This is a genomic window from Salegentibacter flavus, from assembly GCF_900115145.1.
Classification (GTDB): Bacteria; Bacteroidota; Bacteroidia; order Flavobacteriales; family Flavobacteriaceae; genus Salegentibacter; species Salegentibacter flavus.
Map to the genome: position 1 here is coordinate 115,344 of NZ_FOVL01000002.1, position 57,671 is coordinate 173,014.

At 41.4% G+C, this 57,671-nt stretch carries 54 protein-coding genes and 6 tRNA genes (1 of these 60 only partly in view); 44 read left to right on the forward strand and 16 right to left on the reverse strand.

What is annotated here, in order from left to right; translation table 11 throughout:
- Positions 1-326 precede the first annotated feature (326 nt).
- The 8 genes from BM266_RS02740 (at position 327) to BM266_RS02775 (ending at position 10,576) form a co-directional block, all read left to right on the forward strand.
- Positions 327-1,724 carry a sugar transferase gene (locus BM266_RS02740; protein ID WP_093405572.1) on the forward strand — a complete coding sequence of 466 codons (1,398 nt, stop codon included), beginning with the start codon at positions 327-329 and terminating at the stop codon, positions 1,722-1,724.
- A 283-nt stretch (positions 1,725-2,007) separates the two neighbouring features.
- Complete coding sequence (locus tag BM266_RS02745; protein ID WP_093405574.1) at positions 2,008-2,514, forward strand: DUF4402 domain-containing protein; 507 nt, start codon at positions 2,008-2,010, stop codon at positions 2,512-2,514.
- Between the two features lie 193 nt (positions 2,515-2,707).
- Positions 2,708-3,193, forward strand: a complete 486-nt coding sequence (locus BM266_RS02750; protein ID WP_093405577.1) for a DUF4402 domain-containing protein — start codon at positions 2,708-2,710, stop codon at positions 3,191-3,193.
- Positions 3,194-3,275: 82 nt separating this feature from the next.
- The gene (locus BM266_RS02755) at positions 3,276-3,770 is read left to right on the forward strand and encodes a DUF4402 domain-containing protein (protein WP_093405580.1); all 495 of its coding nucleotides are present in this window, start codon (positions 3,276-3,278) and stop codon (positions 3,768-3,770) included.
- Between the two features lie 84 nt (positions 3,771-3,854).
- A complete protein-coding gene (locus BM266_RS02760) occupies positions 3,855-4,676 on the forward strand; it encodes a fimbrial biogenesis chaperone (RefSeq protein WP_093405582.1) in 822 nt (273 codons plus the stop codon).
- 6 nt (positions 4,677-4,682) lie between these two features.
- Positions 4,683-7,469, forward strand: coding sequence for a T9SS type A sorting domain-containing protein (locus BM266_RS02765; RefSeq protein ID WP_093405584.1), 2,787 nt, complete (start codon positions 4,683-4,685; stop codon positions 7,467-7,469).
- 4 nt (positions 7,470-7,473) lie between these two features.
- On the forward strand, positions 7,474-7,995 hold the full coding sequence (locus BM266_RS02770) for a DUF4402 domain-containing protein (protein ID WP_093405587.1): 522 nt from the start codon (positions 7,474-7,476) through the stop codon (positions 7,993-7,995).
- Between the two features lie 13 nt (positions 7,996-8,008).
- Positions 8,009-10,576, forward strand: coding sequence for a hypothetical protein (locus tag BM266_RS02775; RefSeq protein WP_093405588.1), 2,568 nt, complete (start codon positions 8,009-8,011; stop codon positions 10,574-10,576).
- Positions 10,577-10,985: 409 nt separating this feature from the next.
- Here BM266_RS02775 and lnt read toward each other — a convergent pair whose 3' ends face one another.
- Together lnt and BM266_RS02785 are read right to left on the reverse strand one after the other, a co-directional pair.
- A complete protein-coding gene (gene lnt, locus BM266_RS02780) occupies positions 10,986-12,584 on the reverse strand; it encodes an apolipoprotein N-acyltransferase (protein WP_093405591.1) in 1,599 nt (532 codons plus the stop codon).
- Positions 12,581-12,838: a hypothetical protein gene (locus tag BM266_RS02785; RefSeq protein ID WP_139220583.1), complete on the reverse strand. Its 258-nt coding sequence runs from the start codon at positions 12,836-12,838 to the stop codon at positions 12,581-12,583. The genes lnt and BM266_RS02785 overlap by 4 nt, the downstream gene beginning before the upstream one ends.
- Here BM266_RS02785 and BM266_RS02790 point away from each other — a divergent pair.
- The gene (locus BM266_RS02790) at positions 12,828-13,586 is read left to right on the forward strand and encodes a CDP-alcohol phosphatidyltransferase family protein (protein ID WP_093405596.1); all 759 of its coding nucleotides are present in this window, start codon (positions 12,828-12,830) and stop codon (positions 13,584-13,586) included. The two genes, BM266_RS02785 and BM266_RS02790, sit on opposite strands and share 11 nt — an antisense overlap.
- A 16-nt stretch (positions 13,587-13,602) precedes the next feature.
- Here the strand turns inward: BM266_RS02790 and lptB are convergent, their stop codons facing one another.
- From lptB to BM266_RS02810, 4 genes are all read right to left on the reverse strand, one after another.
- Entirely contained in the window at positions 13,603-14,343 is a 741-nt protein-coding gene (lptB, locus tag BM266_RS02795) for an LPS export ABC transporter ATP-binding protein (protein ID WP_093405598.1), read from the reverse strand.
- Between the two features lie 141 nt (positions 14,344-14,484).
- Positions 14,485-14,835 carry a carboxymuconolactone decarboxylase family protein gene (locus BM266_RS02800; protein ID WP_093405600.1) on the reverse strand — a complete coding sequence of 117 codons (351 nt, stop codon included), beginning with the start codon at positions 14,833-14,835 and terminating at the stop codon, positions 14,485-14,487.
- A complete protein-coding gene (tatC, locus tag BM266_RS02805) occupies positions 14,825-15,664 on the reverse strand; it encodes a twin-arginine translocase subunit TatC (protein ID WP_093405602.1) in 840 nt (279 codons plus the stop codon). Before tatC ends, BM266_RS02800 begins: the two co-directional genes overlap by 11 nt.
- Positions 15,664-16,629 carry a KpsF/GutQ family sugar-phosphate isomerase gene (locus BM266_RS02810; RefSeq protein ID WP_093405603.1) on the reverse strand — a complete coding sequence of 322 codons (966 nt, stop codon included), beginning with the start codon at positions 16,627-16,629 and terminating at the stop codon, positions 15,664-15,666. The genes tatC and BM266_RS02810 overlap by 1 nt, the downstream gene beginning before the upstream one ends.
- 82 nt (positions 16,630-16,711) lie before the next feature.
- Between BM266_RS02810 and recQ the strand changes: the two genes are divergently transcribed.
- Positions 16,712-18,910: a DNA helicase RecQ gene (gene recQ, locus BM266_RS02815; RefSeq protein WP_093405606.1), complete on the forward strand. Its 2,199-nt coding sequence runs from the start codon at positions 16,712-16,714 to the stop codon at positions 18,908-18,910.
- Positions 18,911-19,041: 131 nt separating this feature from the next.
- On the opposite strand, the gene BM266_RS02820 is transcribed toward recQ, so the two are convergent.
- Entirely contained in the window at positions 19,042-19,815 is a 774-nt protein-coding gene (locus BM266_RS02820; protein ID WP_093405608.1) for a hypothetical protein, read from the reverse strand.
- Positions 19,816-19,850: 35 nt separating this feature from the next.
- A complete protein-coding gene (locus BM266_RS02825) occupies positions 19,851-20,585 on the reverse strand; it encodes a class I SAM-dependent methyltransferase (protein WP_093405610.1) in 735 nt (244 codons plus the stop codon).
- An 11-nt stretch (positions 20,586-20,596) separates the two neighbouring features.
- On the opposite strand from BM266_RS02825, the gene BM266_RS02830 reads away from it, so the two are divergent.
- On the forward strand, positions 20,597-21,091 hold the full coding sequence (locus BM266_RS02830) for a YkgJ family cysteine cluster protein (RefSeq protein WP_093405614.1): 495 nt from the start codon (positions 20,597-20,599) through the stop codon (positions 21,089-21,091).
- Positions 21,092-21,105: 14 nt separating this feature from the next.
- Here the strand turns inward: BM266_RS02830 and BM266_RS17565 are convergent, their stop codons facing one another.
- Both BM266_RS17565 and BM266_RS02840 read right to left on the reverse strand, forming a co-directional pair.
- On the reverse strand, positions 21,106-21,333 hold the full coding sequence (locus BM266_RS17565) for a PLD nuclease N-terminal domain-containing protein (RefSeq protein WP_093405616.1): 228 nt from the start codon (positions 21,331-21,333) through the stop codon (positions 21,106-21,108).
- Positions 21,334-21,350: 17 nt separating this feature from the next.
- On the reverse strand, positions 21,351-22,580 hold the full coding sequence (locus BM266_RS02840) for an exo-beta-N-acetylmuramidase NamZ family protein (RefSeq protein WP_093405917.1): 1,230 nt from the start codon (positions 22,578-22,580) through the stop codon (positions 21,351-21,353).
- A 9-nt stretch (positions 22,581-22,589) separates the two neighbouring features.
- On the opposite strand from BM266_RS02840, the gene BM266_RS02845 reads away from it, so the two are divergent.
- Both BM266_RS02845 and BM266_RS02850 read left to right on the forward strand, forming a co-directional pair.
- Entirely contained in the window at positions 22,590-23,822 is a 1,233-nt protein-coding gene (locus tag BM266_RS02845; RefSeq protein WP_093405619.1) for an ABC transporter permease, read from the forward strand.
- A 60-nt stretch (positions 23,823-23,882) separates the two neighbouring features.
- The gene (locus tag BM266_RS02850; protein ID WP_093405621.1) at positions 23,883-24,863 is read left to right on the forward strand and encodes a PLP-dependent cysteine synthase family protein; all 981 of its coding nucleotides are present in this window, start codon (positions 23,883-23,885) and stop codon (positions 24,861-24,863) included.
- 20 nt (positions 24,864-24,883) lie between these two features.
- Here BM266_RS02850 and BM266_RS02855 read toward each other — a convergent pair whose 3' ends face one another.
- On the reverse strand, positions 24,884-25,450 hold the full coding sequence (locus BM266_RS02855) for a hypothetical protein (RefSeq protein WP_093405624.1): 567 nt from the start codon (positions 25,448-25,450) through the stop codon (positions 24,884-24,886).
- Positions 25,451-25,508: 58 nt separating this feature from the next.
- Here BM266_RS02855 and BM266_RS02860 point away from each other — a divergent pair, with 58 nt between their 5' ends.
- The 25 genes from BM266_RS02860 (at position 25,509) to BM266_RS02975 (ending at position 48,102) form a co-directional block, all read left to right on the forward strand.
- Positions 25,509-26,213 carry an SGNH/GDSL hydrolase family protein gene (locus tag BM266_RS02860; protein ID WP_093405627.1) on the forward strand — a complete coding sequence of 235 codons (705 nt, stop codon included), beginning with the start codon at positions 25,509-25,511 and terminating at the stop codon, positions 26,211-26,213.
- A gap of 44 nt (positions 26,214-26,257) precedes the next feature.
- Positions 26,258-27,538 carry a DUF2851 family protein gene (locus BM266_RS02865; RefSeq protein WP_093405629.1) on the forward strand — a complete coding sequence of 427 codons (1,281 nt, stop codon included), beginning with the start codon at positions 26,258-26,260 and terminating at the stop codon, positions 27,536-27,538.
- Positions 27,539-27,561: 23 nt separating this feature from the next.
- A complete protein-coding gene (locus BM266_RS02870) occupies positions 27,562-27,792 on the forward strand; it encodes a PspC family transcriptional regulator (protein ID WP_093405633.1) in 231 nt (76 codons plus the stop codon).
- Positions 27,793-27,927: 135 nt separating this feature from the next.
- A complete protein-coding gene (locus BM266_RS02875) occupies positions 27,928-30,006 on the forward strand; it encodes an amino acid carrier protein (RefSeq protein ID WP_093405635.1) in 2,079 nt (692 codons plus the stop codon).
- Between the two features lie 11 nt (positions 30,007-30,017).
- Complete coding sequence (locus BM266_RS17310) at positions 30,018-30,353, forward strand: hypothetical protein (RefSeq protein ID WP_245760372.1); 336 nt, start codon at positions 30,018-30,020, stop codon at positions 30,351-30,353.
- 147 nt (positions 30,354-30,500) lie between these two features.
- Positions 30,501-30,890 carry a ComEA family DNA-binding protein gene (locus tag BM266_RS17315; protein WP_245760373.1) on the forward strand — a complete coding sequence of 130 codons (390 nt, stop codon included), beginning with the start codon at positions 30,501-30,503 and terminating at the stop codon, positions 30,888-30,890.
- Positions 30,891-31,023: 133 nt separating this feature from the next.
- Positions 31,024-32,193 carry an acyl-CoA dehydrogenase family protein gene (locus tag BM266_RS02885; protein ID WP_093405638.1) on the forward strand — a complete coding sequence of 390 codons (1,170 nt, stop codon included), beginning with the start codon at positions 31,024-31,026 and terminating at the stop codon, positions 32,191-32,193.
- A 97-nt stretch (positions 32,194-32,290) separates the two neighbouring features.
- The gene (gene rpsU, locus BM266_RS02890; RefSeq protein WP_081211342.1) at positions 32,291-32,485 is read left to right on the forward strand and encodes a 30S ribosomal protein S21; all 195 of its coding nucleotides are present in this window, start codon (positions 32,291-32,293) and stop codon (positions 32,483-32,485) included.
- A gap of 157 nt (positions 32,486-32,642) precedes the next feature.
- Positions 32,643-33,533: a tyrosine-type recombinase/integrase gene (locus tag BM266_RS02895; RefSeq protein WP_093405640.1), complete on the forward strand. Its 891-nt coding sequence runs from the start codon at positions 32,643-32,645 to the stop codon at positions 33,531-33,533.
- Between the two features lie 33 nt (positions 33,534-33,566).
- On the forward strand, positions 33,567-33,869 hold the full coding sequence (hpf, locus tag BM266_RS02900; protein WP_081211346.1) for a ribosome hibernation-promoting factor, HPF/YfiA family: 303 nt from the start codon (positions 33,567-33,569) through the stop codon (positions 33,867-33,869).
- A gap of 103 nt (positions 33,870-33,972) precedes the next feature.
- Positions 33,973-34,046 (forward strand) — tRNA-Thr (locus tag BM266_RS02905).
- A gap of 218 nt (positions 34,047-34,264) precedes the next feature.
- Positions 34,265-34,346 (forward strand) — tRNA-Tyr (locus BM266_RS02910).
- Between the two features lie 67 nt (positions 34,347-34,413).
- Positions 34,414-34,486: transfer RNA gene (locus BM266_RS02915), tRNA-Gly, on the forward strand.
- A gap of 310 nt (positions 34,487-34,796) precedes the next feature.
- Positions 34,797-34,868: transfer RNA gene (locus BM266_RS02920), tRNA-Thr, on the forward strand.
- Positions 34,869-34,926: 58 nt separating this feature from the next.
- On the forward strand, positions 34,927-36,114 hold the full coding sequence (gene tuf, locus BM266_RS02925) for an elongation factor Tu (RefSeq protein ID WP_093405643.1): 1,188 nt from the start codon (positions 34,927-34,929) through the stop codon (positions 36,112-36,114).
- Between the two features lie 60 nt (positions 36,115-36,174).
- Positions 36,175-36,247, forward strand: a tRNA-Trp gene (locus BM266_RS02930).
- 78 nt (positions 36,248-36,325) lie between these two features.
- Positions 36,326-36,523 (forward strand): preprotein translocase subunit SecE, encoded by a 198-nt coding sequence (gene secE, locus BM266_RS02935; RefSeq protein ID WP_093405919.1) that lies wholly within the window; start codon positions 36,326-36,328, stop codon positions 36,521-36,523.
- A gap of 12 nt (positions 36,524-36,535) precedes the next feature.
- Positions 36,536-37,087, forward strand: a complete 552-nt coding sequence (gene nusG, locus BM266_RS02940; protein ID WP_093405645.1) for a transcription termination/antitermination protein NusG — start codon at positions 36,536-36,538, stop codon at positions 37,085-37,087.
- A gap of 79 nt (positions 37,088-37,166) precedes the next feature.
- On the forward strand, positions 37,167-37,604 hold the full coding sequence (gene rplK, locus BM266_RS02945) for a 50S ribosomal protein L11 (RefSeq protein WP_093405648.1): 438 nt from the start codon (positions 37,167-37,169) through the stop codon (positions 37,602-37,604).
- A 19-nt stretch (positions 37,605-37,623) separates the two neighbouring features.
- Positions 37,624-38,322 (forward strand): 50S ribosomal protein L1, encoded by a 699-nt coding sequence (gene rplA / locus BM266_RS02950; RefSeq protein WP_093405650.1) that lies wholly within the window; start codon positions 37,624-37,626, stop codon positions 38,320-38,322.
- 10 nt (positions 38,323-38,332) lie between these two features.
- The gene (rplJ, locus tag BM266_RS02955) at positions 38,333-38,854 is read left to right on the forward strand and encodes a 50S ribosomal protein L10 (RefSeq protein ID WP_093405653.1); all 522 of its coding nucleotides are present in this window, start codon (positions 38,333-38,335) and stop codon (positions 38,852-38,854) included.
- A gap of 57 nt (positions 38,855-38,911) precedes the next feature.
- Entirely contained in the window at positions 38,912-39,289 is a 378-nt protein-coding gene (rplL, locus tag BM266_RS02960) for a 50S ribosomal protein L7/L12 (protein WP_093405655.1), read from the forward strand.
- A gap of 130 nt (positions 39,290-39,419) precedes the next feature.
- Positions 39,420-43,232 (forward strand): DNA-directed RNA polymerase subunit beta, encoded by a 3,813-nt coding sequence (gene rpoB / locus BM266_RS02965; RefSeq protein WP_093405657.1) that lies wholly within the window; start codon positions 39,420-39,422, stop codon positions 43,230-43,232.
- A 79-nt stretch (positions 43,233-43,311) separates the two neighbouring features.
- Positions 43,312-47,613: a DNA-directed RNA polymerase subunit beta' gene (gene rpoC / locus BM266_RS02970; RefSeq protein WP_093405660.1), complete on the forward strand. Its 4,302-nt coding sequence runs from the start codon at positions 43,312-43,314 to the stop codon at positions 47,611-47,613.
- Between the two features lie 171 nt (positions 47,614-47,784).
- Entirely contained in the window at positions 47,785-48,102 is a 318-nt protein-coding gene (locus BM266_RS02975) for a DUF3467 domain-containing protein (protein WP_081211366.1), read from the forward strand.
- Between the two features lie 52 nt (positions 48,103-48,154).
- On the opposite strand, the gene BM266_RS02980 is transcribed toward BM266_RS02975, so the two are convergent.
- Together BM266_RS02980 and BM266_RS02985 are read right to left on the reverse strand one after the other, a co-directional pair.
- Positions 48,155-49,522: an alanine/glycine:cation symporter family protein gene (locus BM266_RS02980; RefSeq protein WP_093405663.1), complete on the reverse strand. Its 1,368-nt coding sequence runs from the start codon at positions 49,520-49,522 to the stop codon at positions 48,155-48,157.
- A gap of 113 nt (positions 49,523-49,635) precedes the next feature.
- Positions 49,636-51,225: a peptide chain release factor 3 gene (locus BM266_RS02985; protein ID WP_093405665.1), complete on the reverse strand. Its 1,590-nt coding sequence runs from the start codon at positions 51,223-51,225 to the stop codon at positions 49,636-49,638.
- Positions 51,226-51,487: 262 nt separating this feature from the next.
- On the opposite strand from BM266_RS02985, the gene BM266_RS02990 reads away from it, so the two are divergent.
- The 6 genes from BM266_RS02990 to BM266_RS03015 all read left to right on the forward strand — a co-directional run bounded on the left by BM266_RS02990 (position 51,488) and on the right by BM266_RS03015 (position 54,838).
- Positions 51,488-52,972: an OmpA family protein gene (locus BM266_RS02990; protein WP_175494744.1), complete on the forward strand. Its 1,485-nt coding sequence runs from the start codon at positions 51,488-51,490 to the stop codon at positions 52,970-52,972.
- 56 nt (positions 52,973-53,028) lie between these two features.
- The gene (gene idi, locus BM266_RS02995; RefSeq protein ID WP_093405670.1) at positions 53,029-53,547 is read left to right on the forward strand and encodes an isopentenyl-diphosphate Delta-isomerase; all 519 of its coding nucleotides are present in this window, start codon (positions 53,029-53,031) and stop codon (positions 53,545-53,547) included.
- Positions 53,544-53,954 (forward strand): 6-pyruvoyl trahydropterin synthase family protein, encoded by a 411-nt coding sequence (locus BM266_RS03000; protein ID WP_093405673.1) that lies wholly within the window; start codon positions 53,544-53,546, stop codon positions 53,952-53,954. The genes idi and BM266_RS03000 overlap by 4 nt, the downstream gene beginning before the upstream one ends.
- Positions 53,955-54,410 (forward strand): peroxiredoxin, encoded by a 456-nt coding sequence (locus tag BM266_RS03005; RefSeq protein WP_093405675.1) that lies wholly within the window; start codon positions 53,955-53,957, stop codon positions 54,408-54,410.
- Between the two features lie 76 nt (positions 54,411-54,486).
- Positions 54,487-54,753 carry a hypothetical protein gene (locus BM266_RS03010; protein ID WP_093405678.1) on the forward strand — a complete coding sequence of 89 codons (267 nt, stop codon included), beginning with the start codon at positions 54,487-54,489 and terminating at the stop codon, positions 54,751-54,753.
- 11 nt (positions 54,754-54,764) lie between these two features.
- A tRNA-Thr gene (locus BM266_RS03015) sits at positions 54,765-54,838 on the forward strand.
- A 202-nt stretch (positions 54,839-55,040) separates the two neighbouring features.
- Here the strand turns inward: BM266_RS03015 and BM266_RS03020 are convergent.
- The 3 genes from BM266_RS03020 to BM266_RS03030 form a co-directional block, all read right to left on the reverse strand.
- Positions 55,041-56,315 (reverse strand): L-lactate MFS transporter, encoded by a 1,275-nt coding sequence (locus BM266_RS03020; protein WP_093405681.1) that lies wholly within the window; start codon positions 56,313-56,315, stop codon positions 55,041-55,043.
- 191 nt (positions 56,316-56,506) lie between these two features.
- Entirely contained in the window at positions 56,507-57,259 is a 753-nt protein-coding gene (locus BM266_RS03025; protein WP_093405683.1) for a DUF4369 domain-containing protein, read from the reverse strand.
- Positions 57,260-57,310: 51 nt separating this feature from the next.
- On the reverse strand, positions 57,311-57,671 hold the 3' portion of the coding sequence (locus BM266_RS03030) for a DUF819 family protein (protein ID WP_093405686.1). 902 nt of this gene lie beyond the right edge of the window; only the last 361 of its 1,263 coding nucleotides appear in the window; its start codon lies off the right edge, out of view — the gene reads right to left on this strand; the stop codon is at positions 57,311-57,313.

Genomic DNA, 57,671 nt, shown 5'->3' on the forward strand with positions numbered 1-57,671 from the left:
TTCTCAGTTTTAGTCTTTTTTTGAAAGGGGAGAACATAGTTGCTCACTCGGATGGGATTTCTCCCGTTGGTCGAAATGACAAGTGAAATGGGGCTTGTGTCATTCCGACGGAGCGAGGCAAGACTGTTTTCCGTTTCCCGTTCAATGTTCTCACCGTCATCCTGATAGGCTCTATTTTTCAAACTTTGCGTGAACCCTTTTTTTCCTAAAATACTACAGAAACCGAAAACAGAAAACCGAGAACTCACAACCGGGCCCAACTTCTAAGAATCAACAGCCACAGAACTCAAAAAAATTATATCTTAGCCTCATAACCAAGCTAGAATATGTCGGAACAACGTCCGCTATTTCATTTTGAAATTTCCGAGCGCAAGGTCCTGCTTCGGTTGTTCGACAACTTTTGTGTTTTGCTGAGCCTCAGCCTGGTAGGGATCATTTTTAATTTCGACTACTTCCGCGTCACCTCCGACACCTGGACCTGGACCCTGGTCTTTGTGCTTTATTTCAATATTTTCAATACGGTTTTTGAACTCTACGACCTCCGGAAAGCGAGTCAGTGGGATGCCAGTCTGCAGAATGTGTTGCTAAGTACAGCTTTAACGGTGCTGTTCTTTATGCTCACTCCCTATCTTACCCCAGTGCTTCCTGAAAACCGACTGCAGATTCTATTTTTCTTCCTGGCCATTGCCCTACCTATGCTTTTATGGCGTCTTCTATATATCAACCTGATCTCAACGCCCCGGTTTTACAAGCGGGTGCTGGTGGTGGGAGACTCCTTCGATATCCGACTTATCGCCGATTCCCTTCAGAAATCTGATCCCAATTATATGGTGGTGGGTTTCGTAAATACCGATCATAGGGGCAACCATGATCTTGACGAGAGTGGCTTGTTGAGGTTTGAGGTCGATAAACTTTCAGATACTATCAGGGCACATCATATCAATGAAATAGTAGTGGCCAGCGGATATCAAAAAGGGCTAATGCTCAGTCTGTATACTCAACTTAACGAACTCTTAAAAACCGGATTTCCTATCAGGGATTACATCCAGGTTTATGAGGAGGTGACCCGCCGAATTCCTGTGGAACACGTTGATAAGCACTTCTACCGGTATTTTCCTTTTAGCCGCAGCAATCAGAATAAATTTTATTTATTGGTTTTTCGTGTTTTAGATATGCTGATTTCTCTGCTCGGACTCATCTTCGGAACACTTATCCTTCCTTTTATTTTGATCGGGAATCTCCTGGCAAACCGAGGCTCCTTGTTTTACCGGCAGGAGCGGGTGGGGAAGAATGGGAAGGTGTTTAGCATCCTGAAATTACGCACGATGACCAGGGATGCCGAACCTAACGGTCCCAGGTATGCTGAAAAGAATGATTGCCGCGTAACCCGCTTTGGAAAATTTTTGCGCCGCTCCCGGATAGATGAAATCCCGCAGTTCTATAATGTGCTTAAAGGGGAGATGAGCCTCATTGGACCCAGGCCCGAAAGACCGGTCTTTGTCAGGGAGCTTTCCGATAGTATTCCCTTTTATGATACCCGCCACGTAATCAAACCCGGACTAACCGGCTGGGCACAAGTAATGGCCGACTATGGTACCTGTCATACCGATAGCTTGTTGAAACTTCAGTATGACCTTTACTATATCAAACACCGCGGAATCTTCCTGGATCTTAATATTTTGCTGAAAACCCTTAGTACGGTAATTTTCTACAGGGGACAGTGAATTAGTCTGTAGTCTATAGACGCTAGCTTCAACCGAAACTCTTAGCGCTTTAACTTTCTGGGATCGCAGAGTTCCTCTTCATCTGATTTTTGACAGTTGTATTCCTGATAATTAGAACTTTAAATTCTATTTTCAAATCATACTTTGTTTAATTTCAAAAGGATTAAGGACAACCCGGGTTAAATATTTATGCATTTCATCGAATATATTGGTATTTTGTCGTTTAATATAATGAATCTTATTAACTTTAATAAAGAATAAGTTGCCCCTATGATTTACGGCTATGAAAACAAACTACCTAAAAATACTAACTATTCTTATCCTCCTTTTGGCCGGGGGTGCCTGCTTTGCTCAAGCCTCAGCTACGGCTAATTTCAAGGCTTCAGTCACTATCATAGAACCCATAGGGATCACCACAACTTCTGATATGAACTTCGCTAATATCGATGCCCGCAACGGAGGTACGGTCATTTTAAAGCCCGATAATACCAGGGTTGCTACCGGCGGACTCGAACTTGAAGAGGCGGCAAATGTCTCAGCGGCTACTTTTATGGTAACAGGGCAACAGGGATATTCTTTTAATATCAGTCTGCCCCAGGGCAGCTATGAACTCCGCAACGGGGGAGAAGCCATGGCAATCCAGGATTTCACGGCCGAGCTTGATCAGAGTCTGCTTGGGGATGGCCCCGCCATGCTTAAGGTAGGTGCCAGTCTTTTTGTTAATCCCAACCAGGAACCCGGAGTATATAACTCGGTTGCCGACCTTCAGGTGACGGTAAATTATAATTAGTCTTTCCTTATTTCTATTAAAAATTCCTCAACAAATTCAGCTATAACGTTGTAGTTTTTAGAGATTTTTGGGTAAAAGTGCATTTCAACGAGTATTTATTTGTCTTATCGAATAAATTAGTTTCCGATAGGGGTTTTCCCCCATCTTTGCACCGTTAAATCATTTGAACCCAAATCAAATTAAAATATACAACATGAAAAAAATTACTTTTATCCTACTGGCTTTTATCATTTCTGGAAGTGCTTTTGCTCAGAATTCAGTGAAAGGAACAGCTGTTGTTAAAGCTGAAATTGTTCAACCTTTAACCATTTCTTCGGAAAGTGCTCTGGATTTTGGTACCATTGCAGCTCCGGTTGCAGTTACTGATGTAGAGCTTACTACTGGCAACGTTAGAAATATGCCTACAGGTATGGCTATTCCAGGTAACATAAATACTACAGTACCAACATTCACTGTTACAAAGGAAGCGGGGCTAACTTATAAAGTTGTAACCGGTTCTACAAATTTAACATTGACAGGTGAGCCTGACATGGTAATAAAAGATATAACAACCAATTTAACTGATTTAACTGGAGCAACTGCAGATTCGTTTAAAGTTGGTGCTACTATTACAGTTAATGAAAATCAAGGACCTGGTGCTTATGAAGGTCAGGTTTCTGTAACTGTTTCTTACGAATAAAATTGAAAGACATATATAAACGCCGCCCCCTGTGGCGGCGTTTTTTGCTTTAATTATTAACTAGTCAACCAAAAAAATAAAATTGAAAAGACTCTTTTTTCTTTTTATTACTCTTTCAGCCCATCAATTTTGCCTGGCCCAGACTTCGGCTTCCGCGACGGTGGAGAGCAGGGCTACGGTGATAGATCCTATTCAGATAGATAAAAGCGTAGACCTTGATTTCGGGAATGTAATCTCGGCTTATAATCCGGGTTCTGTGATCCTTTCGCCCGATGGTTCGAGAGTAGCTTACGGAGTAGAAATTTCTAGTTCAATCCCCGGGAACGTGGCCCCGGCTGAAGCGGTGGTGACCCACGGGAACAATAATTACGCTATCACCTTGCCAACCTCTTTTAGTCTTTATCACCAGGAAAATCCTAACCAGATCCTGGTGATCGATCAGTTTACAGTAGAAGCGCTCACTGGAGAAAATATCGATGTATTGAAGATTGGTGCCACCCTTAACCTGGAGGCCAATCAGCCTGCCGGGTATTATACCAATGATTCGGGCTTTAATGTGACGGTGTCCTATAACTAAAACATTAGGCTTTTATTAACATATTCGGCTTAAATTCAGTACCTTTGAAGCTTAAAGTGCAATATAAAATCCAGCCCCAGGGATATGATAAAAAAATTACTTAACCCCCTCTTCCTATTTTTCATCTTTATTTTTTCAGGACTCGCGACCTACGCACAGGGAGATCTTATGATCATGCCTAAACGCCTGGTTTTTGACGGGTCTCAACGCTCACAGGAAATCAACCTGGGCAATACGGGAAGCGATACAGCGGTATACGCAATTTCCTTTGTGAATTATAAAATGACTCAGGACGGGAATTTCGAGCAGGTGGAAGAACCTGAAGAAGGTCAGCGTTTCGCAACCGACTTCCTTAGGTATTTTCCGCGAAGGGTGAGTCTGGGACCTAATGAGGCGCAAACTATCAGGGTACAGCTAACCCGCACCGGAAATCTGGAACAGGGCGAATACCGCTCTCATGTTTATTTTAGGGCTGTGGAGGAGCAAACTGCTTTGGGTGAAGAAGTCGCTGAAGAAAGCGAAGGCATCTCCATCAATATTAAAACCGTATTCGGGATCAGTATTCCTGTGATCATCAGAAACGGAAAGAATACTACACAAATAAGTCTGGAGAACATCGAACTTGATACTGAGGCTGAACTACCAAAACTCAGCCTTCAAATAAAACGCTCCGGGAATATGTCGGTTTACGGCAATCTAACCGCTACCCATATCTCCCCCAATGGTATTGAAACCGAAGTCGGGCTGGTAAAAGGCATTTCGGTGTATACGCCTAACTCAGTTAGAGACTTTTCCTTTCAGCTAAGAAATGCTGAGACTGTAGATCTTGAAAGTGGAAAGCTTAAGATAAGCTATTCAGAAGAAAAAGGAAACGTTCTCGCTACTGCAGAAAAATCTTTAGAATAATTTATAATGAAAGTAAACTCCCTGCGGTTTTATAAGCTTTTGAAAATCACCTTGCTTGTGATGGGAGTTTCTTTTGCACAACTTTCTTTTTCACAGAACGATTGGAAATCAACGGGAACGGGAAACTGGAATAATGTATCATGGTCTCAAACCGGTTTACCTGATGAAACTAGCGATGTCACCCTGGAAAATGGCACCGTCACGATTCCCGAAGCTCAAACTGTTATAATTAATTCTTTAGTAATTGGAAAGAATTCTTACCTGGATGTACAGGGAACTCTGGTTGTGAAGGGGAATGTTACTATGGCCAATAATTCCCAGGGATTCAATATGGGGGATAACTCAGCCGTAATAATTTACGGAGATTTTGAGGTGAATAACCAGGTGAGCCTTTCCCTGGAAAGTTATTTAATTATTTATGGCCAGTTTATCGCCAAAGGGAGTTCTAACCACACTTTTTTGAATATCGATCAAGCCAATATCTATATTTTTGATGGTTTAGATGGGAATGGTTGGCCTGATAGCTTTAATTGTGACGGCGGGCAGGATTATACTGGAACACCAGATATAGGTATAGACTGTGACTTCGGCTCTACCGCTGATTATGAAGATAATCAAGAGAGTTTTCCCGATGATTTGGTTGACTTGATCAACTGCTTTGATCTAAGCGATATTTCCTCTCAGACCGTCTGCCAGGGAGAGACGGCTACCTTTAGTGTGGCTCCCATCACCGATTCATCTGTTAATTACCAATGGCAGGAAAAAATAGGGGAAGCCAATTGGACTAACATAGGAACAGACTCTCCTATCTATTCTTTGGAAAACACTTCAGTTACGGATAGCGGCAAACTTTACCGGCTTATCGTGAAACCAACCGATCCTGCTAATTCCAGCTGTAAAATATCTATTTCCCGAAATGTGAGTCTGGTAGTACAACAACCCGGAGTATGGACAGGAGAGGTTGATACTAACTGGAATAATGAAGAAAATTGGAGTTGTAAGCGTATACCCGATTTGCAAATCGATGTGATTATCCCCGCGGGCCTTCAAAATTATCCGGAAATTAAGGTAGGAGCCAATGCCTTATCTAATGATCTCACTATTGAAACCGGAGCTTCAGTAATCGTAACTGATAACTGGCTGCGAATTGCCGGTACTTTGACTAACGATAATAATTTAAATGCATCCGCAGGAAGCATCTCTTTTGAAGGAAGTTCAGTGCAAACAATTCCCGCCTCGGCTTTTGAAAATAATCGCGTTCAAAATTTAAGAATTAAGAATGTCTCTGGGGTAACTTCAGAAGCAAATATTGAAATAACAGGTATGCTTAAGGTAGAGGAAGGAAACCTGGAAACGGGGGGTCTACTGACACTTATCTCCAACGCTACCCAAACTGCCCTTATAGATGGATCAGGAACGGGACAGGTGCAGGGAAATGTCACTATGCAGCGCTACCTTGACAATTCCTTTGGTTATAAATATTTTGCTACTCCTTTTAGCGCTTCCAAAGTTGGCGATTTCATCGATATAGATTTGGCGGAGACTTTCCCTAATTTTTATCGTTACGATGAAAACCGAAAAATTAATATAAATGATACGCTTCGCGATGCAACCGGTTGGGAGGCATATACTACGGCTGAAGGCGCTCTAAACGTTATGGAAGGCTATGCGCTCAATTTTGGTGCTTCAACCAACCCGCTTACAGTTTCACTAACCGGAGAGGTTAATAACGGAGATTACAGCCAGGTTTTGGAAAATAATAACGGAGAGTACACCAAAGGATTTCATCTTGTTGGCAACCCCTATCCTTCGCCTATAGACTGGAATGCTTCCGGATGGACCAAGACAAATATCGATGATCAGATACATTTCTTCACCGCAGGCATTGATAACCGTTATACAGGGACTTACGAATCCTTCGTAAACGGAGTTGCCCAAAATGGAGGGAGTGCCACGAGCATCATCCCTTCTATGCAGGGCTTTTTTGTTAAAGTAAGCGATTCTGATACCGATACTTATCCCGTTACCGGTACCCTGGGGATCAATAATACAACCAGGGTAAATAATTTCACCCAAGAGTTTTACCGAAACCAAGAGCCTGCACCGAAATCTTTGATTCGACTCGATGCCTCCTTTAAAGGAGAAAGTGGTAAAGACGGAATGGTTATCTACTTTGAAAATCAGGCGAGCCAGGATTTTGAAAATCAGCTGGACGCCCATAAACTGATGAATACCGATGTGAATGTTCCCAATCTGTACAGTCTGAGTCCGGACAGGCAACAGCTTTCCATTAATGCGGTGGCCCGGCCGGAAGATAAGAAAGAGACTATACCTCTTGGAATAACTACAGAAAAGGGAGGGACTATGAGCATCAGCCTTAAAGATTTCGAAAACCTACCCTATGATTTTGCTGTCTTTCTGAAGGATAAGGAGAAAAATAAAACAGTTGATCTGAGAAAGCAAGCTTACAGTTTTGAAGTGAAAAAAGGTGAGAACAATTCCAGGTTTGAACTGCTTTTTAGCAATGAATCCATATTAACAAAAGAAGATTTAGACGATGAATTCTTTAGTGTCTTCAGCAGCGATGGAAAAATGCAGGTGGAACTTAATCTTGAGGAAGAAAAAGAAGGTGTGTTAAGATTGAGCACGGTAACCGGCCAATTGTTGGAAACCAAAGCAGGTAGAGGGAAAGAGCAGGTGAGTTTTGACGGGATAAGCAGCTCAGGGGTGTATTTTGTGATCCTGGAGAAAGACGGGAAGCGTTACACCAAGAAAGTATTAATCAGGAAATAAGGCTATGGAAAAAAGCAGACTTAAAACTATCGGGTTTCTCATTTGGTTATTGAGTTTTGGTGTTTTTCAGCAGCTTAGCGCCCAGGAGAATCCGCCAATACCTATTCAAGTTGAAGTAAGAACTTCAAAAAACCTGAATTTCGGTTCCTTTGTTGCGGGCATTGCTGGTGGGAATGTGACTGTTAGTTATGACGACCAACGAACAATAGATGGTGATATTTTTGAGCTTAATTTTGGACAACCTGTTTCTGCCGCTTTATTCGATGTTTACGCCAACCCAGGAACAATTATCCAAATTCAGGATTCAAGTTCATATATTCTTGTTAATCAAAGTAGCGGAGCAGAGATTCTACTTTTCATCAATAGTTTTAGCACCGGTCAACGTACTTTTGTGACTCAGGCACCAAATGCCGAGACTCCCAATGAAGTTTTTGTGGGCGGTACTTTACAAATTCCTGCCGATAATTCAGGAAGCCTGCCGGGAACTTATAATGGTACTTTCACTTTAAATTTTATCCATCAATAAGCTCCCATTATCGATGAATAGAATTACTTCGGACTTTATTTTAAAGCTAAAACGATTTCATCTTCAGATTTTTATTTTTCTCCTGTTTTCTTCAACATTAAGCGGGCAGGAAACTTTCCCGGAATATGATGAACTCAATGTAGAAATGAGTGTACCGCGATTGGGGACAGTTGAGATTCCGATTGCCATTAAGGGCCAGGATGCGTATTTACCGGTTCAGGAATTATTCGATTTCCTGAAGATAAAAAATGAGGTGACTGCTGAAGGGATTACGGGCTTTATCGTTCATCCGGATTCCACCTACAGCATAAATTTTCAGGATAATTATATTCAGTTTAAAGATGAGGAATACGAGCTGGAAGCTTCAGACTTTATCGAAACCCCGATGGGGAATTACCTCAAATCGAATTACTTCGGAGATGTTTTCGGACTCGACACTCAGTTTTCTTTTCGAAGCCTTTCCGTAGAACTCGATACTGAGTTGGAATTGCCGGTGATCAAAGAAATGCGTCTCAAAAAGATGCGGGAGAGCCTTAACCGCGTGCGGGGAGTAGTGGAACCCGATACTACTATCGCGAGAAGATATCCGTTTTTTAAACCTGGAACCCTGGACTGGGGCGTGGTGACCACCCAGCAGAGTGATTTTGAAAATGATAACAGACTTAGTCTGGGACTGGGTACGATGTTCCTCGGGGGAGAGACCAATTTAATGCTGAATTACTCTTCCAGAGTGCCTTTTAATTCCCGAAATCAGTTTTACCAGTGGCGCTATGTAAATAATGATAGCCGGTTGTTCAAACAAGTAAGTGTGGGGCGGATTTTCACCCGGGCCACCTCTTCTCTGTTTGCACCGGTTAGCGGGGTGCAGGTGAGCAACAGCCCTATGCAAAACCGGAGGTCTTTCGGTACTTATCAGCTTAACGATTATACCGAGCCTCGCTGGACGGTGGAGCTCTATGTGAACAATGTACTTATAGATTTCACCCAGGCCGATGCTTCGGGCTTCTATTCCTTTGAAGTACCACTTATGTATGGAAATACCGCGGTGAGTCTGCGTTTTTACGGCCCCTGGGGAGAGGAACGGGTTGAGGAAAGAGTGATCAATATTCCTTATAATTTTGTTCCGAAGAACGAGGTAGAATACACCCTGAGCGCCGGAATTGTTGAAAATGAAGAATGGCAGCGCTTTTCGCGTTTCAACCTTAATTACGGAATAAGCAACGCCATCACCCTTGGGGGTGGGGTGGAATATCTTTCTGAAGTGACCAGTGGCGAGGTGATGCCTTTTGTGAATTCTTCCGTGCGAATTGCTTCCGGGCTCTTGTTCTCCGGGGAGTATATGTACGGGGTGAAAGGAGAAGGGGTGTTGAGTTACCGCTCGCCTCAAAACCTTCAGGTAGATCTTAATTATATAAAATATGATGAAAACCAGACGGCGATTAACTTTAATTACCTGGAAGAAAGAAAAATAAGTTTGTCTACCCCAATTAGAGGGAACAATTTCTCTATGTTCGGGAGGTTCAGCCTCAACCAGATCATTATGCCTACCACAGAGTTCACTACCGCGCAAATGCTACTTTCAGGAGCAGTATTTGGGGTGAGCACCAATTTTACAACCTACGGAATCTATAACGACAGGGTAAAGGAGCCAACTATTTACAGCTCACTTTCCCAAACCTACAGATTGCCAAACCGATTTCTTTTTTCTCCACAGGTACAGTATGATTACAGTCGGTCGCAATTTAATAACCTCATCCTGGAACTGGAGCGACCTATCTTTGAAAAAGGATTCCTGAATCTGGCTTATGAAAATAATTTTTTGAGGGACGCTCATATTTTTGAGGTCGGTTTTCGCTATGCGTTGGATTTCGCTCAGACTTCTCTTACCTCCAGAATTGGAAACAGAAATACCTCTTTTGTACAATCGGCGCGGGGAAGTATGATGCTGGATGACAATACCGGGCAAATACTTACCAGTAACCGAAGTGCTATGTCTAAGGCGGGCTTAACTATAATTCCGTTTCTGGATTTCAACGGAAATGGGCAGCGGGATCCTATGGAACCTGGCGTTCCCGGAATGGAGTTAAAGAACCGCAGCGGAAGGCTTAGCTATCATGAAAACGAAACCATCTTGAGGATTCGGGACCTGCAGCCTTATATTGATATGGTGATTGAAATTGATCCGGTGAGTCTGGATAATATCGCCTGGAAGATCTCTAACCCCAAGATCAAGGTGCATACCGTGCCTAACCATTTTCAGGAGATCCATGTGCCGGTAGAGGTGATGGGAGAAGTGGGAGGTATGGTTTACGTTGATGATAATGGTCTTCGTGGACAAGGCAGGATAATCATAAATATTTTCGATGAAGACGGAAATAAAGCCGCCAGGATTCTCAGCGAAGGCGATGGTTATTTCACCTACCTCGGATTAAAACCCGGAAAATATACCGCTGAGATCGATCGGGAGCAACTTGAAAACCTAGGTTACATTTCGGAACCCGAGGCTATTCCCTTTGAAATAAAGATCGATGAATATGGGGATATTGTGGATACGCTGGAATTTGTTCTTAGTAGTCGGTAGGCTGTAGTCGTTAGTCTTTAGTTTTTAGGCGGTAGATTTTTAAATTATACTGTTTAATGTTCAATGTTTAACGTGATTTTTTTTCGTTGTCATTTTTCGATTGATTTTCCAATCTTAAATCCGAGGTCCACGCAAAGCCGTGAAGTCATGCGCGAAGCCAGCGAAGAGGTCTCTACTAATCAGAAAAATTGACGGTGAAAATCATTCGTGCATTAGTGGCGGAGCAAGTTGAGTTTGTATCGAGAACCCTTAATAGTACGAATTCCCAACACTTCTCGATACAGCTTTTTATTCCGCTATCATTGCATAAAAACCACCTGCCTATGCAGGCAGGCAGGCTCGAAGTCAAGGTTTGTGCTTGAATCGGGTATCTAATCCCGAATTAACCAATTAACGAATTAACGCCATTCTAAGACGGTCTATTCCTCTGGTATTTCACCATAGCAAATAAAAAGACAAACAAAGCCAGAAACTGAGCTATTCTTGCCAGATAGTCGCCGTATTGGACGTAGAAAGTCTGTTTGTTGTTCACCAGGATCTCCGATTTAATACTGCCTTGCTTCTCGTAGCCCAGGCTCTTTACGATATTCCCTTTCTGATCTATAAATGCTGAAATCCCCGTGTTGGCACTTCTTACCACATCTTTTCTGGTTTCTATGGCCCTTAGTTTCGCGTAACTGAGATGTTGTTTATGTCCCTGGGTATTCCCCCACCAGGCATCATTGGTAATAATACTCAGGAATCCCGCGCCATTTCTAATATAACCGGTTACATAGTCACCATAAACAGATTCATAGCAGATAATCGGTGCGGCTGCTGCAGCTTTCCCGTTCTCCATTTCGAAGACTGAGCGTTCCTCCTGGGTGGTTTTCATCGCGACTGTTCCGCCGAGGTCTATCATAATATCGCCCAGGATGGGTTTCAGAACTTCCTGATAAGGGAAATTCTCGACACCCACCACCAGTTTGGATTTATGATAAAGCTGGGTGGAGTCGGTACTATTCATCATAAATGCCGAATTATAATCGTCGTACCAGTCGTTCGGGCCCAGATAATTGCTTTGTTCCCTAACCTTGTTAGGGTCGCTGAAGCGTTCATAAAAGGAAATTCCGCTTAAAAAATTGATGTTGGGATACCTGTTAAGTATTTGTCTGCTGAAAAAAGCAGCTTCCGATTTTTCAAAATCAGGAAGGACAGTGCCGTCGGCAAAAACAGTTTCAGGGGCCACCAGGAGTCTGGTGTTTTCTGTGGTCTTTTCTTCAGCAAGATCCAGAAGAAGTTCTCCTATTCTGGTATCATTGACGTTATATTTTTCGGTGTATGGATCAATATTGGGCTGCAGAATCACTACTTCCAGCGGTTCCCCTTCAGGTTTGTAATTGGCCAGGATTATCCAGGAAACCCCCAGAGGGAGGAGAATGTAAATGGCGGTTTTAAAAATTCCGCGGTAAATAACCGCTTTATCTTTAAACTCGCGGTATAGTATCACGGCTTTAAAAACAGCAATATTCACCAGCCAAACCCAGAGTGTCCCTCCAAAAGTACCGGTGTATTCGTACCATTGCACCCAGTTATGATATTCTGAAAAGGCATTCCCGAGGTTAAGCCAGGGCCAGGAAAACTCCCATTCGAGATGAAGTTTTTCAAAGACCATCCAGATGCTCACCAGGAAAGTTGCTGCCGCTCCAAATCCGGTACGTTTGGCAACTACGTGGTAAAGCATAAAAACCAGCGCCATAAGCAGCGAATTCACCAGGACGGCGAAAGCACCTCCAAAGGCTGTGCTAAAATAAAGCCAATAAGTGGTGAACAGGTTCCAGATAAAGAAACTCAGGTAGGCAAGTACGAAAACCTTCCAGCCTGTTAATCGCTTAGAGAAATTCCGCAGCTTGAATTCCGCATAGAGCAGGGGAACAAAAGCGAAAAACAGCAGCAGCGGAAAACCGTAGGTAGGCCAGGCCAGTGCAAGTAAGATCCCGGAGAGAAGGGCGTATAGAAAATTCTTCATATTTTGATATTCTTTTCAAAAATAGGAAACTGCGGCTTGTTTTTTAGTCGGCTTAAAGAAAAATCCTGCTGAACCCCGTTTTTGAAAATTTTAAGTACTGCTGAACTTCTAAAATTAACTCGATAATCGAGATTTGAATACTCCAAGGCTTGCCTATATTGACCAAAGTAAATTTTCAATGCATACTTTGTATGCTTTCCCTGAGGTTCTTGATTTTTAGTATTTTTACCAAAAACTAAACCAATGGCCATCAAAAGATACGTCCCTAATTTCATTACTCACCTGAATCTCTTAAGCGGAACCATAGCGGTGATCTTTGCCGTACAGGGAAATTTAATTATGGCGGCTGTATTCGTAGCCGCGGGAGTTTTCTTTGATTTTTTCGACGGACTTGCTGCCAGAGTACTCGATGTGAAAAGCGAGGTAGGGCTGCAACTGGATTCCCTGGCCGATGTGGTTACCAGCGGGGTAGTGCCGGGAATTGTGATGTTCCATATGCTTAGCAAGGCACTTCCTAATCCGGGAGCGGCCTCCACCAACGAATGGAGTATCCAGGGAACCTGGTGGGAATGGAATTTTAATACTCTGGCGCTTATCGGCTTGTTTATCACCCTCGCCTCGGCTTTCAGGCTGGCGAAATTCAATGTAGACAATCGCCAAACCGATTCTTTTATAGGACTTCCAACTCCGGCCAACGCAATGTTGATATTGAGCTTGCCTTTAATTCTTACTTTTCAACCCGGAGAAATGGTATCCTCCTTATTACTGAACGAATGGTTCCTTATCGCATTAACCTTGCTGAGCTGTTATTTGCTAAATGCAGAGATCAAACTCTTCGGACTTAAATTCAGCAATTGGACTTTTGCCGATAATAAGCTGCGTTATTTCTTTTTGTTATTGTGCCTGGTACTGATTGTGATTTTCAGGTTTATTGCCATACCGCTCATTATTGTGAGTTATGTATTGCTGTCGGTATTGGTACCGGCAAAGGAGGAGGTTTAGTTTGGAATGACTAAAATTAATCGAAGATCTTTTTCTTCCGAAGCTCGAAATTCTTTCCGAGATATACTTTTCTAACCATTTCATCTTCGGCGAGTTCTTCGGGACTTCCGTGTTTCAGGATGCTACCTTCAAACATAAGATAAGTGCGGTCGGTAATGGCGAGGGTTTCCTGCACATTATGATCGGTAATCAATATCCCAATATTTTTGTTCTTTAACTGAGCCACGATGCGCTGAATATCTTCTACCGCAACTGGATCAACTCCGGCAAAAGGTTCATCAAGCAGAATAAAATTAGGATTGGTAGCCAGGGCTCGTGCAATCTCGGTACGCCTGCGTTCTCCACCACTTAAAAGGTCTCCCCGGTTTTTCCGGATATGACTTAGTCCGAATTCCTCAATGAGGGATTCCATCTTCTGGTGGCGTTCTTTTTTGGAAAAATCGGTAAGTTCCAGCACGCTCATAATGTTATCTTCAATGCTTAACTTTCTGAAAACTGAAGCTTCCTGAGCGAGGTAGCCTATACCGTGCTGTGCCCGTTTATACATTGGGTACTTAGTGATATTTGTCTTGTCAAGGAAGATCTGCCCGCCATTGGGTTTTATAAGCCCCACGATCATGTAGAAAGAGGTTGTTTTTCCGGCCCCGTTAGGACCAAGAAGCCCAACGATCTCTCCCTGATTAACCTCGATAGAGATGCCTTTAACAACTGCCTTGCCTTTGTATTTCTTTACTAAGTTTTCAGCGCGTAATTTCATCTGTTTATATTTTTTAACCAGGATTTGGCAATAGGCACAGGCTTATAACCCTACTCCTGTGTGTTGCCATTTTTGGGTCCAGAAGCATGCTGGTTTCATTCTGCAAATTTAGTGCACTAAGATACATTAATTATACCAAGCCTATTCTTTCACTTTTTCCAGTTCTTCCCAGTATTCAAAAGCCCTGCGGAGGTGAGGTATTACAATCGTACCACCTACAAGAGTGCCAATACTCAGGGTTTCCATAACCTCTTCGCGGCTTAATTGTGCTTTGTAGCTGCTTTCAAGGTGGTATTTCACACAGTCGTCGCATCTTAGCACCAGTGAAGCCACCAGCCCGAGAAGCTCTTTTGTTTTTTTATCGAGTGCGCCTTCGCTGAATGCGTTGGTATCAAGATTGAAGATCCTTTTCAGAACCTTGTTATTTTCGCCGAGGATCTTATCGTTCATCTGAGCACGGTACTCATTAAACTCTTCTACTTTATTGCTCATAGCCTTGTCTTTTTAATTTCCGTTGTTCCTGTTTATAAATCACCTTTGAGATCAGGATACTTACCTCATAAAGAACAAGCACCGGGATAGCTACGATAATCTGGCTCACAATATCCGGAGGAGTGATTATGGCTGAAAGGATCAATACCAGCACCAATGCGTATTTTCTGTATTTCTTTAGAAAAGCGGGGGTTACCAGTCCTATTCGGGTAAGAAAATAGATCAGGATGGGTAATTCAAAGATGAGTCCACTTGCCAGCACAGAGGCCCTTACCAGGCCAATATAACTGCTGAGGTCAAAATCGTTAAACACAGTTTCGCTAACCTGGTATTTTCCGAGGAAATTAATGGAAAGCGGAGTTACCACATAATATCCAAAGATCACTCCGATAAAGAACAATAGGGAGGATATAAAAATAAAGCCTTTGGCATATTTGCGTTCGTTGTTATGCATGGCAGGAGCCACGAATTTCCAGAATTCATAAATCACGTAAGGGAAAGCTATGATAAACCCTGCCGTGATCGAAGTCCAGATGTGAGCAGAGAACTGTCCGCCCATAGTTCTGCTCTGGATGCGGAAGGGCATTTCGTCAAAACAAAAACCTCCGTCTATTCCCAGGGCAGTGGAAATACGGCAAAGAATATCGTATGAAAAGAAATTCCCTCTACTGGGGCCAAAAAGCAAGATATCGAAAATAAACCCCTTGGCCAGAAATGCGATACTTCCTGCAATTACCACAGCAAGGGTAGCACGAATAAGGTGCCATCGCAGGTCTTCTAAATGGTCTAAGAAAGACATTTCATCCTGGGGTGTGCCTAGTTGTTTCATTATAAAATACCTTCTCTAATAAGGTTGTGAATATGGACAACACCTGCATAATTTCCGTTTTCTACGGCCAGAAGCTGGGAGATCTTGTTCTCTTCCAGCATATCCAGGGCCTCTACGGCAAGTGTGTCCTGATTAATGGTTTTTGGATTGACGCTCATGATATCTCTGGCGGTAAGATCTTTGAAATCGGTACTTTTTTTCAGCATTCGCCTTATATCGCCATCGGTAATTATCCCAATGATCTTATCGTTTTCAAGCACTGCAGTAACACCCAGCATTTTTTCTGAAATTTCTATTATAGCATCGGTAACCGAAGTATCAGGTGATACTATTGGTTTCTGGTTCTGGGCTGTTATATCGCTTACCCGCAGGTAGAGTTTCTTGCCAAGGGAGCCTCCCGGATGATATTTGGCAAAGTCTTTTCGGGAAAACCCTTTCAGATTAACCAGAGCGATTGCCAGGGCATCGCCCAATACCATTTGTGCAGTGGTGCTGGTGGTAGGCGCCAGGTTATTGGGACAGGCTTCCTTTTCTACATAAGAGTTAAGGACGAAATCTGCTTCCTTGCCCAGAAATGAATTTTTATCGCCAGTAATTCCGATAAGGGGGTTTTTAAAGTCTTTTATAAAGGGAACCAGGACCTTGATCTCGGGGCTGTTTCCACTCTTGGAGATACAAATCACCACATCGTCTTTTTGAATATTCCCCAGATCGCCGTGAATCGCGTCGGCTGCATGCATAAAAATTGCTGGGGTACCGGTAGAATTTAAAGTTGCTACGATCTTACTGGCAATTATGGCACTTTTTCCTATTCCGGTAACCACCACTCTTCCTTTGGAATTGTAAATTTTCTCTACCGCCTCAACGAACTCGTTATCAATAAGATGTTCTAAATTTGCAATCGCTTTGGCTTCAATGGAAATGGTTTCTCGGGCAGCAATAAGAATTTTCTCCTGGAGTTTCAAATTAGATAAAATTATGAATTGTGGGTTTAAAGAAATATGTATCTTTAGTTTGCAAATGTATGTAAAATTGTAACACAATTGAATGAGTTTGAAGGAAATTGATTTACACCAACAGCTAAAGAAGTACTTTGGATTCAGCCAGTTCAAAGGGCTTCAGGAAGAGGTGATTACCAGTATTGTAAAAGGAAACAATACCTTTGTGGTAATGCCTACCGGAGGAGGGAAATCCCTATGTTACCAACTCCCTGCGTTGATTGAAGAAGGAACTGCAATTGTGGTTTCGCCCCTTATCGCTTTAATGAAAAACCAGGTAGATGCTATTCGCGGAATTTCCTCGGAACATGGCGTTGCCCATGTTTTAAATTCCTCCCTGAACAAAACGGAAGTTAGGCAGGTAAAAGAGGATATTGCCAACGGGGTAACAAAATTATTATATGTAGCTCCCGAATCGCTTACCAAGGCAGATCATGTAGATTTTCTCAAAAAGCAGAAGATCTCTTTTATGGCCATAGACGAAGCTCACTGTATTAGTGAGTGGGGTCATGATTTCAGACCGGAGTATCGTAACCTCAGGCAGATTATTCAACGAATAGGAGATAACATTCCTATAATTGCACTTACTGCCACTGCGACGCCAAAGGTACAGGAAGATATTCTTAAAAATCTGGGTATTCCCGATGCCAAAGCCTTTAAGGCGAGTTTTAACCGGCCTAACCTGTATTACGAGGTAAGACCAAAGACAAAAAATGTCAATTCTGATATTATTCGTTTTGTTAAACAGAACGAAGGTAAATCGGGAATCATTTATTGTTTAAGTCGAAAGAAGGTGGAAGAGCTGGCACAGACTCTTCAGGTAAATGGTATAAAAGCCGTGCCTTATCATGCTGGGCTGGATGCTAAGACCCGCTCCAGGCACCAGGATATGTTCCTGATGGAAGATATAGATGTGGTAGTGGCTACCATAGCTTTCGGGATGGGAATCGATAAACCCGATGTGCGTTTTGTGATACATCACGACATCCCTAAGAGTATAGAAAGTTATTACCAGGAAACCGGCAGAGCCGGCCGTGATGGTGGCGAAGGGCATTGCCTGGCTTTCTATTCTTATAAAGATATTGAGAAGCTCGAGAAGTTTATGAGTGGGAAGCCTGTGGCCGAACAGGAAATAGGACACGCTCTTTTACAGGAAGTAGTAGCTTATGCCGAGACTTCTATTTCCAGGCGTAAATTTATCCTCCATTATTTTGGGGAGTCATTTGACGGGGAAACCGGGGAAGGTGCTTCAATGGATGATAACGTTAGATATCCCAAGAAAAAACACGAGGCTAAGGAAGAGGTGGAACTTTTGCTGAAAACTGTAAAAGAGACTAAGGAACTATACAAGGCTAAAGAAGTGGTTAAAACCCTTATCGGGAAATCCAATGCATTGATCTTATCACATAAAACCAATGAACATCCACTTTTTGGAAAGGGTAAAAGCCGTGACGGAAAATACTGGATGGCCCTGATAAGACAGGTATTGGTAGCCGGTTTCCTCAAGAAAGATATCGAAACCTACGGAGTGATAAAAATCACCGATAAAGGCAAGAAATATCTCGAAGATCCTCAGTCTTTTATGATGACCGAAGACCATATTTTTGACAGTACTACGGAAGGAGTTACTGTTAACGCTCAATCCACCGGTGGAGGTGTAGACAAAACCCTGGTTAAAATATTGAAGGATCTTCGCAAGCAGGTAGCAAAAAGACTGGAAGTCCCTCCCTTTGTTGTTTTTCAGGATCCTTCTCTTGAAGATATGGCTTTGAAATATCCTGTCACTATGGAAGAGCTTAACAATATTTATGGGGTTGGTGAAGGCAAGGCTAAAAAGTACGGAAAGGAGTTTGTTGATCTCATCGGCAAGTATGTGGAAGAAAATGAGATTATCAGGCCAGACGATCTGGTGGTGAAATCTACCGGTGCCAAATCTGCCCTTAAACTATATATCATTCAGAATGTAGACAGAAAATTACCTCTTGATGATATCGCTTCAGCCAAGGGAATGACAATGCCTGAATTTATCAAGGAGATGGAAGCTATAGTTTATAGTGGCACCAAACTCAATATCAATTACTGGGTAGATGATATCCTGGATGAGGATCAGCAGGAGGAATTACACGAATATTTTATCGATGCTGAAACAGACAAAATAGATGCTGCGATAGAAGAATTTGACGGGGAGTATGATGATGAAGAATTAAGGTTATACCGTATCAAGTTTATTAGTGAGGTGGCAAATTAGGTTTGGTAAATTCGTGATCTGTTGGTTCGTTAAATCGGGATTTATTGATTGGTAAATTGGATTTAAATTCCAGGGAAGAAAACTGAGAAATAGAACTGATTCCGAAAGCTATCGGGACTGACAACCGAGAACTACTTGCCTCCGTTCTTTTGAAGATCGAAGATGCATTGATCATCAAGACCGGGAATGTTTCCGCCGTCAATAACATCAACAATTCCGCTACCAAATTCTATGGAAGCCTGCATCAGGCATCCTGAAACATTGCAATGCCCGGCATATTCTTCATCTTTATGATCTGATTGCGGCTCAGTGCCCAGGTCTACAAGTCCGAAAAGATGTCCGAATTCGTGATTTAGGGTGGCCGCTTCAATATCGGCTTTAGATGGGGCGTTTGGGCGGTTGGCGAAGTTTTTTATGGTTTCTCCGTAGACCACCATCGAAGTATTTCTAAATGATGAACCCAGGACAAAACGATTATCTTCGTCTTTTTCGCTGCTACCATCAGCAAAATAAATAAATACGGCAATCTCGTCTCCTACATTATAAAGACTGCGGATATCTTTTTCTATAGCGGCGATTTCTTCAATATCGAAAGGAGCTTTGCCTGAAGATTCCACGGCCCGCTGGTTTATTTGAATTCCATCTGGTTTGTAAACTCTGTCCTGAAGAAAACTTTTAAATTTTGCAATGGCTTCCTGGGAGGGCGCATAACCAGTAACATAAGCGATTTCAATATTCATGGAAGTATATCGCACGTCACTAAGCAAATCATTGGCCGAATCACCCAGGCCCTGCAGGTTCGCAGTTTTATCGATCTTGTTTTCATCGTCGGTATTATCAGTTGTACAGGAAGACAATACCAGGAACAGCGATAAAAATAAAGCTAAGTGATTTATTTTAAACATTTGACAGAATTTGAAATATTGGTAAAAATATAAATTTAATGCATTTGTGGCTTTAATTCGGCTAAATAATCATAGTGTTCCCCTTTTTTTATGAGTCTACAGGTGAAATTATTTTTATGTGCCGCCAGCTCCAGGGAATTAAAATCGATGTAAAGCCAGTTGAACCATTCGCCTTTTTCGCTTTTATGGCTAAGCTGAAACTGAATTTCGCCGTAATACCCATCTTCTGGATTAACCCAGATTCCGCCATCTTCATCACGATCAAAGAGAAAACTCAGGTCTGAAGAATCCAAAAGGATCTTACCGCCGGGAGATAGTAAGTTTCTGGCCTGGAAAAAAAAGATGTCCAGGTTGGAGAGTTTACCGATAATTCCGCTGCCGTTCATCAGCATTAAAAGCGTGTCGAACTTTTCATCGTGGAGGTCGAAGAAATCGATTTTACGGGCATCTTTGAGGCCTCGTAAACCTGCAATTTCAATAGCTCCTTCGGAAGTATCTATTCCGGTAACTTTTAATTTCTTTTCATTCTGAAGATAGAGTGCGTGACTTCCAGCGCCGCAGCCAACATCAAGAACGCGCCCGGAACATAACTGAAGTGCTTTTTGCTCCAAAGGAGGCATTTCAGAAAAATTTCTGAATAAATAAGGAACAGGGATAACATCGTCGTCAAAATCGGGAGAATGCACGTGGATAGGAGTGTCGTCCTTATGATGATAAAAAGCGGAGATCGCTTTTCCGAAGATATCTTTATCTGGAGTGTTGTTATTCATATCTTTGCAAAATGGAGGAAAATCTAAATAATCTCCCCGAGCGGGCCAAAGATAAGCATAAGGAAAATAAAAAGTTCTTTTCCCGGCTTCGGAAAAAACGGCCCAAAGACCTGGACCGGCAGATGCAGGAGCTCCACGAGGAGGAATTTTCCCGCACCAGTTGCCTGGACTGTGCCAATTGCTGTAAAACCACCGGCCCTCTTTTTACCAATAAGGATATCGAGAGAATAAGTAAACATCTTAAACTCAAACCGCAGCAGTTCATCGAGCAGTATCTTCGCATAGATGAGGATAATGATTTTGTGTTACAGCAAGTACCCTGTGCCTTTTTAGCACCAGATAATTATTGTCTCATTTACGAGGTACGACCAAAAGCCTGCAGGGAATTCCCGCATACCGATAGGAAGGATTTTCACAAGATTTCCAATCTCACCATAAAAAATACTGCTATTTGTCCTGCTGCGTACAATATTGTAGAAGAGATGAAGAGGAGGATCAAAACCTAAGGCGGCTGTCTAAACTATTTAAACTTCCTTTTGATGAGGTTAAATTTCTTGTAATTTTTTATGATTAAAAAATACAATATAGGTCCGAAAAATGGTAAGAAAATTATTATCAGTACCCAGATCAATCGATGCCGCCCCTTAAAATTTTGCTTTAGCAAACTGGCAAAAGCCAATACCGGAAGCACAAGGAGCGCCACCATAAAGGCCGAAAGCCAAAAGCCGGAGGTTTCTAACTCGATCATAAGGGATTATTTATCTCTTAATATAATAAATATTTTTCACGTCTTTCAGAAAATTCTGCTAATCCCGGTTTCCAGCTTTCACGAATCTGTGCTGCACTAAGTCCTTCTTCTATTTGCTGCTGAAGTTTGGTGGTCCCGGCAAGTTTTGTAAAGAACGCATTAAAGAATTTGTCTTGATCTTTAGTATTATTATAGGCTTCAATAAGCCATTCCAGATTGATTTTATCCAGCGCTTCATAATTACTTAGATCCCGCCCGTAACAGGTTTCACCAAGATGTTTTGGGTTTTTCGCACCATCTTTAGATTCCGGGGTGTAGGTATAATCAAAATAGGTTTTATCCAAATAAGGAGATCCAAAAACCTGGAATTGTTTATCGGTGCCACGCCCGGCATTAACATTGGTGCCTTCAAAAAAGCAGAGGCTGGGATAAAGATTTATAGACTGTGCATTGGGAAGGTTAGGTGATGGTTTTACCGGGAGTTCATAGGCAAGGGAATGCTTGTAATTCTCCATTTCTACCACTTCGAGGTCACACTGTATTCCATCTTTTAACCACTTTTCGCCATTTATCATTTTCGCATACTCCCCCATTGTGAGTCCGTGCACGGTTGGGATGGGATGCATTCCCACAAAACTTTTATTTTCCATTTCCAGGATAGGCCCGTCTATATAATGTCCATTTGGATTCGGTCGGTCAAAAACGATGAGTTGTATGTTATTTTCGGCACAGGCTTCCATAACATAATGCAGGGAAGAGATATAGGTGTAGAACCGGGCTCCCACGTCCTGAAGATCGAAGATAAGCACATCGAGTCCTTCCAGTTGCTCGGGTTTTGGCTTTTTGTTGTCACCGTAAAGGGAGATCACCGGCAGGCCGGTTTCGGCATCTTTTCCGTCTTCAATGGCTTCACCGGCATCAGCCGTACCACGGAAACCGTGCTCGGGAGCGAATACTTTTTTTAGATTAACATCCAGTGAAAGCAGGGAGTCTACAAGATGAATATAGCCGGTTTCTTTATCGATACGCGAACTCTGGTTGCCCACCAGACCAACATTTTTTCCATGCAACAGGGGAAGGTATGTTTCGGGACGATTTGCACCTACAATTATGTCTTCTGAAGTCAATTCAGCTGGGTTCTGGTCCTCAGAAACTGTGAGCCTTTCTTTTTGCGAATCTGTGTTTCTGCAGGAAACAAGTCCGATAAAAGCGAATAAAAATGTACTTTTGAATAACCTTTTAATCATCCTGATAAATTGAATTTCGAATTTTTCGTAGTAAAACGCCTCATTGGCGCCAAAGGCCATAAAAGTAGTATTTCTGCCCCAATAATAAAAATTGCCATAACCGCTATTGCTATTGGGGTGATTATGATGTTGGTTTCCTTTGCTACGGGATTGGGACTGCAGGAGAAGATAAGGGATAAGATCGCCGCTTTTAACGGGCATATAAATATATCCAGTTACGATAATAATAGCTCGCAGGTTTCCCTGGAACCCATTTCCAAAGAGCAGGATTTTTATCCTGAATTCACCCGAGTGGACGGAATTGAGCACGTTCAGGCTGTGGCCACAAAAGCCGGAATAATAAGAACCGAAACAGATTTTGAAGGAGTCCTGGTGAAAGGTCTGGGAGAGGATTATAAGTGGGAAAATTTTGAAGAATTTATAACATCAGGTGAAATTCCTGAATTTACCGGAACGCTCAATGATGAGGTGATGATCTCGGCCTACCTTTCTAACAGGTTAGGTTTACAGATTGGAGATAAAGTGCCTACTTATTTTCTGAGGGAAGAAAGTGACCGGCCGCTGCTTCGGGCTTTCGTAATTACGGGGATTTACAGTTCTGGCTTCCAGGAATTCGACGAGTTGTATATGCTTGCAGATATTAGGCATATTCAGCGTATCAATCGCTGGGAGGATGATGAGGTAGGAAATTTTGAGGTTTTTATAAGTGATTTTGGTGAACTGGACGAGAAAGGTCAGGAAGTTTATGAAAACACGGGTTCGTTTCTTGATGCGCAAACGATCAATCAGAAATATTATTCCATTTTTGAATGGCTGGAGCTGTTTGATTTCAATATTGCGCTTATCATCGGGATAATGATTCTGGTTGCGGGAATAAATATGATCACCGCCTTGCTGGTTTTAATCCTGGAACGCACCCAGATGATAGGAATTCTGAAAGCTTTAGGAAGCGGAGACTGGAGCATAAGAAAGATATTTTTGTACAATGCAGGCTATCTTATCCTATTAGGGTTATTCTGGGGAAATCTTATAGGAATAGGCTTGCTGCTGATTCAGAAATATTTTAAATTATTCCCATTGAACCCTGACACCTATTATGTAACCGAAGTTCCGGTTTATATAAACTGGGATTATATTCTTGCAGTAAATATCGGCACCCTGATATTATGTATGCTGATGCTGTTGATCCCATCGGTGATCATTTCAAAAATATCCCCCGCAAAAGCTATTAAATTTGAATAAAATGAAAGCCATAAGAGTTATTTCGACTACTATGGTGAGTTATAATTGTTAAAACTTTTTATGGAATACGCAGAAAACATTTTAGGCACCATCGGGAACACTCCTTTGGTGAAGATGAATAAAATAACGAAAGATATAGATGCCCTGGTCCTGGCCAAATACGAGACTTTTAATCCCGGTAATTCTGTAAAGGACAGAATGGCCGTAAAAATGATAGAAGAGGCAGAGAAAAGCGGAAAATTGAAACCGGGCGGCACCATAATTGAAGGGACCTCTGGAAATACCGGAATGGGCCTTGCCCTGGCGGCCATCGTGAAAGGTTACAAGATGGTATGTGTGATCTCAGATAAACAAAGCAAGGAAAAGATAGATATTCTTAAGGCTGTTGGTAGTGAAGTAATAGTTTGTCCTACTGATGTTGCACCGGAAGATCCAAGGTCTTATTATTCAACTTCAAAAAGATTGGCTGAAGAAACGCCTAATTCGTGGTATGTGAACCAATATGATAATCTGGCCAATACCCAGGCCCATTACGAAACCACAGGCCCTGAGATTTGGAGACAAACCGATGGAAAGGTCACCCATTTTGTGGTTGGGGTAGGAACCGGAGGAACAATTTCGGGAGTAGGGAAATATCTGAAAGAACAAAACCCCAATATCAAAGTTTGGGGAATCGATACTTATGGTTCGGTATTTAAGAAATACCACGAAACCGGGATCTTTGATAAAAATGAGATCTATCCTTACGTAACCGAAGGAATTGGAGAAGATATTCTGCCTAAGAATGTAGATTTTAGCGTAATAGACGGATTTACCAAAGTGACCGATAAAGATGCGGCCATATATACCAGGAAGCTGGCCAAAGAAGAAGGTTTCTTCCTCGGGAATTCGGCCGGAGCAGCGGCAAAGGGACTGCTTCAGTTAAAAGAGCATTTTACCAAAGACGATGTGGTGGTAGTTTTATTTCACGATCATGGCAGCAGGTATGTTGGAAAAATGTACAATGATGAGTGGATGAAAAAGATGGGATATCTGGAATAAACTGTTTGTGGTCCTATATTTTAATTTTCCTCCCATCCCCAGGGTGCTCCTGGGTTTCCCACCGGTTGGCTTAAATCGAATTCAACAGAGAAATCGGTATCAGAGCCTATACGTTTTAAATTATAGGTAAAATTGTCTTCATCGAGACCAATAAACCAAACATTGGTAGCTGCTGCCGGAAGTAATTCGGCTGTTTCCATGTCGGCAGGAAAAACTTGTAGATCGGCAAGTCCTGTATTTGTTGCTTGTCCGCCATACTGTGTGATCCTGTCTTCTGAACCATCGCGGTGACGGTGGTCGTGTTTTAATTTTATCTTGTTGTCCTTAAAGGTAAGCACCCAGGTACGTGATTTATCGTCTCCTACAAAGAAGGGAATTTTAATACTGTTTTCATCGCAGGACCTCACGTGCATGATAAGCTTCTTACCTGCGAAATCCTCTCCGGGATTCTCACTGGTTATTGTGCCCTCATAAGCTTCCCCGCAGTGACCTTGTAGCTGTGTCCAGAATTTTTCTGCCGGACTTTGCTGAGCATAAAAAAAGGAAAAGCTTAAAAATAAAATTAAGGAAAAGTAGATCTTTTGCATACTTAAAAGTTTTGGGTTATTGCAAAATACAGTATTTTCAGGCTTAAAATAAATTTGGATGAAAAAAATATTACTAATTCTGATAGTCGCTGCCTTCGTCATCAGCTGCGGAAGTCTCGTTGAAACAGTGCAGGAAGATGTAGATCGTGAGTATGAGATGAATTACAGTTATTTAGCCCTGGGAGATTCTTATACCATAGGTGAAGGTGTAGCTGAAGATGAGCGCTGGCCAGTCCAACTGGTAACTAATTTACGCGACAGGGGATATAAAGTTGCGCCTCCAAAAATTATCGCCCAAACGGGCTGGACCAGCCGAAATCTTTTTAAGGCGATGGAAAAGGAGTTGAATTATACCCGCAAGTTCGATCTGGTTTCAATTCTCATAGGAGTGAATGATCAATACCAGGGGAAAACCATAAGAGAATATGAAGAAGATCTAAGAGAAGTGTTTAGAATGGCGCTTAATTATTCAAAAACACGTGAGCGGGGAGTCTTCGCTTTAAGTATTCCAGACTATGGAGTAACTCCTTTTGCCGGGGAGAACTCTGAAGAGATCTCGGCTGAAATCGCTGAATTCAACGCGGTTTTCAGAAGGCTTGCCGAAGAATATGACGTTGACTTTTATAACATCACTCCCATTTCCCGGGAAGCCGCCCGCGATCCCGGGCTGCTTGTAGAGGATGAGCTTCATCCCAGTGGTACGATGTACCGCTATTGGGTTGAAGAGATTATAGATGAAATCACCCAAAAACTGCCAAACTAAGGCGGGGATTTTTAAAGAGGTAGGGAGTTTTCTAAATTTAATAAATGCAAGAAGATTTTCTACATTATCTCTGGAAACATAAAAAATTTGATTTTACCCGGGCCCGCACCTCAGATGGTCAACCTATTGTACTGGTAGATCCGGGGATGCATAATTATAATTCTGGTCCTGATTTTTTTAATGCGAGAATACGCATTGGGAATCAGCTTTGGGCAGGAAATGTGGAAATTCATTTGAGAGCTTCAGACTGGTATTTTCACCGGCATGAGACCGATAGCAATTATGACAATGTAATACTTCACGTTGTCTGGGAAGATAATATTGAGGTATACCGGAAGAATAATTCTATAATCCCAAGCCTGGCTTTAAGCGGGTTGGTTGACAGAGCTCTGGTAAACAAATATCGGGACCTGGTAACGACCCGGGAGAAATGGATCAATTGCGAAAAAAACTTTCCTGAGATAGATGAATTTAAATTGCGGCATTGGCTCGAACGGGTTTATTCTGAGAGACTGGAAAATAAATCGGAGTTGATTCTGGAAATGCTAAAGGCTTCTGAAAATAATTGGGAAGCGGTTTTGTTTAGGCTCCTTTCCAAAAACTTCGGGTTGAATGTAAACGGAGACGCTTTCCTGAGCTTTGCCCAGAGTTTTGATTTTACCCTGGTTCAAAAATGTGCTTTAGAGAGGTTAAATCTGGAGGCTTTGTTTTTTGGACAGGCCGGTTTTCTTGAGGAGGATTTTTCAGAAACTTATTTCGAAAATCTTAAAAGGGAATATGAGTTCCTGCGGCATAAATATCAACTTAAAAATGAACAGGTTATCCATCCTAAATTCTTTAGGTTGAGACCCGATAATTTTTCAAATATCCGGCTCTCCCAGCTGGCTTCGCTGTATCACCGGCATAAGAATCTTTTTTCTGAACTTATCAGGGCGAAGGAGCTCAATTCTATTTTTGAGATTTTTAAGGTAGAAACTTCAGAATTCTGGCAGACCCATTATAGTTTTGATAAATCCCATAAAAAACGAGCCAAAAGGATTACAAATAGTTTTGTAGACCTTGTTGTGATCAATACTGTTGTGCCCCTTAAATTTTGCTATGCTCGTGAAACAGGTGAGGAACCGAAAGAAGATATACTGAAAATATTAACCGAAATAAAAGCCGAAAGCAACAGTGTCATCGATAAATTTAATTTTTTGAGACCCGGCACCGCGAGAAATGCTCTGGATTCCCAAGCAGTTCTTCAGCTAAAAAACAACTATTGCGATTTGAATAAATGTTTGAATTGCGAAATTGGAGCAGGCTTATTACAGGCTGTAAATTAATTGGGAAAGTTTATCTTTGCATTATGCTTACCCTGATTCACAACATAAGATATTTTTTTGAAAGACGTGGTTTCTATGTTTCTTCCCGCCTGGCCGATAAAATCGGGATGCGGGCAAAGAGTGTGCGACTATTCTTTATCTATGCGTCTTTTTTCACCATGGGAATTGGTTTTGTGGTTTATTTGACCCTGGCATTTTGGCTAAAACTCAAAGACCTGGTTTATACAAAACGCTCTTCTGTTTTCGACCTATAAATTGGTTTTGAAACTGGGAGAATATTCATTTTTAACAATTCCTTTAGAATTTAACTCCTAAAAATTTGAAAAAGGCTATTTTTTTAGCATCTTGCTTCGCTGAAAAATAAGATGCTTAATTAACTAATAATCTATATGGGAAAGTATATACTTTCATTGTTCTTTTTATTTTCAATTGTAGAAGTAAACGCTCAGGAACTTGAAGTTGAGGCCAAATTAGGGAATCCTTCAAACGTAATTAATAATGGTTTTATAGATCTGGATGTAAGCGGGGGAGTTCCTCCCTATACCTATAAATGGTCTCATCAGGAAACCGGTTTAAATTCAGAGCGTGCTGAAGGCCTAACCGAAGGAATTTCTTATAACATTATAATCACCGATAGTGAAGGCACCTCTACCACCCGGTCCTACAAGGTGGAGGCCGAAGCAATTACCGAACACTTCAATGGTACCTTCGTTCCTATAGTAGAAAGTATGACAGCCATTCTCTTCTGGGATCCATTTTCTGCAATTGGGGTATATGATCCAATAGCTTATGCCGATATAAAAAATGTGCCTACTCCGGGCTGGGAAGCCGGGATTGAAGAGCGTTTTGTTCTTAAGGAATGGAGGGTTGCAGAAGGAGAACACGTGGAAGAAGGCGATCTTATCGCAATTATAGCTTCAGAAAAGGGCCCCGATATAAATGCTTACGCTAATGCGACCGGTCAACTTCAGTACAAAGTACAGGAGGGCGGGGTTATTTATGATTATGAGAATACTCAAGATGTTATCCAGGCCGGGGCGCATTTTCTTGCCAGTATAGAATATGACGAACCGGAAATGTTGACTCACCCTAACGGGGATCCTCAAACCCACAATATTCCCTTTATCGTAATCTGGCTGATCTTTGGTGCAGCCTTTTTTACAGTTAGAATGGGCTTTATTAATTTTAGAGGATTCAGGCATGCGTTAGACCTGGCCAAAGGGAAATATGACGATCCTAATGCTCCTGGAAGTATTACTCACTTTCAAGCTCTTACAACTGCTGTTTCGGCAACCGTTGGTTTAGGGAATATTGCCGGAGTAGCCGTGGCAGTTTCCCTGGGAGGGGCAGGAGCCACCTTCTGGATGATCGTTGCCGGTATTTTAGGAATGTCTTCCAAATTTGTGGAATGTACTTTAGGGGTAAAATACAGATTTATTAACTCCGAAGGCCGAATCTTCGGAGGTCCGATGAATTACCTGCGCTACGGACTTGAAAAAAGAAATATGCGCGGACTCGGGAAATTTCTGGCAGCATTTTTCGCTATTCTTGGGATAGGAGCTTCTTTTGGAGGAGGGAATATGTTCCAGGCGAACCAGTCTTTTGAGATTCTCTCAGGACAATTCCCAATGTTAGTTGGAAATGGATTCTGGTTCGGGTTAGTGATCGCTGTACTTGTTGGTATTGTAATTATTGGAGGTATACAGAGTATTGCTAAAGTAACCGGGAAAGTAGTTCCTTTTATGGCAGGTGTATATATTTTGGGAGCACTTACAGTTATCATTATAAACTATGAAAATATAGGACCTGCTTTTGCAGCAATTTATAATGGAGCGTTTAATCCAACAGCATTAAAAGGGGGGATTATAGGAGTACTGGTAGTAGGATTCCAGAGGGCTGCTTTCTCTAACGAAGCCGGAGTAGGATCTGCTGCGATCGCTCACTCTGCTGCAAAAACAAATCATCCGCCTTCTGAAGGTTTTGTGGCTTTGCTTGAGCCCTTTATAGATACCGTTGTGGTATGTACCTTAACTGCTTTGGTTCTTATCTTTACCGGAATGCACGAGATAGAAGGTGTAGGAGGAGTACAATTAACCTCTGATGCTTTTGCCAGTGTTATTTCCTGGTTCCCTTATGTACTTGCTTTGGCGGTATTCCTTTTTGCTTTTTCAACAATGATCTCCTGGTCATACTACGGAATGCGTTCCTGGACTTACCTTTTTGGAAAAAGCAAAAAAACTGAACTGGTATATAAAGTACTTTTCCTGGTATTTGTAGTGGTGGGAGCATCCATTAGTTTAGGTGCTGTTCTTGACTTCTCAGATATGATGATACTTGCGATGTCTTTTCCTAATATTATCGGGCTTTATATAATGTCTGGTGAGGTGCGGGAAGATCTTAGAGAATATTTCCGTAAATTAAAGGCCGGCGAGCTGTTTAAAAAACAGCAGGAGGCCAAAGCGAGCTAACTTAATTTACAATGAAAGGTTTAAGATCCCATTTTGTTTTTTCGAGAAATCAACAAAATGGGGTCTTTCTTTTGGTATTAATTGTTTTAGTGCTGCAGGGAGTTTATTATTTTATGGATTCCAATGCCGGGAATGCTATTTCTGCAGAAGATGAGGAAATAGAAAGATTTCAGAAGCAAATAGACTCTATTAGAACCGCAAAAGCAGCTGCTGATACCCTGAAGATATTTCCTTTTAACCCTAATTATATAACGGATTACCGTGGCTACATTCTCGGTATGAACCTGGAAGAAATAGATCGGCTTCATAAATACCGGGCCGGGGATAAGTGGGTAAACTCGGCATGAGAATTTCAGAAAGTAACAGGAGTTTCTGATTCTTTGCTCCAAATTATTTCCCCTTATTTTAAATTTCCGGAATGGGTAACTAATCCCAGACGAACCCAGTACCAAAAATCAAGTGTGGTTAACCGAAGTTTTTCTGAGAAAACTGACTTGAATAAAGCCACTGCAGAAGAGCTTCAGGAAATAAACGGCATCGGGGAAGTGCTTTCCAGGAGAATCATAACTTATCGCAATAAGATTGGTGGTTTTGTAAACGACATTCAGCTAAAGGATATTTACGGGCTGAATTACGAAACCCGTGAAAAACTAAATGCGCAGTTCACTGTAAAAAGCAAACCACCAGTAGAAATCATAGACATTAATGAAGCCGGTTTGCTGGAGTTAAGTGAAGTGCCATATATTGGCTATGAGCTGGCAAGGGAAATTATTGACTACAGATTGTTACACGAGAAAATTAATAATTTTGAGGAATTATCAAAATTAGAGCGATTTCCGGGGGATAAGATTGATAGGATTCAATTATATTTGAGCCTTGATTAAGATTTCTGAATTATCTTTCTAAACGGGATTTACCTGAATTTTTTATTTCGGAATCTTGAAAAATCATTTTATTTTTAACAAGTTAAAATTTAAAGGGTAAACTTCAGCTAACCCTAAAACCTATTATTAGCGCATGAACAGTATGTATTTTACAGAAGAACACGAACTATTCAGAAAGAGTTTTAAGGATTTCCTTCATAAGGAGGTTGTGCCTTATATAGATAAATGGGAGAAAACCGGAGAGATCGAGCGTTTCATCTGGAAGAAATTCGGGGAAATGGGATATTTCGGCCTAAATCAACCTGAAGAATACGGCGGAATGGGTCTGGACCTTTTTTATACGGTAATCTTTCTGGAAGAATTGCAAAAGATCAACTCCGGCGGATTTGCTGCAGCTATGTGGGCGCATGCATACCTGGCGATGACTCATGTGAAGACAGAAGGTAGCGAAGAGATTAAGCAGAAATACCTGACTCCAAGTATAGACGGCGAGAAAATAGGATGCTTATGTATTACTGAGCCCTTTGGAGGTTCCGATGTTGCAGGAATGCGAAGTACTGCCGTTAAAAAAGGAGACAAATATATCCTGAATGGATCTAAGACCTTTATCACTAACGGTGTGTATTCAGATTACCTGGTAGTAGCCGCTAAAACCGACCCCGGGAAGGGGGGTAAGGGGATGAGCATTTTTATGGTAGATCGCGATACTCCCGGAATTTCTTCCTCTAAACTCGATAAACTGGGCTGGAGAGCTTCAGATACTGCTGAAATAGCTTTTGACAATGTAGAGATCCCGGCCGATCATTTGATGGGCGAAGAGAATAAAGGCTTTTCATATATTATGGAGCATTTTGCAATGGAACGATTGATTATGGGGATAAACGCCCATGCGCGCGCCGCATATGCCCTGGATTATACCCTGGAATATATGGCCGAAAGGGAAGCCTTCGGAAAGACTATTAATAAGTTTCAGGCATTAAGGCACAAAATTGCCGATATGGCGAGTGAAGTTGAAATGTGTCGGGAATTTAATTATTCGGTTACCAAAAGAATGCAGGCCGGGGAATATGTGGTGAAAGAAGCCAGTATGTCTAAGCTGCTTTCTACTAAAATTGCCGACCAGGTAATCTATGATTGTTTACAGATGTTGGGCGGTTATGGTTATATGGAAGATTACCCGCTTGCAAGAATGTTGCGCGATAGCCGTTTAGGGCCTATTGGAGGAGGAACCTCAGAGATTTTGAGAGAGATAATAGCCAAGATGATCATCGATAAAAAGGAATATAAACCCGCGGCAAAATAAATTTTATGCCCCGCAGGAAATAATCTGAATAATAATTGTGGGTTTGTATAATTGAATTATATTTGCAGCCTAATTTTTAATGAAAGGAGGTGACACTATGTTAATAATACCAGTAAAAGACGGAGAAAATATTGATAGAGCGCTGAAGCGTTTTAAGAGAAAATTCGATAAAACGGGCACGATGCGTCAGTTGAGAAGTCGTCAACATTTCACAAAGCCGTCAGTAGAACGTAGGGCTCAAATCCAAAAAGCAGAATACATTCAGCATTTAAGAGATCAAGAAGACATCTAGAGCTTTTTAATCATTTCCGTGAAGGCGGAAATCTTATTGCAGAAAGTTTCTCTTACAGAGATTTAAAATTAAATCCAGGATAGCCTTGCTTCTTGGTATTGCAATATAACTGTTGGTAAACTAAAGTTTCATAACTTTGTTTTCCAACAGTTTTTTTATGCCCTTTTCCCAGTTTCTGGATTATTTGCATTTAGAGAAGAATTACTCTGCGCATACCCTTACCGCCTACAAGGCTGATCTTTCTGCGTTTCAGAATTTTTTAAAAGAGGAATTTGATTCTGAAGATCTGACTGAAGTAAACTATCCACAAATAAGAACCTGGATCGTGAGTCTGGTGGAAAGTGGGATCTCTAACAGGAGTGTTAACCGGAAAGTATCATCTTTAAAAGCATACTATCGGTTTCTGCAAAAAACCGGGCACATGGAGATTTCTCCCCTTGCTAAACACAGGGCCCTAAAAACTCCTGTGAAAGTACAGGTGCCATTTTCAGAAAAAGAAGTAAAGCAGGTGCTTGATTCCTTCGAAACTGATACTTTCGTGGGAATTAGAGACAAGCTCATTGTTGAATTGTTTTATACCACGGGGCTTCGTCGAATTGAGCTTATCAATATTAAAGCTGGAGAAATCGATGAAGAAAATCAGGTAATAAAGGTTTTAGGTAAGCGAAATAAGGAAAGATATATTCCTTTACTGGCGTCGGTTTGTGAATCGGTTAAGGCTTATCGAAGCGCCAGAAAGGCTTTGGAAGTGAGTCTGAATGGAAACCATTTTTTTATTTCTGAATCCGGCGTTAAATTATCTGAAAGTTTTGTTTATAGGATTATTAATAATTACTTTAGTAAGGTGTCGGGGAAGCTAAAAACGAGTCCGCATATTCTAAGGCATAGCTTCGCGACACACTTATTGAACCAGGGAGCCAATCTCAATGCTGTAAAAGAGTTGCTGGGCCATTCGAGTCTTGCTTCAACTCAGGTATACACTCACAACAGCATTGCTGAATTAAGCAAAGTTCATAAAATGGCGCATCCCCGGAACAAGAAAGACTAATTCAATTATTGTTTAATTAAACTCTTCAACATTATGAAAGTGAACGTGCAGTCTGTAAATTTCAATGCTGACCAGAAACTCATTGATTTTATTCAAAGGAAATTAGATAAACTAGACAACTATTTTGATAAGATAATTTATGCTGATGTATTTCTGAAAACAGAGAACTCCAGTGATAAAACTAACAAAACCACAGAAATTTTGCTCAGTATTCCCGGGGGAGAGTTAATAGTCAAAAAGACCTGTAAAAAATTTGAAGAATGCGTAGATGAATGTGTTGGGTCCCTACAAAGGCAATTAATTAAACGCAAAGAAAAAATGAATGCTCACGTTTAGATGATTTTTTTTCACAGATTTGTTTTGTGAAAGGAATAATTTATTTACATTTGCAGTCCGTTAGAAATAGCGGACTTTTTTATGTTAAAAAGTAGGCTTAGAGGCCGATGTAGCTCAGCTGGCTAGAGCAGCTGATTTGTAATCAGCAGGTCGTGGGTTCGAGTCCCTCCATCGGCTCTTGAAATTTTGAAAAGGAAAGAAAGTCGTTTTGTGTATAAAATATTTCAGAGATTAAAATTCTGAAGTTGAGGCGGCTAAAAATTGTTCTTAAGATTTTTGAAAAAATGCTTTGGATGCTGCTGTAAAATTCATTTAATTTGCAGCCGTTTTAAAAAACATCATAAAGCTTAACCGGTAGTGGTTATGGTTCTATGAAATAGTGGAAAATTTGTTTTGGGGAGATACTCAAGCGGCCAACGAGGGCAGACTGTAAATCTGCTGTTTTTAACTTCGCAGGTTCGAATCCTGCTCTCCCCACTTTTTGATTCAAGGTTCAAAATTCTGGGTTCAAAGTTAATCTTGAATTTTAAATTTTGAATGTAATGCGGGAGTAGCTCAGTTGGTAGAGCGTCAGCCTTCCAAGCTGAATGTCGCCGGTTCGAACCCGGTCTCCCGCTCAAGAGAAGGTCGTCACGCCTGAGGCGTGACCTCCCGCTCTAAGTCTTTCTGAGGAAGATAATATTTGATTATAAATGGATTGAATGTTGTTGGGGTTAGAAAGCAGGGTGAGAAGCCTGTCCTGAGTGAGCTTGAAGAGCGAATCGAAGGGAACCCGGTCTTCCGCTCTGATTTTTTGGTAGATAAGGTGTTTAATTAGCCTTTGAGTCAGAATAGGAATAAGCAATTCTAAGACCCGTAAGCCTGAAGCTGGCTTATGGTATTTTTTGTTTTCCGAAAAAAAACATAGGGGGTTATGCTTCCTTAAAAGCCGACGTAGCTCAGGGGTAGAGCGTTTCCTTGGTAAGGAAGAGGTCACGAGTTCAATTCTCGTCGTTGGCTCTAGATTTTGTATAAAATTGAACACTAATATATAACTAAGATTAAATAAGTATTAATTATGGCAAAGGAAACTTACGATCGGTCCAAGCCGCACCTTAATATAGGTACTATTGGACACGTAGATCACGGAAAAACGACTTTAACTGCTGCTATTACTAAGGTAATGGCTGATGCTGGTTATTCAGAAGCGAGTGCTTTTGATCAAATCGATAATGCACCTGAAGAAAAAGAAAGAGGTATTACAATTAACTCTTCACACGTAGAGTATTCAACTGCAAGTCGTCACTATGCTCACGTTGACTGTCCTGGTCACGCCGATTATGTAAAGAACATGGTTACAGGTGCTGCTCAAATGGATGGTGCTATTCTTGTTGTAGCTGCGACTGATGGACCTATGCCACAAACTCGTGAGCACATCCTTCTTGGACGCCAGGTTGGTATCCCTAGAATCGTTGTGTTCTTGAATAAAGTAGACCTTGTTGATGATGAGGAGCTTTTAGAGCTAGTTGAAATGGAAGTAAGAGATCTTCTTTCTTTCTATGAGTATGATGGTGATAATGGTCCTGTAATTTCAGGTTCTGCACTTGGAGCTCTTGAAGGTGATGAGAAATGGGGTAAAACCGTTCTTGATCTTATGGAAGCTGTAGATAGCTGGATTGAACTTCCGGAACGTGATGTAGATAAGCCTTTCTTAATGCCAATCGAGGATGTATTCTCTATTACTGGTCGTGGTACCGTTGCAACTGGTCGTATTGAGACTGGTGTTGCAAACACCGGAGATCCTGTAGAGATTATTGGTATGGGTGCTGGAAAACTTACTTCTACTATTACAGGAGTTGAGATGTTCCGTAAGATTCTTGATAGAGGTGAAGCTGGAGATAACGTTGGTATCCTACTTAGAGGTATTGAAAAGTCTCAAATTTCAAGAGGTATGGTAATTACCAAGCCAGGATCTGTAACTCCACATGCCAAATTTAAAGCTGAGGTTTATATCCTTAAAAAAGAAGAAGGTGGACGTCACACTCCATTCCATAACAACTACCGTCCTCAGTTTTACGTGCGTACAACTGACGTAACAGGAACAATTAACCTTCCTGATGGTGTTGAGATGGTAATGCCAGGTGATAACCTTACTATTACTGTAGAACTTATTCAGGCTATTGCTATGAATGTTGGGCTACGTTTCGCTATCCGTGAGGGTGGTAGAACAGTAGGTGCTGGTCAGGTTACTGAGATTCTAGACTAATTAGAGTTCTTATATAAAAAGGTGTCCTGGTTAACAGCCGGGATACCTTCACTTATATTTACGGGTTTAGCTCAGTTGGTAGAGCACTGGTCTCCAAAACCAGGTGTCGGGAGTTCGAGCCTCTCAACCCGTGCAGAAAAAAAGAAGCGAGAAGCCTGTCCTAAGGGAAACTGAAGGAAGTCTCTCAATCCGTTCAAATACTTTGAAAGAAATGGCAGGAATTGTTAATTATATATCCGAATCTTACAACGAGTTAAAGAACCATGTTACCTGGACAAGCTGGCCAGAAGCTCAAAGGCTTACCATTCTTGTAGCGGTATTTTCTATAATCTTTTCACTGGCAATATGGGGTGTAGACACCGTATTTAGTGGGATTATTGAAGAATACTTCAAGTGGATTAAATCTTAAAAAAAGCAGGAAATGGCAGATGTTAAGGATAAAAACTGGTATGTAGTCCGGGCTGTAAGTGGTCAGGAGAATAAAGTTAAGGAATATATTGAGCGGGAGATCGCTCATAATAATCTTGAAGATTATATTGACCAGGTTTTGGTTCCTACCGAAAAGGTAATCCAGATAAGAAACGGAAAAAAAGTTAATAAGGAACGAGTTTATTTTCCTGGATACGTAATGGTGCAAGCCAATCTTGGAGGAGAAATCCCTCATATTATTAAATCTATCAATGGAGTAATTGGCTTTTTGGGTGAAACCAAAGGCGGTGATCCGGTACCTCTGAGAAAGTCTGAAGTAAACAGAATGTTAGGTAAGGTAGATGAACTTTCGGTTAAGGCCGATAATGTTGCAATACCTTTTACCATTGGAGAAACCATTAAAGTTATCGATGGTCCTTTTAACGGGTTTAACGGTACTGTAGAAAAGATTAATGAAGAAAAGCGTAAGCTTGAAGTAATGGTGAAGATCTTCGGAAGAAAAACACCATTGGAATTGAGCTATATGCAAGTAGAAAAAGTATAAAGATTATATTGTTACATAGTTTTTTCGATAGTTTTTTAAAGCTTCCACTATAACAAACTATCACCTAAAAATTGAAAAAATGGCAAAAGAAGTAAGTAAAGTTGTAAAACTACAAGTTCGCGGGGGTGCTGCTAACCCATCACCACCAGTTGGACCTGCTTTAGGTGCTGCCGGGGTAAACATCATGGAATTCTGTAAGCAATTCAATGGTAGAACCCAGGATAAACAAGGTAAGGTATTGCCGGTTGCGATTAATGTTTATTCAGATAAGTCTTTTGACTTTGTGATTAAAACACCTCCAGCTGCAGTACAGTTATTGGAAGCATCTAAAACGAAAAAAGGTTCAGGGGAACCTAACCGAAAAAAAGTAGCAAGTGTTTCTTGGGATCAGGTTAAAGCTATTGCAGAAGACAAAATGCAGGATTTAAATGCCTTCACTATAGAATCTGCTATGAAGATGGTTGCCGGAACAGCTCGTTCAATGGGAATAACTGTAAAAGGTAACGCACCGTTTTAATCCAAAAAGAAATTAAGAAATGGCAAAATTGACTAAAAAGCAAAAAGAAGCCCAATCTAAAATCGAAAGCGGTAAAACGTATTCGGTAGCAGAAGCTTCAGCTTTAATAAAGGACGTTTCCAATGAAAACTTTGACGCTTCTGTGGATTTAGCGATTCGTTTGAACGTAGATCCCAGAAAAGCCAACCAAATGGTAAGAGGTGTAGTAACCCTTCCACACGGTACTGGTAAAGATGTTAAGGTTTTGGCTCTGGTAACTCCTGATAAGGAAGAAGAAGCAAAACAAGCAGGCGCCGATTATGTTGGATTAGATGAATATCTGGACAAGATAAAAGGAGGCTGGACTGATGTTGATGTAATTATCACTATGCCTAGTGTAATGGGTAAATTAGGACCTCTTGGTCGTGTTTTAGGACCACGTGGGTTGATGCCTAACCCTAAGACCGGTACCGTAACTATGGATGTTGCAAAAGCAGTATCTGATGTTAAGGCTGGTAAGATCGACTTTAAAGTTGATAAAACCGGAATTGTACACGCAGGTATTGGGAAAGCATCTTTTGAGGCTGATAAACTAGCCGGAAACGCGAGAGAATTATTAACTACTTTGGTAAAATTGAAACCTCAGGCATCAAAGGGAGTATACATTAAAAGTATACACATCTCTTCTACTATGAGCCCAAGTGTGGAGATTGATACTAAAAGGTTCACTGAGCAATAATTAGATAGTTATGACAAGAGAAGAAAAATCAATAGTAATTGAAGATTTAACTGCCCAGTTAACTGATAATTCAATCATTTATTTAGCTGATATTTCCGGACTTAATGCCGGAGCGACCACAAATTTACGTAGAGCTTGTTTCAAGGCTAACGTACAACTGGCGGTAGTTAAGAATACCTTGCTTGCCAAAGCGATGGAAGGATCTGATAAAGATTTCGGTGATCTTCCTGGAGTTTTGAAAGGCAACACCTCAATAATGATTTCTGAAACCGGTAACGCACCGGCCAAAGTAATCAAAGAATTCAGAAAAAAATCTGAAAAACCTCTTTTAAAGGGAGCTTTTGTAGAAGAAGCTGTTTATGTTGGCGATGAGTATCTTGATACCCTGGTTAACATCAAGTCTAAGGAAGAAGTTATTGGAGATATTATCGGATTGCTACAATCACCTGCTAAGAATGTTATTTCAGCACTTCAATCAGGTGGCGGTAAACTAGCCGGAATTCTTAAGACCCTTTCAGAAAAGGAAGGATAGTATAGTACGCACTTTTTAACAATTATATATTTAAAGAACATTTTAAAACGATAGAAAATGGCAGATTTAAAAGATTTCGCAGAACAATTGGTTAACTTAACCGTTAAAGAAGTAAACGAGTTAGCTGATATTTTAAAAGAAGAATATGGTATAGAGCCTGCAGCTGCTGCTGTAGCTGTTGCTGGTGGTGGTGCTGCCGGAGAAGGTGAAGAAGTTGAAGAGCAAACAGAATTCGACGTAATTCTTAATGCTCCAGGTGGATCTAAACTTGCAGTAGTTAAATTGGTAAAAGAACTTACCGGTCTTGGTCTTAAAGACGCTAAAGCATTAGTAGATGGCGCGCCTGCTCCAGTAAAAGAAGGAGTAACAAAAGATGAAGCCGAAGCACTTAAAGCACAGTTAGAAGAAGCAGGAGCCGAGGTTGAGCTTAAATAAGCTTGCCGAAGCAATATTATTTAGGTTTAGACCTCAGGATTCGCTCCTGAAGGTCTAAACCCTTTTGCGTATATAGAGCTAAAGCTTTATAACGCGCAGTTTTTTTATATAATTTATAATCCGTCCATTGATGTTAGCAAAGCAAACTGAAAGAGTGAGTTTCTCTTCTGTAAAGAACAGGCCTGATTACCCTGACTTTCTGGATATCCAGATCAAGTCATTTCAGGATTTCTTTCAATTAGAAACCAAATCAGAGGAGCGGGGAAACGAAGGCCTTTATAACACCTTCCTTGAAAACTTCCCTATTACGGACACCCGTAATCAATTTGTACTAGAATTTTTAGATTATTTTGTGGACCCGCCAAGATATTCCATCCAGGAATGTATTGAACGTGGCCTCACTTACAGTGTACCACTTAAAGCAAGATTAAAGCTTTATTGTACCGACCCTGAACATGAAGATTTTGAAACTATCGTACAGGACGTTTATTTGGGAACCATCCCTTATATGACCCCTAGCGGTACTTTTTGCATCAACGGCGCAGAGCGTGTGGTAGTATCTCAATTGCACCGTTCTCCCGGGGTTTTCTTTGGACAGTCTTTCCATGCGAATGGAACCAAACTTTATTCTGCCCGTGTAATTCCTTTTAAAGGTAGTTGGATAGAATTCGCTACCGATATTAATAGCGTTATGTACGCTTATATCGATAGAAAGAAAAAATTACCTGTTACCACCCTTTTCCGTGCTATCGGATTTGAGCGTGATAAAGATATCCTTGAGATCTTTGACCTTGCAGAAGAGGTAAAAGTTTCTAAGACAGGACTTAAAAAAGTATTAGGCCGTAAACTGGCCGCTCGTGTGTTGAACACCTGGTATGAGGATTTCGTAGATGAAGATACCGGAGAGGTGGTTTCAATAGAACGTAATGAGATCGTATTAGACCGAGATACCGAACTTGAAAAAGAGCATATCGAGGAAATCCTTGAAACCGGAACCAAGACCATTCTTCTTCATAAAGAAGATAACTCCACCGGAGATTATGCTATTATTCATAACACCCTTCAAAAGGATCCCACCAACTCTGAAAAAGAAGCGGTAGAGCATATTTACCGTCAATTACGTAATGCCGAGCCACCAGATGAAGAAACTGCACGTGGTATTATTGACAAACTATTCTTCTCAGATCAGCGATACAGCCTTGGAGAAGTTGGGCGTTACAGAATGAACAAAAAACTTGGTCTTGATGTTTCTATGGATAAGCAGGTGCTTACCAAAGTAGATATCATTACCATTGTAAAATATCTTATCGAGTTAATTAACTCGAAAGCTGAGATCGATGATATTGACCACCTTTCCAACCGTCGTGTTAGAACTGTTGGTGAGCAATTGTCTCAGCAGTTTGGAGTGGGACTTGCCCGTATGGCTCGTACCATTCGTGAGCGTATGAACGTTCGTGACAATGAGGTTTTTACCCCAATCGATTTGATCAACGCGAAGACCCTATCTTCTGTGATCAACTCTTTCTTTGGTACCAACCAGTTGTCTCAGTTTATGGACCAAACCAACCCGCTTGCTGAGATCACTCACAAGCGTCGTCTTTCAGCTCTTGGGCCAGGTGGTCTTTCCAGAGAGAGAGCAGGTTTTGAGGTTCGTGATGTTCACTATACCCACTACGGAAGACTTTGTCCCATTGAAACACCAGAAGGGCCTAACATCGGTCTGATTTCTTCGCTTTCAGTATATGCCAAGGTTAACGGAATGGGATTCATTGAAACTCCCTATCGTAAAGTTAGCGAAGGAAAACTGAACCTTTCAGAAGAACCCATTTATCTAAGCGCAGAGGAAGAGGAAGATAAGAAAATCGCTCAGGCTAATATTCCTCTTACAGAAGATGGAACGATTGATACAGACAGAGTTATTGCCCGTATGGAAGGTGACTTCCCGGTAGTAGATCCAAAAGAGATTCATTATACCGATGTTGCTCCAAACCAGATCTCTTCGATTTCGGCTTCGCTAATCCCGTTCCTGGAACATGATGATGCCAACCGTGCCTTGATGGGATCTAACATGATGCGCCAGGCATTACCATTGTTAAGAGCCGACTCCCCAATTGTAGGGACCGGACTAGAGCGCCAGGTAGCTACAGACTCCCGTGTATTGATAAATGCTGAAGGAGAAGGAGAAGTAGAATATGTAGACGCGAAGAAAATCATTATCAAGTACGACAGGACCGAAGAGGAACGAATGGTAAGCTTTGATAGTGATTCAAAATCTTACAATCTTATTAAATTCCGTAAAACCAATCAGGGCTCTTCCATCAACCTTAAACCTATTGTTAGTGTTGGAGACAGAGTAACCAAAGGACAGGTTTTATGTCAGGGATATGCTACTGAAGCGGGGGAACTTGCTCTTGGTAGAAACATGAAGGTTGCCTTTATGCCCTGGAAAGGATATAACTTTGAGGATGCGATTGTAATTTCTGAAAAGGTGGTTAGGGAAGATATTTTCACCTCTATCCACATCGATGAATATTCCCTGGAAGTTCGGGATACCAAATTAGGTAACGAAGAATTGACAAATGATATTCCTAATGTTTCAGAAGAAGCAACCAAAGATCTTGACGAGAATGGAATGATTAGAATTGGTGCCGAAGTTAAACCCGGCGATATTCTTATCGGTAAAATTACTCCTAAAGGTGAAAGCGATCCAACTCCTGAAGAGAAATTGCTTAGAGCTATTTTTGGAGATAAAGCCGGAGATGTAAAAGATGCTTCTCTAAAAGCTTCCCCATCGCTTAACGGGGTTGTGATTGAGAAAAAACTTTTTGCCCGAGCAATTAAAGACAAGCGTAAGCGTGCTCAGGATAAAGAAGATGTATCAGCGCTTGAGAAGAAGTACGATGCTAAATTCGCCAATCTAAAAGCAGAGCTTATAGACAAGTTGTTCGCTATTATTGGCGGAAAAACGGCTCAGGGTGTCCAAAACGATTTAGGAGAAGAAGTATTGCCAAAAGGGAAGAAATATACCCTTAAAATGCTTAATGCTGTAGACGATTATACCCACCTTACTCACGGTACCTGGACTACAGACGACCACCTTAATGCATTGGTGGCCGATCTTATCCATAACTACAAGATCAAAGAAAACGATCTTCAGGGTAACCTGAGAAGAGAGAAGTTTACCATCTCTGTTGGAGATGAGCTTCCTTCAGGAATCCTTAAGCTTGCTAAGGTTTATATCGCTAAGAAACGTAAACTAAAAGTAGGTGATAAAATGGCAGGACGTCACGGTAACAAAGGTATTGTTGCAAGAATCGTTCGCCAGGAAGATATGCCATTCCTTGATGATGGAACTCCTGTGGATATCGTGTTGAACCCTCTTGGGGTACCATCGCGTATGAACATCGGGCAGATCTATGAAACGGTACTTGGATGGGCAGGACAAAAGCTTGGTAAGAAATATGCAACTCCAATTTTTGATGGGGCGACCATTGACCAGATCAATGAGCTTACCGATGAAGCAGGAATTCCACGCTTTGGTCATACTTATCTATATGATGGTGGGACCGGAGACCGATTTGATCAGCCTGCAACTGTTGGTGTGATCTATATGCTGAAACTAGGGCATATGATCGAAGATAAGATGCACGCACGTTCTATCGGACCGTATTCACTTATTACTCAACAACCTCTTGGTGGTAAAGCACAGTTTGGTGGCCAGCGTTTTGGTGAGATGGAGGTTTGGGCACTTGAAGCTTATGGAGCTTCTGCAACCCTGCGCGAGATCTTGACCGTGAAATCTGATGATGTGATAGGAAGGGCAAAAACCTACGAAGCAATCGTAAAAGGCGAGCCTATGCCAGAACCGGGACTTCCAGAATCTTTCAACGTACTTATGCACGAATTGAAAGGTCTTGGATTGGATATTAAGTTAGAAGAATAATACACTGTTTTAGAACACGGGGACGCCTGAGGTGTCCCCTTAAAACAGGATTTTCACAATAATTATAGCAGCAGTTATTATGGCTAGAAATAATGATAAGAGTACAATACAGAGATTCAATAAGATCTCTATCGGTTTAGCTTCCCCGGAATCTATCCTCGCAGAATCCCGCGGTGAAGTCCTTAAACCGGAAACTATCAATTATCGTACACACAAACCAGAGCGTGACGGTTTGTTTTGTGAGCGTATTTTTGGTCCTGTAAAGGATTATGAATGTGCCTGCGGTAAATATAAAAGAATACGCTACAAAGGAATTGTTTGTGACCGTTGTGGGGTAGAAGTAACCGAGAAGAAAGTACGTAGAGATCGTGTGGGGCACATCAATTTGGTAGTTCCTGTAGCACATATCTGGTATTTCCGTTCTTTACCAAACAAAATAGGTTATTTACTTGGCCTGCCGTCCAAAAAACTGGACATGATTATTTACTACGAACGCTACGTAGTAATTCAGCCGGGTATCGCCAAAAACGAAGAAGGAGAACCATTGAAGAAAATGGATTTCCTTACCGAAGAAGAGTACCTTAACATTCTGGATACCCTTCCGCAGGAAAATCTTTATTTAGATGATAACGACCCGAACAAATTCATCGCCAAGATGGGTGCGGAGTGTCTTATCGAAATTTTAAGAAGAATTGACCTTAACGAACTTTCCTATGAGTTAAGGCACAAGGCTAATAACGAAACCTCAAAACAACGTAAAACTGAAGCGCTTAAGCGTCTTCAGGTTGTAGAGGCTTTCCGTGATGCCAATAACAACCGCGAAAATCTTCCTGAATGGATGATCATGAAAGTGGTGCCTGTAATTCCGCCGGAATTGCGCCCGCTTGTTCCTCTTGATGGTGGACGTTTCGCGACTTCAGATTTAAATGACCTTTACAGAAGGGTTATTATTCGTAACAATCGTTTGAAAAGGTTGATGGAGATCAAAGCTCCTGAAGTAATTTTACGTAACGAAAAACGTATGCTTCAGGAATCGGTAGATTCATTATTTGATAATACCAGAAAATCTTCAGCAGTAAAAACCGATTCTAACCGTCCGCTGAAATCACTTTCAGACTCGCTTAAAGGTAAGCAAGGGCGTTTCCGTCAGAACCTGCTTGGTAAGCGTGTAGATTACTCCGCGCGTTCGGTAATTGTTGTTGGACCTGAATTGAGGATGTACGAATGTGGTATTCCGAAGGATATGGCAGCCGAACTTTACAAACCTTTCGTGATCAGAAAACTTATCGAGAGAGGAATTGTAAAAACAGTTAAATCTGCCAAGAAAATTATAGATAAAAAAGAGCCGGTAGTATGGGACATCCTTGAGAACGTTCTTAAAGGGCACCCTGTATTGCTTAACCGTGCCCCTACACTTCACCGTTTGGGAATCCAGGCCTTCCAGCCTAAACTTATTGAAGGAAAAGCTATCCAGCTGCACCCACTTGCATGTACGGCATTCAACGCCGACTTTGACGGGGATCAGATGGCAGTTCACCTTCCTCTAGGGCCAGAAGCCATCCTGGAAGCACAGTTATTAATGCTGGCATCTCACAATATACTTAACCCTGCAAACGGATCTCCTATCACGGTACCGTCTCAGGATATGGTACTTGGTCTTTATTATATGACCAAATCAAGAGTTTCTACCGACGAAGTGAAGGTTAAAGGGGAAGGTCTTACCTTCTATTCTGCTGAAGAACTTGTAATTGCTTATAACCAGAAGCGGGTAGACCTGAATGCATTAATCAAGATTAGAACCAAAGATTTTAACGAAGCCGGGGAACTTGTTCTCCAGGTTATTGAAACTACGGTTGGTAGAGTGCTCTTTAACGAAGCTGTACCTGAGAAAGCTGGTTATATTAACGAGGTACTGACCAAAAAATCTCTTAGAGACATTATTGGAAAGATACTAAAAGTAACCAGTGTACCTGAAACTGCCGATTTCCTTGATTCTATTAAGGATATGGGATATGGTTTTGCTTTCCGCGGTGGTCTTTCATTCAGCCTAGGGGATATTATTATTCCTGAAGAAAAGCAGTCAATGATCGATGAAGCCAACGAACAGGTCGAAGGTATTATAGGAAACTATAATATGGGTCTAATTACTAATAATGAACGATATAACCAGGTTATTGATATCTGGACCTCTACTAACGCAGGACTTACCGAATTAGCGATGAAGCGAATTCGAGAAGATCAGCAAGGATTCAACTCGGTGTATATGATGCTTGATTCCGGTGCGCGTGGTTCTAAGGAGCAGATTCGTCAGTTAACCGGTATGCGTGGATTGATGGCTAAGCCTAAGAAGTCTAGTTCCGGTGGTGGTGAAATTATTGAAAACCCAATTCTTTCTAACTTTAAGGAGGGACTTTCAATTCTTGAATACTTTATCTCTACCCACGGTGCCCGGAAAGGTCTTGCTGATACGGCTCTTAAAACAGCCGATGCCGGATATCTGACACGTAGACTTGTGGATGTATCCCAGGATGTTATCGTAAACGAAGAAGATTGTGGTACATTAAGAGGAGTAGAAGTAAAGCCACTTAAGAAAAATGAGGAAGTTGTTGAATCTTTAGGTGAAAGAATCCTGGGACGAATTTCTTTATATGATGTAAACCATCCTTCAACCGGAGATCTTCTAGTTTCAGCCGGAGAAGAAATAACCGATGAGGTTGTAGAGAAAATAGATGCTGCACCAATAGAAAGTGTAGAAGTTCGTTCTCCGCTTACTTGTGAGGCTAAAAAGGGAATCTGTGCAAAATGTTACGGAAGAAACCTTTCTACCAACAAGATGGTTCAAAAAGGTGAAGCTGTTGGAGTTGTTGCTGCCCAGTCAATTGGGGAGCCGGGAACCCAGCTTACACTTCGTACCTTCCACGTGGGTGGTATTGCAGGAAACATTTCAGAAGACAATAAACTTGAGGCTAAATTAGACGGTATTGCCGAAATTGAAGACCTTAAAGTAGTTAAAGGTGAAGCTCCTGATGGTAGCAACGCTGAAATAGTGATCTCACGAACAGCTGAACTTAAGATAAAGGACAAGAAAACCGGAGTGGTGCTGAGTACCAGTAATATTCCTTATGGTTCTCAGATCTTTATCAATGATGGAGCAGAGCTTAAAAAAGGCGACATTGTATGCCAGTGGGATCCATATAACGGAGTTATTATTTCTGAATTTGCCGGAAAAATCAAATATGAAAACGTGGAGCAGGGGGTAACCTACCAGGTTGAAATAGATGAGCAAACCGGATTCCAGGAAAAAGTAATTTCTGAATCAAGAAACAAAAAGCTCATTCCAACACTTCATATTCTTGGTAAAAAAGATGAAGTGATCCGTTCTTACAACCTGCCGCTGGGGGCTCACCTTATGGTAGATAACGGTGATAAGATCAAGGTAGGTAAAATCCTTGTTAAGATACCGCGTAAATCTTCTAAAGCAGGTGATATTACCGGTGGTCTACCAAGGGTAACCGAATTGTTCGAAGCCCGTAACCCATCCAACCCTGCTGTTGTAAGTGAGATTGATGGTGTTGTTTCCTTCGGAAAGATCAAGCGTGGTAACCGTGAGATTATCGTGGAATCCAAACTTGGTGAGGTTAAGAAATATTTAGTTAAGCTTTCTAACCAGATCCTTGTTCAGGAAAACGATTATGTACGTGCGGGAATGCCACTTTCTGACGGATCTGTAACTCCAGAAGATATTCTTAATATCAAAGGACCAAATGCTGTTCAACAGTATCTGGTAAATGAAGTACAGGAAGTTTACCGACTACAAGGTGTGAAGATTAATGACAAGCACTTTGAGGTAGTTGTGAGACAGATGATGCGTAAAGTTAGAATCCAGGATCCTGGGGATACTATTTTCCTTGAAAATCAACTTGTTCATAAATCAGATTTCATCGAGGAAAACGATAAGGTCTTCGGAATGAAAGTAGTTGAAGATGCCGGAGAATCAGAGAACCTTAAGCCAGGGCAGATTATTTCTCCACGTGACTTAAGAGACGAGAATTCTCTTTTAAGACGAGAGGATAAGAATCTGGCTACGGCTAGAGATGTGACCTCTGCAACTGCAAAACCTGTACTACAGGGTATTACCAGAGCATCACTTCAAACCAAGTCGTTTATTTCGGCAGCTTCCTTCCAGGAAACTACCAAGGTTCTTAATGAGGCTGCGGTTAGCGGAAAAATCGATAAACTTGAAGGCTTGAAAGAGAACGTAATTGTAGGGCATAGAATACCTGCAGGTACGGGAATGCGCGAGTACGACAGCATTATTGTTGGTTCTAAAGAGGAATTTGACGAAAGGCTTGAGCGTAAGCAAGAAGTTAATTATAATTAATTTCACATATAATCAGGGTTGCATTAGCGGCCCTGAATTTTTTTAATCCCGTCCCGATAGTTATCTGGACGGGATTTTTTGTATTTTAGTGATAGCCTGAATTTTCATAAAATTGATTCCGGCTTTTGTTTAAACATTAACCACCAGAGAAATTAAATAATAATCAGCATTATGAGTGAAGAAAAAAAACAGCCAAAAAAAGGACAAATAAATATAGAACTGGACGATAGTGTAGCCGAAGGAACCTATTCCAACCTTGCAATCATAAATCATTCGGTTTCAGAATTCGTTATCGACTTTGTAAATATTATGCCAGGGAAACCTAAAAGTAAGGTGAAATCCAGAATTATACTCACTCCGCAACACGCGAAACGTTTGCTCAAGGCATTGGGAGACAATGTGCAGCGGTTTGAAAAAGCCCATGGAGAAATCCAGGATTTTGAAAAGTCACCTATCCCACTCAATTTCGGTCCTACTGGTCAGGCTTAAAGAGAAAAGAAGAAAAACCTCACTTGATAAAAGTGGGGTTTTTTTCTAAATTCTATTTGTATTTTTTAAAGTAGATCCGAGCTTCTTTCATTACTCTTGGGGCCAGGATAAGCGTACTAATCATGGTTGGAATTGCCATAAGGGCAAAGAAACCATCTATGAGGTTAATCATCATACTCAGGGAAGTGGTCGCTCCTACGATAATACTTATAATATAAAAGTAATTATAATAGTGCTTTCTTTCTGCGCCTATCAGGAAAGAAAGACATTTTGTTCCATAGTAAGAAAAGGAAAAAAGTGAGGAAATACTGAATGCCGCAATACACAATAACAGCAAATAACTTCCTACATAAGGAATAGAGGCATCGAAAGCGGCTGCGGTGAGACTTACTCCATTAACATCTGTGGTTTGCCACACGCCTGTTACAAGAATTGTAAGCGCGGTTAATGTGCAAACCAATAAAGTGTCTATTGCCGGCCCCATCATCGCCACCAGGCCTTCCCTGATGGGTTCTGAGGTCTTGCTGGCTCCGTGAGCCATTGTAGCTGTTCCAATCCCTGCCTCATTGGAAAATGCACCTCTTCTGATTCCCAGTAAGATTAATCCACCTAAAACCCCTCCCAGAAGTGGTTCTCCCTTATAACTTTCAGCGGCAAAAGCATCGGTGAAAATCAGGGAAAGATAATAGGGCACCTGTTCATAATTAACAAACAGAATAATTAATACTGAAAAAAAGTAAAGTGCTACCATGGCCGGGACGAGTTTGGAAACAGTATAACCTATCCTGCTAAGGCCTCCCAGAATAACAATTGAGGTTATGATAACAAGGATAATTCCAATAATAAGATTAGTTATAAAACCTGTGGGCACATTGTTTGGCTCAAGAAGTATAAAGTTAATGGCCTGTGTGAGTTGATTTACGTTAAAAACCGGCAAAGCGCCGATAAGTCCTGCCACGCTGAAGAAAATGGCCATAAATTTCCATTTTTTACCAAGTCCTTCCACGATATAATACATTACACCACCCTGGATATTTCCCTGGGTATCCCTGCCCCTGTACATCACTGAAAGGCTGTTCGTGAAGAATTTTGTAGCCATACCAACTATTGCGCTAACCCACAACCAAAAGATTGCGCCTGGACCTCCAATAGCTATTGCTACAGCCACCCCTGCGATATTCCCCATTCCTACGGTAGAGGAGAGGGCGGTAGAGAGGGATTGGAAGTGATTTATCTCCCCGGGATCGTTGGGATTGTTATATTTTCCACGGAGAACTTCAAGCGCATGACCCAGGTAACGGAAGGGTAAAAACCTGGAAAGGATAAGTAGGTATAAACCACCTCCAATTAATAAGATCACTAAGGGAACACCCCAGACTGCAGAAGCAAACTGGGCAACAATTTCATCTATTTCACTCATAAAATCAGGTTTGCGGTGAAAATATATGAAATTAACTTCTATTTAATAGGAAGCCATCCTGGGTTTATTTACTGAGTATGGCTTAGGGGTTAGTAATCAGGGTATTTGTTTAATTAAAATTCAGAAGTAAAATGAAATTTGAGGGATGGGTATTTCTGCTGAGTCATCTGTAGTGAAAACTGGGAATCTGCAAAAAATACCAGCTGACCTTGTTTGTCTTTAGCAAGGAATTTAGCTTTTACTCTTTTAAAATCCTTGAATTCTTCACTTTTCTCATCTTCAGCTTCTATCCAGGTGGCCTTATAGACATTCAGGTTTTCGTAAGTACATTTCGCCCCATATTCATGTTCCAGTCTGTATTGAATTACTTCAAACTGCAAAGCTCCTACAGTGCCAATTACTTTACGTCCATTCATTTCAAGAGTAAAGAGTTGGGCAACCCCTTCATCCATTAATTGGTCAATTCCTTTTTCCAGTTGTTTGGATTTCATCGGGTCGGCGTTATTGATATACCTGAAATGCTCCGGGGAGAAGCTTGGAACTCCTCGGTAATTAAGGTACTCACCTTCGGTTAAAGTATCCCCGATCTTGAAATTTCCGGTATCGTGAAGCCCCACAATATCTCCGGGATAAGATACATCTACAATCTCTTTCTTTTCAGCAAAAAATGCATTTGGACTGGAGAATTTCAGGTTTTTCCCCAGTCTTACGTGAAGGTAAGGCTTGTTTCTTTCGAACTTTCCAGATACGATCTTAATAAAAGCCAGACGGTCCCGGTGTTTCGGATCCATATTGGCGTGAATCTTAAATACGAAACCCGTGAATTGGTCTTCATCTGGTTTTACGGTACGGACATCGCTGTCTTTGGGACGTGGTTTTGGAGCAATCTCAATAAAACAGTCCAGTAGCTCGCGCACTCCAAAATTATTTAAAGCCGAACCAAAAAATACAGGTTGTAAATTCCCCTCAAGATAAGCTACCTTATCAAATTCAGGATATACTCCCTGGGCGAGTTCCAGTTCTTCCCTAAGGGTTTCGGCGGCGGTATTTCCGATTAATTGATCAAGCTCTTCAGAGTTGAGATCGGAGATTTCTACCGTCTCTTCAATATCCTTACGCGGGTCTCCGGTAAAAAGGTTGACATTTTTCTCCCAGATGTTATAGATTCCTTTAAAATCGTAGCCCATCCCAATAGGAAAACTTAAGGGAGTCACGGTGAGATTGAGTTTCTGCTCAATTTCATCCAGCAATTCGAAGGCATCTTTCCCTTCACGATCCAGTTTATTGATAAAAACGATCATTGGAATGTTACGCATCCGGCAAACTTCAACCAGTTTTTCGGTTTGTTCCTCCACCCCTTTGGCTACATCAATAACTACAATGACACTGTCTACCGCGGTTAGGGTTCTGAAGGTATCTTCAGCAAAGTCCTTGTGACCGGGCGTATCCAGAATATTAATTTTTATGTCCTTATATTCAAAGCCCAGGACTGAAGTAGCAACCGAAATCCCACGCTGCCGTTCAATTTCCATAAAGTCGCTGGTAGCGCCTTTTTTGATCTTGTTTGATTTTACCGCACCTGCTTCCTGGATGGCTCCTCCAAAAAGGAGCAATTTTTCTGTAAGTGTGGTTTTACCGGCATCGGGGTGAGAAATAATTCCAAAGGTTCTTCGTCTGCTAATCTCTTTCTGAAAGCTCTTCATTCTTAATTTTTAAGGCTGCAAAAGTACAGTTTTTTCGGGAATTTCCCTGAAAGGGAAAGTGGTTAATTGCTTAAACCTTCTTCAGAAAATAGCGTTAAAAATTAGATATAAACCGAATTATACCAGCCAACAATGTGTATTTTTACCAATTATGGGGCGCTTTTTGACCTTAATACTTTTTCTTCTGTTTTCAGTGATATTACTGCCACTGAAGGGCCAGAATCTGCAACAAAATTTTTCAACCGGTTCTTATATAATTAATATGGGTGAACGGCCACAAAGCCATCAAAATGCCCTGAAGCCTTATGGTCTTTTATATGAGCTTTTACAAAATCACGATGTAGACGTCAAATGGATTATAAATCCCAATAAGGAAAAGGACGGCATTGATTTTTCCTGTAGGGAGAAGGACTATCGTTCGGGCGCATTTCTGGTTCCGGTTTCTTACGTGACTGTCGGGGTAAGAGAAACTTTTGAAGCTTGGGAGCTCAAGGGAGTGGTAATTCAAAAAATGCAGGAGGATCTGGTACTTCCAGTGTTTACCAGTTTAACGATTCCGCCAAGGTGGACACTGGATAAGGAAAACGGGTATATTGCTGTTCCCTTTTTTCAAGCTGCAGGCATTCCATCTTCAGCATATGGTGGAGCCCGGGTATCAAACTGGAAGACCCCTGCTGAACTTGGAGTTTGTGACGATATTTTTGTGTTGCCTCATGCCGATCCAAAATTCGAAACCCATAAAAACCTTTATTACTGGAATCAAAAATATAAAGGTGCGATCTGGGCGGGATGTCACGCTGCCAGTATCCTTGAGAATCTTTCCGGCACAGCGGAAGAATCAGAGGAGCTAATTCAGCTTAATTTTTTATCGGCGGGATTTCCCGGTGCCCGAAGTGCAGGGCTTGTTCCTTTTCGAGACCATCGGCACGGCACACCACCATATAAAAATGCTTTTCCGTCAGATCCAGTCGCACAATATCTTGGCAGCCCTGATAAAGCACATCTAAACGGTTCTGAACGAATATTTTTCCCCAAGCGCATCAATAAATGGCGATCTGGAGCTAAGGTTCTGGTTTTTGATCCTGATGCCCCGGATATTCCTGATATTTCTAATGGAGAAGCAGCGGTCAGTATTTACGGCCATGGTTTTGATAATACTGAGAATGGCCTGGTGATGTATCAGGCCGGGCACAGCATTTATGGAGAAACTGAGGAACATGTAGCTGCCATGAGAGCATTTTTCAATTGGAGTTTTTATGCTACTGAAATTAAAAGGAAAGAAAACCTGGTAAGTTTTAAAAGCAGGGATTCCAATAAAAGAAATGTGGGGGCGAAAATAGGCGATGATCTTACCGAAATTCTTAATCTCCATCCCATTCATTTTGATCTGGATGAATCTATAATCAGGGATAAGGTGAAACCACAATTGACTGAAATTGCTGAATTCATGCTGAAGAATCCCGCGATTCTGCTGGATATTCGCTCCCATACAGACAGCCGGGCAAACGATGTTTACAATCAGCAACTTTCTGATGACAGAGTAGAAGCAACCCGTGATTTTCTCATAGAAAAAGACGTGGAAGAACATCGAATATCCGGCAGAGGTTATGGTGAAACCGAACTGGTTAACAACTGTAAAAATGGTATTCCCTGTAGTGAAAAACAACACGAAGTCAACCGTAGATCAGAATTTATTCTGTCGATTGATTGTAGAATTTATAACGGGGAAGAAGACCTGCAATTATAATAAAACGCCTTGTTAATCCTGAGGTCGATTTGTACTTTTGGCAAACAAAGAAAGAAATGGAAAAAGAAAAAGTAATACTGGTTAACGATAAAGACGAGCAAATAGGCTTGATGGAAAAGATAGAAGCCCACGAAAAAGCTTTGTTGCACAGAGCATTTTCAGTGTTTGTCTTTAATGATAAAAATGAATTGATGATCCAGCAGCGAGCCCTTGAAAAATACCATTCTCCGGGTTTGTGGACCAATACTTGCTGCAGCCATCAAAGGGAAGGTGAGAGCAACATAGCCGCCGGAAAACGTCGACTTATGGAGGAGATGGGCTTTACTACAGATCTTAAGGAAACCATTAGCTTTATTTACCGCGCTCCTTTTGATAACGGCCTTACCGAGCACGAATATGATCATATTCTGGTTGGGCAATATAATGAAGATCCCAAGCCTAATCGCCACGAAGTAGCCGACTGGAAATGGATGTCTCTGGAGGATATTGAAAGGGATATGGAGGAGCACCCCGATGATTACACCGAATGGTTTAAAATAATCTTCGATAAATACTACAAACATATTCAGCAATGAGATTAACTGTACACAGAAAAGCCCATTTCAACGCTGCACACCGGCTCTACCGGAAAGACTGGGACCAGGCTAAGAATGAAGCCGTTTTTGGTAAATGCAGTAACCCTCATTACCACGGGCACAATTATGAACTAGTGGTTTCTGTTAAGGGTGAGATTGATGAGGAAACCGGTTTTGTGATGGACCTGAAATTGCTGAAAGAATTGATCTACGAAGAGGTAGAAGTTCCTTTCGATCATAAAAATCTCAATGAAGAACTTCCTGAATTCAAGAATCTGAATCCAACCGCCGAAAATATTGCAGTAGTGATCTGGAATAAACTCCGCAGCAAATTAAAACCTGAGCTGAAGCTTGAGGTAACACTTTATGAAACCCCGAGGAATTTTGTAACCTATAACGGAGAATAAATGGGGTTGAAAATTGGAGATCAGGTGCCCGAATTAAGCCTGAAAGATGAAGGTGATAACGAATTTAGCTTCCGTAATACCGATAAAGCAATAGTGGTTTATTTTTATCCTAAAGATTTCACCCCAGGGTGCACTAAAGAAGCCTGTGGTTTCAGGGATAGCTATGAAGATTTCAGAGATATTGGTGCTGAGGTAATTGGCGTGAGTTCCGATTCCCAGGAATCACATTCCAGATTTAAAGCTAAACATCAATTGCCCTTTTTTTTACTTTCTGATCCCGAAAAGAAAGCCCGAAATGCCTTTGGTGTGAAATCAAATTTGCTGGGGCTCCTTCCTGGCAGAGAAACCTTTGTGTTTAATAAAGCTGGCAAGTTGATTTTTAGATTTAATAGTCTGAATTCCAGTAAACATATAGATGAAGCCTTAAAGGCCCTGAGAGAAAATCTTCAAAACTAATTAAAAAGAAAATTGTTTTATTTTCAGCCATTGATAACGAAAAATAGACTAAATTCGCAGCCGAAATTTAAGCATTATGGCAAGTAAAAGACTATTAAAAAGGGATGTGAATTATGTGTTAGGCGATATTATTGAAGCCGCTTACATAAACCAATTAGCAAACCCAAAACAAGATCCTAAGCAAACTGAAGAGATCGTTGATGAAGCGATAACCACTTTTGATGAGCTTATCGTGAAAATAAACCAGAAGGATGTTGAGAATAAAAAGCAACATTTTAGAGGGATAGAAAAAGAACTTGAAACTAAGGCACAAGACCTTGTAGGAAAGATAAACGCTTTATAAGAGCGTTTTTTGCCGATGTAGCTCAGCTGGCTAGAGCAGCTGATTTGTAATCAGCAGGTCGTGGGTTCGAGTCCCTCCATCGGCTCAATTTCAAAACCTCTCAAAAGAGAGGTTTTTTTTATGGATTATACTGAGGGACGAGAAGCCTGTCCTGAGCGGAAGCAGCTTTTTTTGCTGCTGTAGTCGAAGGGAGTCCCTCCATCGGCTCTAAATTGAAATCTTTCCCTGGAGAGTTTTTTTTGTTGAAAGTTAAATAGGGAATTTAGATATATTATTGTCTCAATTAATTAAGCTTCGGCTGAAACAGCATTTTGGTGTGATTTTTTTCTTTTTACCTTTCTAATATCTGCAAAGAGCAATATTGAAATAATGAAAGCTATTGCGATCAATACTGCAAAAACATAGAAAACCGGGATGTAGCTTCCGGTGCGGGTGTAGATTTGAGAGACCAGAGTAGGGCCAATTAATCCGCCCAGGGACCAGGTGGTTAAAAGATAGCCGTGGATGGCTCCTAGTTCCTTTGTTCCGAAGAGATCAGCAATAAAAGCCGGGAGATTTGAAAATCCGCCTCCATAACAACTTACCACAAGAAAAATAAGGACCTGGAAAATTATCACGCTGGTGATTATTGGAAGGGTGAGGAAAGTTACCAGTTGAATAATGAAAAAGCTGATAAAAACCACCGGTCTTGAAATATAATCGGAGGCCGCTGCCCACCCAATTCGGCCGGCTCCGTTAAAGATTCCCATGATCCCTACCATAGTTGCTGCAGCGCCTGCCGATAATCCCACCACCTGCTGGGCCATTGGAGAAGCAACCGAAATCATCATGATCCCTGCACTGGTATTAATTAACATCATAGTCCAGAGCATCCAAAAATGCCTGCTGTTCACAGCTTCCTTTCCGGTAGACTGTGTCAGGTCAATTTTGATCTTCCTGGTACCTGCCTTCACAGCGTCTTTCATGCCCTGCGGCAGCCAGCCTTTGGGAGGCGGAGCAATATAAAGTGCTGCGAGGGTCATTAACAGAAAATAACTGAATCCAAGAATGTAGAAGGTGACAGGGATACTGAGATTTTCCATCAAATAAGCAGCAACCGGGGCTGTTATTAAGGCTCCTGTACCAAAACCTAAAACGGCCATTCCAGTTGCGAGGCCACGGTGGTCTGGGAACCATTTCACCAGGGTTGAAACCGGAGCAATGTATCCAATTCCTAATCCTAAACCACTTAAAATTCCGTAGGTTAGAAGAAAAAGTGGTAGAGAATCCATGGCGACCGAAAGCCCAGAACCTGCCTGGCCCAATCCAAATAAAACTGCAGCCAGCATGGCCGATTTTCTCGGGCCACTTCTTTCCACAAATTTACCAAACAAAGCTGCAGCTCCACCTCCAAGTACCATCATAAAGGTAAAGGCCAAAGTTACCGAAGAAACTGTCCACCCCATGGTTTCGGTGAGGGGGATGGTATATACACTATAGGCATAGGCAGCACCAATGGAAAGATGGATCCCAATGGCAGATAAGGCGATAAGCCATCGGTTTTTTAAAGCAGGGTTTTGCATAGAAACTCAGGTTTTAATGATTTTTTATTTTTGTTTAATCCAAAATCCTGACAAGTATCAAGTTTTTTTGGGAAAAAGCAAGAAAAATCAACAAAACTAATGTGGGGAGGACAGATACTGTTGACTCCCTGGTAGAAAAATAAAAACCTCCCAGCAATGAGGAGGTTTAAAGAAATGAATGTTTTTAAAATTTATTCCTGTTCGGACTCTGTATTTTCCTGGGTTATTTCATCTTCCTTTTTTTCCTGTTCCCGCCTTTCCTCGAGAAAGTTCTTTAATTCTTTTCCGTAGAAAGATTTCTGGACATTCTTATCAAGGGAGGAGTAAATAGTATCCAGATATTTAATATTGGCATCAAAAACTTCCGAAAGCGCAAGGTAGGGAGCGATCTCCAAGTCTTTATTATTAATTGCGTAATTTACTGTATAGAGATATCTGCGCCTAAGCAGGTTTTCGTATTTCTCGTCAATTTCCATTAAGCGATCCTCATCCCCATCTTTTTCAGCTTCAAAACTTTCCTTGATAAGGTCGAGGTTGCTGTCATTAAACCTTTTCTGGATCTTTCGGTATTCAATAAGTTTTTCCTGATTTCGGGAGCCCACAATTTTTGCATCCTCTTCAAACTTTTCCAGACTGGTGACGATACTAACTTCGCCTTTATCTGCAAAGAAATCCAGGCGATCATCAAATTCAGAATTATCTACTTTGTCCAGGGAGAGGTACATCATCTGTGGGCTTTCGATATAGGCTTCAAGGACGAACTCCGAATTTCCATTTATCTCTACGGAATCCACATTCACCAGCAGGGTGTCTTTTATCTTCTGGAGATATACCGTACCCTTTTTCAGGCCTTTGATGTTAGTATTCACCACCAGGTTACTTTCCTTTGTTGAACAGGCCGAAACCCCGATTAGGATCAATAAAAGAAGGCTTAATTTTTTCATTTTTAGTTTATGATTTAGGAGCGCAAATATCTTATAAATTTCTGTTTAAAACTAACTCCCTGCAGCGATTTGCATTAAAATAGTAGTGAGAATAGCGCCATAGGTTCCAACAACATAACCGAACACAGCGAGTAATACACCTACGGTTGCAAGTGATGGGTGAAAGGCCGCAGCTACAACCGGGGCCGATGCCGCGCCTCCTACGTTCGCCTGGCTTCCTACAGCAAGGAAAAAGTAGGGAGCTTTTATGATCTTGGCCGTTAAGAATAGAACGATTACGTGAATAGACATCCATACCAGACCAATGCCAATTAGGCCAGGATTATCAAAAACCATGGTAAGGTCCATCTTCATCCCAATTGTTGCTACAAGTATATAGATGAAAATACTACCCAGTTTACTTGCTCCGGCA

Bases quoted from the DNA above. Each gene is read 5' to 3' on its own strand.
- BM266_RS02980 (WP_093405663.1), bottom strand. From the start codon at position 49,522: ATGAGTGAAATAGATGAAATTGTTGCCCAGTTTGCTTCTGCAGTCTGG.
- BM266_RS03025 (WP_093405683.1), bottom strand. From the start codon at position 57,259: ATGAAAAAATTAAGCCTTCTTTTATTGATCCTAATCGGGGTTTCGGCC.
- BM266_RS02765 (WP_093405584.1), top strand. From the start codon at position 4,683: ATGAAAGTAAACTCCCTGCGGTTTTATAAGCTTTTGAAAATCACCTTG.
- rplJ (WP_093405653.1), top strand. From the start codon at position 38,333: ATGACAAGAGAAGAAAAATCAATAGTAATTGAAGATTTAACTGCCCAG.
- BM266_RS02990 (WP_175494744.1), top strand. From the start codon at position 51,488: ATGGGTGAACGGCCACAAAGCCATCAAAATGCCCTGAAGCCTTATGGT.
- hpf (WP_081211346.1), top strand. From the start codon at position 33,567: ATGAAAGTGAACGTGCAGTCTGTAAATTTCAATGCTGACCAGAAACTC.
- rplK (WP_093405648.1), top strand. From the start codon at position 37,167: ATGGCAAAAGAAGTAAGTAAAGTTGTAAAACTACAAGTTCGCGGGGGT.
- BM266_RS02885 (WP_093405638.1), top strand. From the start codon at position 31,024: ATGAACAGTATGTATTTTACAGAAGAACACGAACTATTCAGAAAGAGT.
- BM266_RS02740 (WP_093405572.1), top strand. From the start codon at position 327: ATGTCGGAACAACGTCCGCTATTTCATTTTGAAATTTCCGAGCGCAAG.
- BM266_RS03005 (WP_093405675.1), top strand. From the start codon at position 53,955: ATGGGGTTGAAAATTGGAGATCAGGTGCCCGAATTAAGCCTGAAAGAT.
- BM266_RS03000 (WP_093405673.1), top strand. From the start codon at position 53,544: ATGAGATTAACTGTACACAGAAAAGCCCATTTCAACGCTGCACACCGG.
- BM266_RS02760 (WP_093405582.1), top strand. From the start codon at position 3,855: ATGATAAAAAAATTACTTAACCCCCTCTTCCTATTTTTCATCTTTATT.
- BM266_RS17565 (WP_093405616.1), bottom strand. From the start codon at position 21,333: ATGATCGAGTTAGAAACCTCCGGCTTTTGGCTTTCGGCCTTTATGGTG.
- BM266_RS02870 (WP_093405633.1), top strand. From the start codon at position 27,562: ATGCTTACCCTGATTCACAACATAAGATATTTTTTTGAAAGACGTGGT.
- BM266_RS02985 (WP_093405665.1), bottom strand. From the start codon at position 51,225: ATGAAGAGCTTTCAGAAAGAGATTAGCAGACGAAGAACCTTTGGAATT.
- BM266_RS02820 (WP_093405608.1), bottom strand. From the start codon at position 19,815: ATGTTTAAAATAAATCACTTAGCTTTATTTTTATCGCTGTTCCTGGTA.
- BM266_RS02840 (WP_093405917.1), bottom strand. From the start codon at position 22,580: ATGATTAAAAGGTTATTCAAAAGTACATTTTTATTCGCTTTTATCGGA.
- BM266_RS02770 (WP_093405587.1), top strand. From the start codon at position 7,474: ATGGAAAAAAGCAGACTTAAAACTATCGGGTTTCTCATTTGGTTATTG.
- lptB (WP_093405598.1), bottom strand. From the start codon at position 14,343: ATGAAATTACGCGCTGAAAACTTAGTAAAGAAATACAAAGGCAAGGCA.
- BM266_RS02750 (WP_093405577.1), top strand. From the start codon at position 2,708: ATGAAAAAAATTACTTTTATCCTACTGGCTTTTATCATTTCTGGAAGT.
- recQ (WP_093405606.1), top strand. From the start codon at position 16,712: ATGAGTTTGAAGGAAATTGATTTACACCAACAGCTAAAGAAGTACTTT.
- BM266_RS02875 (WP_093405635.1), top strand. From the start codon at position 27,928: ATGGGAAAGTATATACTTTCATTGTTCTTTTTATTTTCAATTGTAGAA.
- rplA (WP_093405650.1), top strand. From the start codon at position 37,624: ATGGCAAAATTGACTAAAAAGCAAAAAGAAGCCCAATCTAAAATCGAA.
- BM266_RS02830 (WP_093405614.1), top strand. From the start codon at position 20,597: ATGGAGGAAAATCTAAATAATCTCCCCGAGCGGGCCAAAGATAAGCAT.
- tuf (WP_093405643.1), top strand. From the start codon at position 34,927: ATGGCAAAGGAAACTTACGATCGGTCCAAGCCGCACCTTAATATAGGT.
- rplL (WP_093405655.1), top strand. From the start codon at position 38,912: ATGGCAGATTTAAAAGATTTCGCAGAACAATTGGTTAACTTAACCGTT.
- BM266_RS02860 (WP_093405627.1), top strand. From the start codon at position 25,509: ATGAAAAAAATATTACTAATTCTGATAGTCGCTGCCTTCGTCATCAGC.
- BM266_RS02790 (WP_093405596.1), top strand. From the start codon at position 12,828: ATGGCCATCAAAAGATACGTCCCTAATTTCATTACTCACCTGAATCTC.
- rpsU (WP_081211342.1), top strand. From the start codon at position 32,291: ATGTTAATAATACCAGTAAAAGACGGAGAAAATATTGATAGAGCGCTG.
- BM266_RS02895 (WP_093405640.1), top strand. From the start codon at position 32,643: ATGCCCTTTTCCCAGTTTCTGGATTATTTGCATTTAGAGAAGAATTAC.
- BM266_RS02800 (WP_093405600.1), bottom strand. From the start codon at position 14,835: ATGAGCAATAAAGTAGAAGAGTTTAATGAGTACCGTGCTCAGATGAAC.
- rpoC (WP_093405660.1), top strand. From the start codon at position 43,312: ATGGCTAGAAATAATGATAAGAGTACAATACAGAGATTCAATAAGATC.
- secE (WP_093405919.1), top strand. From the start codon at position 36,326: ATGGCAGGAATTGTTAATTATATATCCGAATCTTACAACGAGTTAAAG.
- BM266_RS17310 (WP_245760372.1), top strand. From the start codon at position 30,018: ATGAAAGGTTTAAGATCCCATTTTGTTTTTTCGAGAAATCAACAAAAT.
- BM266_RS03010 (WP_093405678.1), top strand. From the start codon at position 54,487: ATGGCAAGTAAAAGACTATTAAAAAGGGATGTGAATTATGTGTTAGGC.
- BM266_RS02745 (WP_093405574.1), top strand. From the start codon at position 2,008: ATGAAAACAAACTACCTAAAAATACTAACTATTCTTATCCTCCTTTTG.
- BM266_RS02975 (WP_081211366.1), top strand. From the start codon at position 47,785: ATGAGTGAAGAAAAAAAACAGCCAAAAAAAGGACAAATAAATATAGAA.
- idi (WP_093405670.1), top strand. From the start codon at position 53,029: ATGGAAAAAGAAAAAGTAATACTGGTTAACGATAAAGACGAGCAAATA.
- BM266_RS02855 (WP_093405624.1), bottom strand. From the start codon at position 25,450: ATGCAAAAGATCTACTTTTCCTTAATTTTATTTTTAAGCTTTTCCTTT.
- tatC (WP_093405602.1), bottom strand. From the start codon at position 15,664: ATGAAACAACTAGGCACACCCCAGGATGAAATGTCTTTCTTAGACCAT.
- rpoB (WP_093405657.1), top strand. From the start codon at position 39,420: ATGTTAGCAAAGCAAACTGAAAGAGTGAGTTTCTCTTCTGTAAAGAAC.
- nusG (WP_093405645.1), top strand. From the start codon at position 36,536: ATGGCAGATGTTAAGGATAAAAACTGGTATGTAGTCCGGGCTGTAAGT.
- BM266_RS03020 (WP_093405681.1), bottom strand. From the start codon at position 56,315: ATGCAAAACCCTGCTTTAAAAAACCGATGGCTTATCGCCTTATCTGCC.
- BM266_RS02850 (WP_093405621.1), top strand. From the start codon at position 23,883: ATGGAATACGCAGAAAACATTTTAGGCACCATCGGGAACACTCCTTTG.
- BM266_RS02775 (WP_093405588.1), top strand. From the start codon at position 8,009: ATGAATAGAATTACTTCGGACTTTATTTTAAAGCTAAAACGATTTCAT.
- BM266_RS02865 (WP_093405629.1), top strand. From the start codon at position 26,258: ATGCAAGAAGATTTTCTACATTATCTCTGGAAACATAAAAAATTTGAT.
- BM266_RS02825 (WP_093405610.1), bottom strand. From the start codon at position 20,585: ATGAATAACAACACTCCAGATAAAGATATCTTCGGAAAAGCGATCTCC.
- lnt (WP_093405591.1), bottom strand. From the start codon at position 12,584: ATGAAGAATTTTCTATACGCCCTTCTCTCCGGGATCTTACTTGCACTG.